The organism is Streptomyces tendae (assembly GCF_008632955.1).
Classification (GTDB): domain Bacteria; phylum Actinomycetota; class Actinomycetes; order Streptomycetales; family Streptomycetaceae; genus Streptomyces.
The window spans coordinates 5,180,904-5,238,574 of the sequence record NZ_CP043959.1 but is presented as its reverse complement, the minus strand read 5'-3'; the positions used below and the strand labels follow the sequence as shown (position 1 = coordinate 5,238,574).

General features: G+C 72.2%; 47 protein-coding genes and 1 pseudogene (2 of these 48 cut by a window edge). 33 read left to right on the top strand and 15 right to left on the bottom strand.

Features of this window, described 5'->3' with window-relative positions:
- The 5 genes and pseudogenes from F3L20_RS24105 to F3L20_RS24085 all read left to right on the top strand — a co-directional run.
- Positions 1-1,204: the 3' portion of an NAD(P)/FAD-dependent oxidoreductase gene (locus F3L20_RS24105; RefSeq protein ID WP_150156130.1), read on the top strand. The gene continues 26 nt to the left of window position 1, outside the view; the window shows 1,204 of its 1,230 coding nt (coding positions 27-1,230); the start codon falls outside the window, past its left edge; the stop codon is at positions 1,202-1,204.
- An 87-nt stretch (positions 1,205-1,291) separates the two neighbouring features.
- The gene (locus F3L20_RS24100; RefSeq protein ID WP_145825319.1) at positions 1,292-1,657 is read left to right on the top strand and encodes an Rv2175c family DNA-binding protein; all 366 of its coding nucleotides are present in this window, start codon (positions 1,292-1,294) and stop codon (positions 1,655-1,657) included.
- A gap of 452 nt (positions 1,658-2,109) precedes the next feature.
- A pseudogene (gene thiE, locus F3L20_RS24095) lies at positions 2,110-2,768 on the top strand (thiamine phosphate synthase).
- A gap of 129 nt (positions 2,769-2,897) precedes the next feature.
- A complete protein-coding gene (metF, locus tag F3L20_RS24090; protein ID WP_150156129.1) occupies positions 2,898-3,821 on the top strand; it encodes a methylenetetrahydrofolate reductase [NAD(P)H] in 924 nt (307 codons plus the stop codon).
- Positions 3,822-3,877: 56 nt separating this feature from the next.
- Complete coding sequence (locus F3L20_RS24085) at positions 3,878-4,819, top strand: hypothetical protein (protein ID WP_150156128.1); 942 nt, start codon at positions 3,878-3,880, stop codon at positions 4,817-4,819.
- Positions 4,820-4,892: 73 nt separating this feature from the next.
- On the opposite strand, the gene F3L20_RS24080 is transcribed toward F3L20_RS24085, so the two are convergent.
- The 4 genes from F3L20_RS24080 to F3L20_RS24065 all read right to left on the bottom strand — a co-directional run bounded on the left by F3L20_RS24080 (position 4,893) and on the right by F3L20_RS24065 (position 10,465).
- Entirely contained in the window at positions 4,893-6,380 is a 1,488-nt protein-coding gene (locus F3L20_RS24080) for a phytoene desaturase family protein (RefSeq protein WP_150156127.1), read from the bottom strand.
- 428 nt (positions 6,381-6,808) lie between these two features.
- Positions 6,809-7,438: a TetR/AcrR family transcriptional regulator gene (locus F3L20_RS24075; protein WP_145825314.1), complete on the bottom strand. Its 630-nt coding sequence runs from the start codon at positions 7,436-7,438 to the stop codon at positions 6,809-6,811.
- A 35-nt stretch (positions 7,439-7,473) separates the two neighbouring features.
- Positions 7,474-9,558: a YhgE/Pip domain-containing protein gene (locus F3L20_RS24070; RefSeq protein WP_150156126.1), complete on the bottom strand. Its 2,085-nt coding sequence runs from the start codon at positions 9,556-9,558 to the stop codon at positions 7,474-7,476.
- The gene (locus F3L20_RS24065) at positions 9,530-10,465 is read right to left on the bottom strand and encodes an ATP-binding cassette domain-containing protein (protein ID WP_150156125.1); all 936 of its coding nucleotides are present in this window, start codon (positions 10,463-10,465) and stop codon (positions 9,530-9,532) included. The genes F3L20_RS24070 and F3L20_RS24065 overlap by 29 nt, the downstream gene beginning before the upstream one ends.
- A gap of 169 nt (positions 10,466-10,634) precedes the next feature.
- Here F3L20_RS24065 and F3L20_RS24060 point away from each other — a divergent pair, with 169 nt between their 5' ends.
- The 3 genes from F3L20_RS24060 to F3L20_RS24050 all read left to right on the top strand — a co-directional run bounded on the left by F3L20_RS24060 (position 10,635) and on the right by F3L20_RS24050 (position 12,800).
- Complete coding sequence (locus F3L20_RS24060) at positions 10,635-11,198, top strand: SAV_6107 family HEPN domain-containing protein (protein ID WP_150156124.1); 564 nt, start codon at positions 10,635-10,637, stop codon at positions 11,196-11,198.
- A 136-nt stretch (positions 11,199-11,334) separates the two neighbouring features.
- Positions 11,335-12,105 carry a methyltransferase gene (locus F3L20_RS24055; protein ID WP_167534593.1) on the top strand — a complete coding sequence of 257 codons (771 nt, stop codon included), beginning with the start codon at positions 11,335-11,337 and terminating at the stop codon, positions 12,103-12,105.
- Positions 12,106-12,392: 287 nt separating this feature from the next.
- Positions 12,393-12,800, top strand: a complete 408-nt coding sequence (locus F3L20_RS24050) for a DUF3040 domain-containing protein (protein WP_150156123.1) — start codon at positions 12,393-12,395, stop codon at positions 12,798-12,800.
- A gap of 378 nt (positions 12,801-13,178) precedes the next feature.
- Here the strand turns inward: F3L20_RS24050 and F3L20_RS24045 are convergent, their stop codons facing one another.
- From F3L20_RS24045 to F3L20_RS24030, 4 genes are all read right to left on the bottom strand, one after another.
- Positions 13,179-15,566 carry a transglutaminase TgpA family protein gene (locus tag F3L20_RS24045; protein WP_150156122.1) on the bottom strand — a complete coding sequence of 796 codons (2,388 nt, stop codon included), beginning with the start codon at positions 15,564-15,566 and terminating at the stop codon, positions 13,179-13,181.
- Positions 15,563-16,924 carry a DUF58 domain-containing protein gene (locus tag F3L20_RS24040; protein ID WP_150156121.1) on the bottom strand — a complete coding sequence of 454 codons (1,362 nt, stop codon included), beginning with the start codon at positions 16,922-16,924 and terminating at the stop codon, positions 15,563-15,565. Before F3L20_RS24040 ends, F3L20_RS24045 begins: the two co-directional genes overlap by 4 nt.
- Positions 16,924-17,994, bottom strand: a complete 1,071-nt coding sequence (locus F3L20_RS24035) for an AAA family ATPase (protein ID WP_240810742.1) — start codon at positions 17,992-17,994, stop codon at positions 16,924-16,926. The genes F3L20_RS24040 and F3L20_RS24035 overlap by 1 nt, the downstream gene beginning before the upstream one ends.
- A gap of 261 nt (positions 17,995-18,255) precedes the next feature.
- Positions 18,256-18,804, bottom strand: coding sequence for a beta-class carbonic anhydrase (locus F3L20_RS24030; protein ID WP_145825307.1), 549 nt, complete (start codon positions 18,802-18,804; stop codon positions 18,256-18,258).
- Positions 18,805-19,217: 413 nt separating this feature from the next.
- Here F3L20_RS24030 and rsmH point away from each other — a divergent pair, with 413 nt between their 5' ends.
- The 16 genes from rsmH to F3L20_RS23950 all read left to right on the top strand — a co-directional run bounded on the left by rsmH (position 19,218) and on the right by F3L20_RS23950 (position 36,911).
- On the top strand, positions 19,218-20,171 hold the full coding sequence (rsmH, locus tag F3L20_RS24025) for a 16S rRNA (cytosine(1402)-N(4))-methyltransferase RsmH (protein ID WP_261383798.1): 954 nt from the start codon (positions 19,218-19,220) through the stop codon (positions 20,169-20,171).
- A gap of 86 nt (positions 20,172-20,257) precedes the next feature.
- Positions 20,258-20,752, top strand: coding sequence for a septum formation initiator family protein (locus tag F3L20_RS24020; protein WP_240810741.1), 495 nt, complete (start codon positions 20,258-20,260; stop codon positions 20,750-20,752).
- Between the two features lie 5 nt (positions 20,753-20,757).
- A complete protein-coding gene (locus F3L20_RS24015) occupies positions 20,758-22,728 on the top strand; it encodes a peptidoglycan D,D-transpeptidase FtsI family protein (RefSeq protein ID WP_276615856.1) in 1,971 nt (656 codons plus the stop codon).
- 172 nt (positions 22,729-22,900) lie between these two features.
- Entirely contained in the window at positions 22,901-24,421 is a 1,521-nt protein-coding gene (locus F3L20_RS24010; RefSeq protein ID WP_150156119.1) for a UDP-N-acetylmuramoyl-L-alanyl-D-glutamate--2,6-diaminopimelate ligase, read from the top strand.
- A 4-nt stretch (positions 24,422-24,425) separates the two neighbouring features.
- Positions 24,426-25,841: a UDP-N-acetylmuramoyl-tripeptide--D-alanyl-D-alanine ligase gene (locus F3L20_RS24005; protein ID WP_150156118.1), complete on the top strand. Its 1,416-nt coding sequence runs from the start codon at positions 24,426-24,428 to the stop codon at positions 25,839-25,841.
- The gene (gene mraY, locus F3L20_RS24000) at positions 25,838-26,911 is read left to right on the top strand and encodes a phospho-N-acetylmuramoyl-pentapeptide-transferase (protein WP_024882559.1); all 1,074 of its coding nucleotides are present in this window, start codon (positions 25,838-25,840) and stop codon (positions 26,909-26,911) included. Before F3L20_RS24005 ends, mraY begins: the two co-directional genes overlap by 4 nt.
- Positions 26,893-28,311: a UDP-N-acetylmuramoyl-L-alanine--D-glutamate ligase gene (gene murD / locus F3L20_RS23995; protein ID WP_150156117.1), complete on the top strand. Its 1,419-nt coding sequence runs from the start codon at positions 26,893-26,895 to the stop codon at positions 28,309-28,311. The genes mraY and murD overlap by 19 nt, the downstream gene beginning before the upstream one ends.
- A gap of 86 nt (positions 28,312-28,397) precedes the next feature.
- On the top strand, positions 28,398-29,750 hold the full coding sequence (gene ftsW, locus F3L20_RS23990; RefSeq protein ID WP_145825302.1) for a putative lipid II flippase FtsW: 1,353 nt from the start codon (positions 28,398-28,400) through the stop codon (positions 29,748-29,750).
- Positions 29,751-29,756: 6 nt separating this feature from the next.
- Positions 29,757-30,851 (top strand): undecaprenyldiphospho-muramoylpentapeptide beta-N-acetylglucosaminyltransferase, encoded by a 1,095-nt coding sequence (gene murG, locus F3L20_RS23985; protein ID WP_150156116.1) that lies wholly within the window; start codon positions 29,757-29,759, stop codon positions 30,849-30,851.
- A 25-nt stretch (positions 30,852-30,876) separates the two neighbouring features.
- Positions 30,877-31,671 (top strand): cell division protein FtsQ/DivIB, encoded by a 795-nt coding sequence (locus tag F3L20_RS23980; RefSeq protein WP_150156115.1) that lies wholly within the window; start codon positions 30,877-30,879, stop codon positions 31,669-31,671.
- A gap of 288 nt (positions 31,672-31,959) precedes the next feature.
- Positions 31,960-33,156 carry a cell division protein FtsZ gene (gene ftsZ, locus F3L20_RS23975; protein WP_145825299.1) on the top strand — a complete coding sequence of 399 codons (1,197 nt, stop codon included), beginning with the start codon at positions 31,960-31,962 and terminating at the stop codon, positions 33,154-33,156.
- Positions 33,153-33,881 carry a peptidoglycan editing factor PgeF gene (gene pgeF, locus F3L20_RS23970; protein WP_150156114.1) on the top strand — a complete coding sequence of 243 codons (729 nt, stop codon included), beginning with the start codon at positions 33,153-33,155 and terminating at the stop codon, positions 33,879-33,881. The genes ftsZ and pgeF overlap by 4 nt, the downstream gene beginning before the upstream one ends.
- Before the next feature lie 6 nt (positions 33,882-33,887).
- The gene (locus F3L20_RS23965; protein ID WP_150156113.1) at positions 33,888-34,607 is read left to right on the top strand and encodes a YggS family pyridoxal phosphate-dependent enzyme; all 720 of its coding nucleotides are present in this window, start codon (positions 33,888-33,890) and stop codon (positions 34,605-34,607) included.
- A gap of 128 nt (positions 34,608-34,735) precedes the next feature.
- A complete protein-coding gene (locus F3L20_RS23960) occupies positions 34,736-35,377 on the top strand; it encodes a cell division protein SepF (protein ID WP_150156112.1) in 642 nt (213 codons plus the stop codon).
- Positions 35,378-35,425: 48 nt separating this feature from the next.
- Entirely contained in the window at positions 35,426-35,716 is a 291-nt protein-coding gene (locus F3L20_RS23955) for a YggT family protein (protein ID WP_004932337.1), read from the top strand.
- Between the two features lie 52 nt (positions 35,717-35,768).
- Entirely contained in the window at positions 35,769-36,911 is a 1,143-nt protein-coding gene (locus F3L20_RS23950) for a DivIVA domain-containing protein (protein ID WP_150156111.1), read from the top strand.
- 211 nt (positions 36,912-37,122) lie between these two features.
- Here F3L20_RS23950 and ileS read toward each other — a convergent pair whose 3' ends face one another.
- On the bottom strand, positions 37,123-40,266 hold the full coding sequence (gene ileS / locus F3L20_RS23945; protein ID WP_150156110.1) for an isoleucine--tRNA ligase: 3,144 nt from the start codon (positions 40,264-40,266) through the stop codon (positions 37,123-37,125).
- Between the two features lie 575 nt (positions 40,267-40,841).
- Between ileS and F3L20_RS23940 the strand changes: the two genes are divergently transcribed.
- From F3L20_RS23940 to F3L20_RS23915, 6 genes are all read left to right on the top strand, one after another.
- Positions 40,842-41,798, top strand: coding sequence for a TraR/DksA family transcriptional regulator (locus tag F3L20_RS23940; RefSeq protein WP_150156109.1), 957 nt, complete (start codon positions 40,842-40,844; stop codon positions 41,796-41,798).
- Between the two features lie 65 nt (positions 41,799-41,863).
- Positions 41,864-42,508, top strand: a complete 645-nt coding sequence (gene lspA / locus F3L20_RS23935; protein WP_150156108.1) for a signal peptidase II — start codon at positions 41,864-41,866, stop codon at positions 42,506-42,508.
- Positions 42,509-42,564: 56 nt separating this feature from the next.
- Positions 42,565-43,506: an RluA family pseudouridine synthase gene (locus F3L20_RS23930; protein WP_150156107.1), complete on the top strand. Its 942-nt coding sequence runs from the start codon at positions 42,565-42,567 to the stop codon at positions 43,504-43,506.
- Positions 43,503-43,970, top strand: coding sequence for a GNAT family N-acetyltransferase (locus F3L20_RS23925; RefSeq protein WP_150156106.1), 468 nt, complete (start codon positions 43,503-43,505; stop codon positions 43,968-43,970). Before F3L20_RS23930 ends, F3L20_RS23925 begins: the two co-directional genes overlap by 4 nt.
- 80 nt (positions 43,971-44,050) lie before the next feature.
- Entirely contained in the window at positions 44,051-45,643 is a 1,593-nt protein-coding gene (locus tag F3L20_RS23920; RefSeq protein ID WP_206338818.1) for a Na+/H+ antiporter, read from the top strand.
- Positions 45,644-45,693: 50 nt separating this feature from the next.
- Complete coding sequence (locus tag F3L20_RS23915) at positions 45,694-46,437, top strand: SDR family NAD(P)-dependent oxidoreductase (RefSeq protein WP_145825288.1); 744 nt, start codon at positions 45,694-45,696, stop codon at positions 46,435-46,437.
- Positions 46,438-46,444: 7 nt separating this feature from the next.
- Here the strand turns inward: F3L20_RS23915 and F3L20_RS23910 are convergent, their stop codons facing one another.
- The gene (locus tag F3L20_RS23910) at positions 46,445-47,602 is read right to left on the bottom strand and encodes a mechanosensitive ion channel family protein (RefSeq protein WP_150156104.1); all 1,158 of its coding nucleotides are present in this window, start codon (positions 47,600-47,602) and stop codon (positions 46,445-46,447) included.
- A gap of 108 nt (positions 47,603-47,710) precedes the next feature.
- Here F3L20_RS23910 and F3L20_RS23905 point away from each other — a divergent pair, with 108 nt between their 5' ends.
- Positions 47,711-48,283, top strand: coding sequence for a dienelactone hydrolase family protein (locus tag F3L20_RS23905; RefSeq protein WP_145825286.1), 573 nt, complete (start codon positions 47,711-47,713; stop codon positions 48,281-48,283).
- 37 nt (positions 48,284-48,320) lie between these two features.
- Here the strand turns inward: F3L20_RS23905 and F3L20_RS23900 are convergent, their stop codons facing one another.
- From F3L20_RS23900 to F3L20_RS23885, 4 genes are all read right to left on the bottom strand, one after another.
- Positions 48,321-50,003: an alkaline phosphatase D family protein gene (locus F3L20_RS23900; protein ID WP_150156103.1), complete on the bottom strand. Its 1,683-nt coding sequence runs from the start codon at positions 50,001-50,003 to the stop codon at positions 48,321-48,323.
- Positions 50,004-50,103: 100 nt separating this feature from the next.
- Positions 50,104-50,916 (bottom strand): DsbA family protein, encoded by an 813-nt coding sequence (locus F3L20_RS23895; protein WP_150156102.1) that lies wholly within the window; start codon positions 50,914-50,916, stop codon positions 50,104-50,106.
- Between the two features lie 94 nt (positions 50,917-51,010).
- Positions 51,011-51,709 carry a hypothetical protein gene (locus F3L20_RS23890; RefSeq protein ID WP_150156101.1) on the bottom strand — a complete coding sequence of 233 codons (699 nt, stop codon included), beginning with the start codon at positions 51,707-51,709 and terminating at the stop codon, positions 51,011-51,013.
- Positions 51,710-51,776: 67 nt separating this feature from the next.
- Positions 51,777-53,123, bottom strand: a complete 1,347-nt coding sequence (locus F3L20_RS23885; RefSeq protein WP_150156100.1) for a DUF2252 domain-containing protein — start codon at positions 53,121-53,123, stop codon at positions 51,777-51,779.
- Positions 53,124-53,318: 195 nt separating this feature from the next.
- On the opposite strand from F3L20_RS23885, the gene dnaE reads away from it, so the two are divergent.
- Positions 53,319-56,858, top strand: coding sequence for a DNA polymerase III subunit alpha (dnaE, locus tag F3L20_RS23880; RefSeq protein WP_150156099.1), 3,540 nt, complete (start codon positions 53,319-53,321; stop codon positions 56,856-56,858).
- A gap of 92 nt (positions 56,859-56,950) precedes the next feature.
- On the opposite strand, the gene F3L20_RS34095 is transcribed toward dnaE, so the two are convergent.
- Positions 56,951-57,118 carry a hypothetical protein gene (locus F3L20_RS34095; protein WP_167534592.1) on the bottom strand — a complete coding sequence of 56 codons (168 nt, stop codon included), beginning with the start codon at positions 57,116-57,118 and terminating at the stop codon, positions 56,951-56,953.
- Positions 57,119-57,339: 221 nt separating this feature from the next.
- On the opposite strand from F3L20_RS34095, the gene F3L20_RS23875 reads away from it, so the two are divergent.
- Positions 57,340-57,671: the start of an NYN domain-containing protein gene (locus F3L20_RS23875; RefSeq protein ID WP_145825280.1), read on the top strand. Its footprint extends 877 nt past the window's final position; the window shows 332 of its 1,209 coding nt (coding positions 1-332); it begins with the start codon at positions 57,340-57,342; its stop codon lies beyond the right edge, outside the window.

Genomic DNA, 57,671 nt, shown 5'->3' with positions numbered 1-57,671 from the left:
AGGGGCCGCGCCGCGGCGGGTCGTGGTGGCGGGCGCGGGCATGGCGGGCGTGCAGACCGCGGCCGCGCTGCGGGAACAGGGATTCGACGGCGAGGTGACGTTGATCGGGGCCGAGCCCCACCAGCCGTACGACCGGCCGCCGTTGTCGAAGGCGGTGCTGCTGGGCACGGCCGAGAGCTCCGCGTTCGACGTGGACTTCGAGGAGCTCGGCATCGTGCTGCGGCTGGGCTGCGAGGTGCTGGGCCTGCGCCCCGGCGACCACGAACTGGACACCGAGGCCGGGCCCGTCCCCTACGACGTGCTGGTGCTCGCCACCGGCGCGGAACCGCTCCGGCTGCCCGGCACCGAGGGCGTCCCCGGCGTGCATCTGCTGCGCACCCTGGACGACGCGGCACGGCTGCGGCCGGTGCTCGCGGCGCAGCACGACGTCGTGGTGGTCGGCGCCGGCTGGATCGGCGCGGAGTTCGCCACGGCGGCCCGCGAGGCCGGCTGCGCGGTCACCGTCGTCGAGGCCGAGGAGCGGCCGCTGATCGGGGCGCTGCCCGCCGAGGTCGCCGCGCCGATGGCCGCCTGGTACGCGGAGGCCGGGGTCACGCTGCGCACCCACGCGCGCGTACGGGCCGTCGAGTCCGGTGCCGTGGTCCTCGACGACGGCACGCGGCTGCCCGCCGGCGCGGTGGTCGTGGGCATCGGGGCCCGCCCCGCCACGGCCTGGCTGACCGGCTCCGGGATCGCCCTCGGCACGCACGGTGAGGTCGTCGCCGACGAGCACCTGGCGACCTCCCTGCCCGACGTGTACGCCGTCGGCGACTGCGCGTCCTTCCCGTCCGGCCGCTACGGCGAGCGCCTGCTGGTCCACCACTGGGACAACGCCCTCCAGGGCCCCCGTACGGTCGCCGCGAACATCGTCGGCGGGGGCGGCGAGGTGTACGACCCGGTGCCGTACTTCTGGTCCGAGCAGTTCGGCCGGTTCGTGCAGTACGCGGGCCACCACGCGGACGCCGACCGCACCGTGTGGCGCGGGGACCCGGCCGGTCCCGCGTGGAGCGTGTGCTGGCTGCGTGGGGACCGTCTGGTCGCGCTGCTCGCGGTGGGACGGCCCCGGGACCTGGCGCAGGGACGCCGGCTGATCGAGGCGGGCGCCGCGATGGACCCCGAGCGGGTGGCGGACCCGGCGCGGCCGCTGAAGTCGGCGGCGGCGTGACCCCGGGCGCGCGTCCTCGCGCGACGCGCCCGCCCGGCCGGACGGGGTCGGCTTCCGACTGTCGGTGGCAGGTGGCAGGCTTGTCCCGTGACCGAGATTGACGCAAAGATCGATGCTCTCGTCCCCGCCTGGCTCACCCTTCCCGACATCGCCGAACAGTTCGGCGTCGAGGTGACGCGCGTCCGGCAGCTGGTCAAGGACGGCCAGCTCATCGCCGTACGCCGGGGTGAGAACCGCGCGCTGCACGTCCCCGCCGACTTCATCGACGGGGACAAGATCGTCAAGGGCCTGACCGGGACCCTGACGCTCCTGCGGGACGACGGCTTCACGGTCGAAGAGATGCTGGAGTGGCTCTTCACTCCCGACCCCAGCCTGCCGGGCACGCCCGCGCAGGCGCTGAGCGAGAACCGTGGCACGGAGGTGAAGCGCCGGGCGCAGGCCCTCGCAGTCTGAACCCCCGCCCACCCGCCGGCGTCCCCCGCCGGCCGGGGCCCGGTGCCCTGGCCGGCGGGTCGCCGTTGGCGCGGTGCGCTGCGCCGGGCGACGCGGTCATCGCGTGGTGCGCCGGGCCGTGCGGGTTCCCCGTGGCCGGTCGCGCGTCCCCGCGCCGCGCCCTGGAAGGGGCCGTCGCTGCGCGGTCGCGGGTGTGGCGTTCGATCGGGTGGCGCGGTTCCCGGCGCCCCTGGAAGCGGTGCCGCTGCGGGGTTGGGGGTGCGCCGTGCGTCGGGGCCGGTCGCGCGGTTCCCCGCGCCCCCGAGGGGGCGGTCGTCAGTGCGCCCTTTGCGACCGACGGCGGAGGTACCGCATAGGGTTCCGGCGGCAGGGGCCGGCCGTGGTGGGCCGGGGCTGCCGGTATGCGCGGGTCCGACGGGCCCGTGCCGTCGAGACCGTTTCGGGGGGACCCCATGACCGACACCGTGCGCACCCGGCTGGCCGATGCCCGCGTCTACCTGTGCACCGACGCCCGTAAGCGCCGGGGGACCTCCCGGAGTTCCTGGACGCCGTGCTCGCCGGCGGCGTCGACATCGTGCAGCTGAGGGACAAGGGCATGGAGGCCGCCGAGGAGCTGGAGCACCTGGCGGTCGTCGCCGACGCCTGTGCCCGGCACGGCAAGCTCCTCGCGGTCAACGACCGCGCCGACGTGGCCCACGCCGCCCGCGCCGACGTGCTCCACCTCGGCCAGGGCGACCTGCCCGTCCCCGCCGCCCGCGCGATCCTCGGCGGCGACGTCCTGATCGGCCGCTCCACCCACGCCGGGTCCGAGGCCGCCGCGGCCGCCGTCCAGCCCGGCGTGGACTACTTCTGCACCGGCCCCTGCTGGCCCACCCCCACCAAGCCCGGCCGCCACGCCCCCGGCCTGGACCTGGTCCGCCACGCCGCAGGGCTCGGCACCGACCGCCCCTGGTTCGCCATCGGCGGGATCGACCTGGCCAACCTCGACCAGGTGCTGGACGCCGGTGCCCGCAGGGTGGTCGTGGTCCGCGCCCTCACCGAGGCCGACGACCCGGGTGCGGCCGCCTCCGCACTGGCCCGCCGGGTGCGGGAGGCCGCGGACGCGGGCTGACCCCCGGCCGCCCGGCGCGGAAGCCCACGGCGTCTCAAGTTTGTCCACAGTGTGGACAGCAAGTCGGCAAATCAGACAAATATCCCGCTTCTGGTTGGGGGACCGTCGCACCGTGGCTAACCTGCCGGTATGGCCCTCGGAACCGCATCCACCAGGACGGACCGCGCACGCACCGTGCGCGACATGCTCGCCGCCGGGAAGACGACGTACTCGTTCGAGTTCTGGGCCCCCAAGACCGAGAAGGGCGAGCGCAACCTGTGGAACGCGCTGCGCAGGGTCGAGGCCGTCGCGCCCAGCTTCGTCTCCGTCACCTACGGTGCCGGCGGCTCCACCCGCGCCGGCACGGTGAAGGCGACCGAGCAGATCGCCGCCGACACCACCCTCACCCCGGTCGCGCACCTCACCGCGGTGGACCACTCCGTCGCCCAGCTGCGCAACATCATCGGCCAGTACGCCGACGCGGGGATCCGCAACATGCTCGCCGTGCGCGGCGACCCGCCCGGCGACCCGATGGCCGACTGGGTGCCGCACCCCGAGGGCCTCACCTACGCGGCCGAACTGGTCGAGCTCATCAAGGAGTCGGGCGACTTCTGCGTGGGCGTCGCCGCCTTCCCCGAGATGCACCCGCGGTCGGCCGACTGGGACACCGACGTCGCCCACTTCGTCGACAAGTGCCGGGCCGGCGCCGACTACGCGATCACCCAGATGTTCTTCCAGCCCGAGTCGTACCTGCGGCTGCGTGACCGAGTCGACGCGGCGGGCTGCGAGACCCCCGTGATCCCCGAGGTCATGCCCGTGACCAGTGTGAAGATGCTGGAACGGTTGCCACAGCTCAGTAACGCGGCGTTCCCCGACGCCCTCAAAGAGCGGATCCTCACAGCGAAGGACGATCCGGCGGCGGTACGCTCCATCGGTATCGACTTCGCCACGGAGTTCTGCGCGCGGCTGCTGGCCGAGGGAGTGCCCGGTCTGCACTTCATCACGCTCAACAACTCCACGGCGACGCTGGAAATCTACGAGAACCTGGGCCTGCACCACCCCCCGCAGGCCTAGACCGGTCGCACGCACATACGACACACTGCGTAACGACCACTGGGAGAGGGGCGTACATGGGCTGGACGGTCCTCTACATCGCGTTCGGCATCGTCGCGCTGTGGTTGCTGGGTGAGGTGCTGCTGCAGTACAAGGCGCGCCTGCGCTGGAGGCTGCTCGCCTTCGCCGGGTTCCTCGGCGTCGTGTTCGGCGTGCTCATCCCGTCGGTCGTCGTCATCGGACTGGGCGCCGCGGCCTTCGCCGTCGGGCAGACCTACGTCACGCTGTCGTTCCGCCGCGGCTTCCAGTCCGGCTGGGCGGTCAACGCGCCGATGCTGTCCGCCGCCAAGGGCGGCCGGGGCCGCGGTCGCGGCCGTGACGACGAACCGGGCCCGGAGGCAGGCGACCCGGACACGTCCGGCGGTCACGTCGACGCGTTCGACTCCCGCCCTGAGCCCGCCGGTTACGGCGCCGACGACGACTACGAGCGCGACGACGTCTTCACGCCGGCGGCGGACCGTCAGCAGGCCGCCGAGACCACCGCGGTCTACGAGCCGCAGCCGATGCCCGACGACACCGGTTCCTACGGCGTCTACGGCGACCAGGGCTACGCGACGCAGGACCAGTACGCGGCGACCGCCCAGGGCACCGACCAGAACTACGCCTACGACTACTCCGGTTACGGCCAGCAGCAGGGTTACGACACCACGGGCCAGCAGTACGCGGCGTACTCGGATCCGTACATCGGCAACACCACGTACGGCGGGGGCACGTACGACACCGGTTACACGGACCCGCAGCAGTACGCCCAGCAGGGCTACGCGGCCCAGGACCCGTACGCGGCGGCCGGTTACGGCGGAGAGACCCCGGCGGGCGGCCTGTGGGTGCCGCAGCAGCGCAGCACCGACGACCCCTACGGCGGTGAACTCCCGCCGGAGCAGCAGCAGTATCCGTACCAGGGCGACGGACAGGCGCAGAGCACCCAGGGCAACGGGTACGACGAGCAGTACCGCTACTGAGCGGCCGGCTTCACCGCCGGCCCTGTTCGGGGGGACCGTCGGCCACCCGAACCCCGCGCGTGCGGGCCCCGGTTCACTGCGAACCGCGGAACTCCGGCCCCTCCACGACGAGTCCGGCCACCAGGGCCCCCGACATCCCGGCGTGCGGCAGTCCACCGCCGGGGTGCGACCAGCCACCCACCGTGAACAGTCCAGGCAGGCGTGTGCTGTTGGCGGCGTGCAGGAAACGGCCGTCGGCCGCGGCGAGCGCCGGCACCGGCACCGCGCCGCCCTCCGCGCCCGTCTCCCGGGCGACGTCGGCGGGCGTGCGCACCTCGTGCCACAGCAGGCGGTCCCGCAGGTCCGGCACCGCGCGCCCGGCCGCCGCGACCATCCGCTCCGTGCACTCCTCGGCGCCGGCCGTCCCGGCGGGCACCGCCGCCGTCACCGTCACCGCCTCGTGGCCGGCGTCCGGGACCAGCGCCGGGTCGTCCGGCCGCAGCACCGCCACCGTGGGCTCTGCGGGCAGGCCGGCCGCACCGGACAGCGCCTCCAGCTCCGCCGCGCGGTCCCGGGTGTGCACGACCGTGCGGTGCGGGGTTCCCGCCGGACGCCCGCCGCGCAGTGCCATCAGCACCGTCACCCGGCTCGCCCCGCCCCGCCGGGCGGGCACGTCGCCCTCCCCGCGCAGCCGGGTGCCGCACAGCCGCTCCAGCACCCCGGGGTCGACGCCCGCCACCACCAGGTCCGCCTCCACCACGGTGCCGTCGGCGAGTTCCACGCCCGCGGCCCGCCCGTCCTTCTCCCGCACCCCGGTCACCTCCGCGCCGAAGTGGAACTCCACCCGGCGGGCCACGCACCGCTCGTACACCGCCCGCGCCAGCTCCCGCAGGCCGCCGCGCACGTACCAGGTGCCGAAGGCGTGTTCCATGTACGGCAGCACCGCCGCGCTCGCCGGGGTGTGCCGGGGGTCCAGCCCGAACGCCAGGGCGTGGCTCTCCAGCAGGGCCCGCAGTCGCGGGTCGCGCAGCTCCCGGTCGCCGACCTCGGCCAGCGTGGCCGCCCGGCGCGTGCGCAGCAGCCGGCGGTGCGGGACCGCCGGGTAGGGCTCACGCCCTGCCAGCACCTCCCAGTTGGGCCACAGGGGCTCCTCCAGCAGCGGGCGGCGCGCCCGGTCCCAGGCCTCGCGGGCCCGCACCAGGAAGTCGCCCCAGCGCCGCGCCGCGTCCGCGCCGAGGGCCTCCTCCAGCGCGGAGACCACCCCCGCGCGGGAGGCGTTCGGCAGGGACACCCGCGTGCCGTCCGCGAAGACGTGGTGCGACGACGGGTCGGCCTGGACCAGCTCGACGCACTCCTCCAGCGGCTCCCGGCCGGTCTTCACGAACAGGTCGCGGTAGACGGCGGGCAGCGGCAGCAGCCCCGGCCCGGTGTCGAAGGCGAACCCGTCCCGCTCCCGGCGGCGCAGCGCACCGCCGTACGTCTCCGTCCGCTCGTACACCGCCACCCGGTGGCCCGCGACGGCCAGCCGGGCGGCGGCCGCCAGCGCGCCCATCCCGGCGCCGATCACCGCAATCCGTGCCATGTCAGGGACTTTATCCGCCCCTGCTCAGGGCCCGTCCCCGAGTACCCGCACCCCCGTCGGACGACCGTCCGGCCGCACGCCGTGATGGGCCCCGGTGCGCAGGGGTGAGTACCGGTACCCAGCCGGCGAGATGAGTACGGCGGCGGATGGGTCCGGACCCGCGGGAACGGGAGAGTGGAGACCACGGAGAGGGGCACGGCCTCCCGGCACCGGCGGCACGGGGCGCCGGAACGGGAGCCTGGCCCGCGATCCGCTCCTTCCGCCGGCACCACCGGCGGGAGCGAGGCACGGGGGAACCCGGGGGAACGACCGTGAACGGGGGTTCCACACGGGGGGACGTACGGGGGAACAGGAGGCGCCGGTCCGCCCGGTGGCCCGCGGGGGACGCGGCCACCGCCGGACCGGCACCTTCACGTCCGCGGCGGACGTCAGCGGCGGCCGCTGACCCGCCCCTGCAGCAGCCGGGACAGGGCCGCGTGCACGTCGTCCAGCGAGCGCTCCGGCTGGAACGACTTCCAGTCAAGCGCCGCCACCAGCACCATGCCCACCAGCGCCGCGGCCGTCAGCGGGACGTCGATCTCCTCGCTGAACTCGCCGGCCGCCACTCCCTCGCGCAGCACGCCCTCGACCACCGCCACGGCCTGCTGTCGCACCACCATCAGCGTGGACTGCCAGGCCCGGTTGGTGCGCCACAGCTCGGCCACGTACAGCTGGGTGAAGGCCGGATACCGGTCGATGAACACCAGCCCCGCGTGGATCATGGCGTCCAGGGCGTCGACCTTGCCGCGCCCCTCCCGGGCCGTGCGCTCGGCCGCCTCCCGCAGCGAGGCGGTCAGCAGACCGACCCCGTGCCGCAGCAGCTCCTCGAAGAGGACGGACTTGCTCGCGAAGTTGTAGTAGACGGTGCCCTTCGCGACGCCCGCCCGCTCGGCGATCTCGTCCACGGTGGTGGCGGAGAACCCCTGCTCGGCGATGAGGGTGACGGCCGCCTCGTAGAGCTTCTGCCGGGTGGCCTCGCGGCGGGCACTGCCGCCCGGCGTGGTGCTGCTGCGTTCCATGGCCCCGATTCTCACAGGAGCGCCGGCCGGTCCGTTCACAGGCTCAGCTCCGGGTGCAGCCGGTCGAGCGTCCAGACCTGCTTGCGGCGGGCCGACAGCGCGGTCAGCGCGAGCGCGCCGGCCGTGAAGGCCGCCAGCACCGCGCAGGCCAGCCACACCGGTTCCAGGCCGCCGCCCGTGACGAGCCGCCGCAGCGCCTCCACGACATGCGTCATCGGCAGGAACGGATGCAGGGCGTTGAAGAACGCCGGACTGGTCTGGACGGGGTACGTGCCGCCCGCCGAGGTCAGCTGGAGCATCAGCAGCGCGAGCACCAGGATCCGTCCGGCCGCGCCGAAGCGCGCGTTCAGCCACTGCACGATCGCCGCGAAGCACGCCGTCACCAGGAACAGGAAGCCCACCGTGCCGGCCGCCCGCGCCATCTGCAGCCCGAGCGCCCAGTGCAGCACCGACATCAGCGCCGCCGTCTGCAGCACCCCGATCGCCACCACCGGCAGCCAGCCCGCCAGCGCGATCCGCCAGGCGGAGGCGCCCGCCGCGAGCGCCCGCCGGTTCATCGGCGCGATCAGCATGTACGCCACCATCGCGCCCACCCACAGCGACAGCGGGATGAAGTACGGGGCGAAACCGGTGCCGTAGTTGGGCGCCTTGTGCAGGTCGCTGGAGACCAGCCGCACCGGGTCGGCCATCACGTCGGTGCGCACGTCGCGGTCCCGCTCGTCGTAGTCGGGGATCTTCTCGGCGCCCTCGTGCAGGCCGCCGGCGAGCTCCTCGGACCCCTCGACGAGCTTGAAGAGCCCACCGCTGAGGTCGTCCGCGCCCGTCTTCAGCTCACCGACGCCCTTGTCCAGCTTCCGGGCGCCGGTCTCGGCGGTGGCGAGCCCCTTGTTAAGCTTCTTCGCCCCGGCGGCGACCTTGCCGGCGCCGGTGTTCAGCTTGTTGATCCTGCCGACGGCGTCCTCCAGGTCCTCGGAGAGGTGCGGCGCGCGCTTCGCGAGCGTCCGCGCCTGCTTCTCCAGGGTGGCGAGCTGCCCGTCGAGCTTCTTCAGGTCGGCCCGGTGTCCGGTGACCAGCGCGCCGACGTCGGTGGCGACGTCCGAGGCGGTGGCGACCGCCTCCTGGGCCTTCTTCAGGTCCGCGCAGGCGGGGTCGGGCTCGTCGGCGTCCTCGCAGCGCTCCCGGTACAGCGCGTCCATGGTCGCGGACGCCTCCCGGGCGTCCTTCGCGGCGGCCGGCGCCCTCTCCTCCAGCGTGTCCAGGTCGTCGCGGAGCCGTCCCGCCGAATCGGCGACGAAGCGGGCCGTCGCGCCGATGGCCTTCTCGTTGTCCTTCAGGAACGGGCCCGCCTCGGCGTTCAGCGCGTTCACCTTCTCGGCGAGCCGGCGCGTGCCGTCCGCGACCTTCCCGGAGCCGTCCTCCAGGGAGCCCGCGCCCTTGTGCAGGTCCTTCAGGCCCTGGGACAGCTTGCCGCTGCCCGAGCGGGCGTCCTTCAGGCCGTCGACGAGGTCCTGGGAGCCCTTCTCGGCCTTCCCGATGCCTCCGTTCAGCTTGTCGGCGCCCTGCGCCGCCTTCACCGTCTCGCCGTGGATGTCGGAGAACGACACGAAGATCTGGTCCAGGAAGGACCGCGAGGTCTTCGTGGACGCCGCCCGGCGCACCTCGCCGAACACCGTCCGGGAGATCTGCCCGACGATGTAGTTGTTCGCGTCGTTGGTGCGCACCTGGAGGGCGCCCGACTCCGGGGTGTCGCCCGAGCTGGAGGCGATACGGCGGCTGAAGTCGGCGGGCACGGTCAGCGACAGGTAGTACCTGCCGTCCTCGACGCCGCGCCGGGCCTCCTCCTCGCTCACCTCACGCCAGTCGAAGGTGGAGCTGTCGCGGAGCCCCTCGGTGATGTCGTCGCCCGCGGCGATCCTCCTGCCGTTCGCGCTCGCCCCCTCGTCCTCGTTGACCAGGGCCACCGGGATCCGGTCCAGCCTGCCGTACGGGTCCCAGAACGACCACAGGTACAGGGCGCCGTAGAGCAGCGGCAGCACCAGCAGGGCGACGAGGGCCGCGCGCGGCAGGGTGCCCCGGCCGAAGCGCCGGAGCTCAAGAGCGGCCAGTTTCGGCGAGCGCATCGACCGCCGCCTCCTTCGCGTCGTGGTCGTCCTGGGCGTGGTCCCGGTGAGGGTGGTCGGTGCCGGCGGACTCGGCGGTTCCGGCGTGCGCGGCGGACTCCGTGGGTGCGGCGGGCTTCTCGGCCCCCGCGTCGCGGCCATCGGCCGGTTCGGCCGGTCCGGCCGCTTGGTCCGCCGGGGTCGGAAGGGTGGTGGCCGTACGGGTGGTGGCCGTACGGACCACGACCGCGTCGGCCGGGGGCTCGCTGCACACGGCCAGCACGGTGACACCGGTGGCGGCGACGGACCGCAGCAGGGCCCACACCTCCTCCCGCTCGGCGGACGACAGCTTCAGATCGGTGTCGTCCACCCCGAGCAGCCGGGGCCGCCCCAGCAACGCCAGCGCCAGCGACAGCCGCAGCGCCTCCACCCGCTCCAGATCCCGTACGGCGGTCCGCCCGCCCTTGGGCAGGGCGGCGAGGTCGAGCCCGGCGGCGGCCAGCGCCTCGTCGATGTGCCGGCGCCGCTCCCGCCGGCGCTCACCGCGCGGGCGCAGCAGCTGCCGGGGCCGGGGGAGGGCGCCGCCGAAGCGGCGGCGCAGCAGCTCCTGTTCGCGTAGGTGCTCGGCCACGGTGAGGGCCGGGTCGAGGTCGGTCACACCGGTGACGTGCGCCAGCGCGCTGCGGCGGCGTACGGCGGCCATGCGCCGGGGCAGTTCCCGCCCGCCGACGACGGCCCGCCCCTCCGTCGGCCGCATCCGCCCGGTGAGCGCGAGCAGCAGGCAGGTGCGTCCGGTGCCGGACGGCCCCACCACCGCGATCAGCGCCCCGGGCCCCGCGTCGACCGAGACGTCGCGGAACGCCCACCCCCGTGGTCCCTTCAGGCCGAGGCCGTCGGCCGTGACGGCGAGTCCGCTCGGATCGTCCACGTGCTCCCCCTGGAACATTTGAACTGACTGGTCAGTGCAAAAGTTAGCTCGAACGGGCGAACGAGGCAACGCCGCAGGTCAGAACGGATTGTCAGTGCCATACCGCACGATGTGCACATACGGCACTTGCCTCATGGCGTGCCGTCACGAAGACGACAGGAGGTTCGTCATGGCCCACTCGTCCGCAGCCGCCGCCCGTCGGCGCCGCGCAGCCGGCCCTGCCCCCTCACTGAACCACGGCCCGGCGAGCGACATCCACCCCGTGCTGCGCCGCGCCGCGGCCCCGCCCGCCGCCCTCGACCTGCTCGCCCAGGCCCGTGCCGGACTCGACGAGGCCGCCGTCCTCGACACCCCCAACGAGCGCTACGCGACGGCCCACCTCGCCGCCCTGCGCACGGCCGCCGCCGTCCTCGCCGCCCGCGGCAGGCCCGAGACCTCGCCCCGGGCGCGGGCCAAGATACGAAGTGCCTGGGAGGTGCTTCCCGAGATCGCGCCCGAACTCGCCGAGTGGAGCGCCCTCTTCGCCTCCGGGGCGCAGCGCCGGGCCCGCGCCGAGGCCGGCATCCAGGGCGCGGCGACCGTCCGGGACGCCGACGACCTGATCCGGGACGTGGCGATGTTCCTCCGCCTGGTGGAGCGGACGCTGGTGCTCCAGCCGGTCCTGCCCCAGCCCCGCCCCGACCAGGACGGCCCGGACACCACCCCGCGCGGGGACCTGCCCGACGCGGGCTGACCGGGCGGACGGGGCGCCCTCGGGCAGGCCGCCACCGGGTGACCGGCGGCCGCTCCCCAGGCCATAGGGTGGAGAGCGCCTGAAATCCGCTCGCCCCGCCCCACCCCAGGCGGTGCCCCGCCGAGGAGTCACCACCGTGTCGGACCCGATGCGCCCCCGCGCCGCTCTCCGTACCGCCGTTGTCTGGGACGTCCTCCAGGACGCCCTGGAACGCCGGGTCAAGGCCACCGGACGGCAGGCCCTGGACGTCCTCGACACCGGCGGCGGCAGCGGCAACTTCGCCGTGCCCCTCGCCCGGCTCGGCCACCGGGTCACCGTCGTCGACCCCAGCCCCAACGCCCTGTTCGCCCTCGAACGCCGGGCCGCCGAGGAGGGCGTCGCGGACCGGGTCCACGGCGTCCAGGGCGACGCCCGCGGCCTCTTCGACGTCGCCGAGCGCGGCGGCTACGACGTCGTGCTGTGCCACGGCGTCCTGGAGTACGTCGACGACCCGGCGGAGGGCGTGCGCAACACGGTGGCCGCCCTGCGCCCCGGAGGCGTCCTCAGCCTGCTCGCCGCCGGCCTGGGCGGCGCGGTGCTCGCCCGCGCCCTCGCCGGGCACTTCACGGAGGCCCGGCAGGCGCTCGACGACCCGAACGGCCGATGGGGCACCGGCGACCCCGTGCCGCGCCGCTTCACCGCCGACCAGCTCACCGCGCTGGTGCGCGGCGCGGGCCTGGACGTCGGCGCCGTGCACGGCGTGCGGGTCTTCGCCGACCTGGTCCCCGGCGTGCTCGTCGACACCGAGCCCGGCGCCCTGGAGGCGCTGCTGAAGCTGGAGGCCGCCGCGGCCGAACTCGACGCGTTCCACTCCGTGGCCACGCAGCTTCATGTGCTCGGTGAGGCGCGTGAGGCCGCCGAGGCGTGAGCCGTCGTCCGTGGCACGGCGCTGATCAGCGACGCGTCCGGCGGCCCCGGGCCGCATGGACTGTGCCACAGGCCCCCCGAATGGCGGCTTGGCGCCGTATGATCGAGGGAGACCGCCCGGCATGACGGGTCGGCCGCCGGGGAATGACAGCCTCAGCGGGCCGGGACGTGATGGCGGGTACCGGTCGGCAATTGGCGCAGAGGGGCGGGTTTCACGGGGGCGATTCCCCGCCTATCCTGAAGGGACCCCCCGGGTCGCCCCGGCGACTGCACGATGAGGAGGACTCCGTGCCGCTCTCGGAGCACGAGCAGCGCATGCTCGAGCAAATGGAGCGAGCGCTGTACGCCGAAGATCCCAAGTTCGCGACGGCGCTCGAGGGAAGCGGGCTGCGTACGTACACCCGGCGACGGGTCTACCAGGCGGTCGCGGGCTTCCTCGTAGGTATTGCGCTCCTCATGGCCGGTATGGTCGCCCAGCAGGTGTGGCTCAGCGTCGTGGGCTTCCTCGTGATGCTGGGGTGCGCCGTCCTCGCGGTGACCGGCTGGCGCAAGGCCCCCAAGCCGGGTGAGCAGGCCGCCGGTGCGACTGCCGCTCCGCGGGCGGGCCGGCAGGGCAGACAGCGTCGCTCGATGATGGACCGCATCGAGGAGCGGTGGCAGCGGCGGCGTGACGAGCAGGGTGGCGGCGGTCGCTGACGCCCTCGGAAGCGGAAGCTTTGTCTCAGGGGGTGCCCACCTTGCCGGTGGGCACCCCCTGAGGTGTACGTGACCCCAGCGGGCCCCGGTCCCCACCAGTGCTGGACGCCACCCGCGGGTGCGTCGTGGCCGTTCGCGCAGTTCCCCGCGCCCCTGATGGCGACCGGCTTTCGAGCTTGCCTGCGGCTCGTCTGTGGATGCTCGCGCAGTTCCCCGCGCCCCTTTTCGTGCCCGCGCCCGGATTTAGGCTGCGGCTCGTCTGTGGATGCTCGCGCAGTTCCCCGCGCCCCTGAAGGGCCGCGGGGAACTGCGCGAACGGCCCATGACGGCCTGCGGCTGCCCCCGGACCGAGCGGGACAGCCCCGGCTGCGAGGGACCTCAGCCGCGTTGGCGGCTAGGGAGGTGCCAGTCGGGGCGGAGGGCCGTGAGGCGGTCCCGCAGAGCCACCCAGCGGTCGGACACCGCCGACACCACCCGCACGGCCGACCGCGGCGCCAGCACCGCCCGCAGCCGCGTCCTACGGCTCACCGACGCCCGCACCGCGGCCGACGCACGGCGCACGTCGTCCCCCAGGCCCATGACCGGCAGCGGCCGCGGCGCGTACAGCACCTGCTCCACCGCCCCGGCCACCCGGTGCACCGACGCCGCCGCATCCCCCTCCAACCGGCCGGACCGGACGATCCGGTCTGCCGCACCGCGCGGGGTCAGCGACTCGTCCGGCGGGATGCCGTGGTCCCACGCCGTGTCGGTCAGTTCTTCCCAGACGGCCAGCACATGCGGGACGGCGTCCGCCTCGGAGCGGCCGTGGCCGCCGAGCCGTACCGCCCGCGTCCTGGTCCGCCAGAGCATCGGGGCCAGCGGCAGCACCAGCACCAGCAGCCCGGCCAGCGCCCACAGCAGCACCACGTGCCAATTCGGGCCGTCGCCGCCCGCGGGCAGGGCCGCCTGCGGCGACTCGCTGTCGCAGGCCTCCAGCTTCTTGTCCTGCGCCGAGCACTCCGAGCTCTGCGACGGCGCCGCCGACGACTCCGTGGGCGCGGCCTGGGACGGACGGGCCGGGTCCGGCACCGCCTCGTTCCCCGTGTCCGGCACGGTGTACGGGGGCGTCGAACCCCGGGTCGGGGTCGGCTCGAAACGGGTCCAGCCCACCCCCTCGAAGTACAGCTCGGGCCAGGCGTGCGCGTCCCGCAGCCCGACCGAGATCGAGCCGTCCGCCTGCGGGGTGCCGGGTGCGAAGCCCACCGCGACGCGGGCCGGGATGCCCAGGGAGCGCGCCATGGACGCCATGGCGAACGAGAAGTGGACGCAGAAGCCCTCCTTGTCCCGCAGGAAGCGGGCGATCGCCCCCGAGCCGCTGCCGACGTCCACCTGGGTGTCGTACTCGAAGCCGCCGTTCAGCGTGAAGTACTCCTGGAGGGCGACCGCCTGCTCGTAGGCGGTCCGCGCGCCCTCGGTCACCTCACGCGCGGTGCTGAACACCACCGAGGGCAGCGAGTCGGGCAGCTCCGTGTACTCGCGCAGCAGCGTGGACGACGGCTCCGGCGCGTCGGCCAGCTGCTCCGCCGTGGGCTGCACGTCCAGGCTGCGCACCTCGTACGTCAGCCCCCGGGTGTTCTGCCCGTGGTCGCCGACCAGCGTCATGCCGACGGGCTCGTAGCGCCAGTCGCCCCGCACGCTCACGCTGCTCGGCGGGTACGGCATCGGCAGCCAGTCCTGGCCGTACCAGTCCGCGGTGGAGATCATCGTGCCGACCTCCGCGCGCGCGACGTCGGGACCGAGGCCGGGCGGGATCGGGAAGCCGTCCGGCACCTGTGTGATGGCCCGCTTCGACGGCTTCCACGTGGTGCCGTCGAAGTCGTCCAGGGACACGATGCGCAGGTACAGGTCCGAGGTGTTCGCCAGTTCGGTGCGCACCGAGAGCACCTGGCGGTCCTCGTTCACGTTCAGCGAGTCGCGCAGCGACACCAGCGGGTTCACCGCGGAGATGGTGCCGCCCCCGCCGCTGCCCGCGCCGACCCCCCGGCCGGCGGGGTCCAGCAGGCCGCCGTCCATCGCGGGCAGGGCCAGCGGCACCACCAGGGCGATGCCCAGCGCCAGTGCCCCGATCCGGCGCCCCGAACGCACCGGCGCCAGTGCCCCGGGCGTCTCCGCGCCCCGGGTCCGGGCCGCTCCGCCGAACACCCGGCCCCACTGGGAGAGCCGGTCGCGCCCCTCGGCCAGCAGCAGCATCAGATAACCGGCCGCCGCCAGCAGGAACCACAGCCAGTCGATGCCGTTGTCCGCCAGGCCCGCGGCCACCGAGTACAGCGCCAGCAGCGGCAACCCGGCCGGGGCGGCGCTGCGGAAGGTCACCGCGAGGGCGTCCACCAGCAGGCCGATGACCAGGACACCACCGATCAGCATCAGCCGGATGCCGTCGGTCAGCGGCGCCGGTATCGCGTACCGGTTGACGTCGTTGCCGCCCTGCTCCAGCACCTCGCCGAAGAAGCGCAGGGCGTCCGGGCCGGGTATCAGCCCCGCCACGGCGTGCTCCCGCGCGAACAGCAGGGTGAGCAGCAGCAGGGTGACGACCACCTGCGCCAGGATCGTCAGCGGCCGTCCCAGCGGAACCCGCCGCGCCGCGGCGCCCACCCCCGCCTGCACCGCCAGCAGCAGCGCCGCCTGGAGGATCCAGGTCGCCGGTTCCACCAGCGGCAGCAGCGCGCACGCCGCCAGCAGGGTGGCCGCCCACGCGCGCACCGTCAGTCTGGCCCGCCCGCTGATCACGGTCCCTCCCCACCGCTCGCCGCCGTCAGGCCCGAGCGCTCACGGTCCGCCTGCCGCCAGACGTGCTCCACCGAGACGCCCCGCGGCACCGCCACGGCCGTCCACCCCGACTCGCGCAGCATCCGCAGCCGCTCCTCGCCCGGGTCCGACGCGCCGGGCACGTCCGACGGTTCCCGCAGCCAGTCCTCGCTGTTCAGCAGGAAGGCGACGGCGCCCCCGCTGCGCTGCCGCATCCGGGCCAGCACCGCGGCCTGCTCCTCGTCCAGGTCGCCGAGGAAGGCCACCAGCAGCCCCTCGCCCCCCGAACGGAGCACGTCGTAGGCGCGGGACAGGTCCTCCTCGTCGGAGTGGTCCACCACGGCCAGCGTGTCCATCATCAGCCCGGCGGCGTCCGCCGACTCCTGATGGATCCCCGAGAAGCCGTCGGACCCCTCGCCGGGCACCACGCTGCCGGTGTCGGTCAGCAGCCGCACCGAGAAGCCCCGCTCCAGCATGTGGACCAGCACCGAGGCCGCGCCCGACACCGACCACTCGAACGCCGAGTCCGGTCCCACGCCCTCGTAGGCGATGGCCCGGGTGTCCAGCAGCACCGTGCAGCGGGCGCGCTGCGGCTGCTCCTCGCGGCGCACCATCAGCTCGCCGTAGCGGGCGGTGGAGCGCCAGTGGACCCGGCGCAGGTCGTCGCCGTAGCGGTAGCCGCGCGGGATCACGTCGTCCTCGCCGGCCAGGGCCAGCGAACGCTGCCGCCCGTCGCCGTACCCCTTGGCCTCGCCGCTCAGCCGCACCGGCGGCAGCGGCTCCACGCGGGGGATCACGGTCAGCGTGTCGAACGTGGAGAACGAGCGGTTCAGCTCGCACATCCCGAACGGGTCGGACAGCCGCAGCTGCAGCGGGCCCAGCGGATAGCGGCCGCGCAGGTCGGAGCGGACCCGGTAGGACACCTCGCGGCGCCCGCCCGCCTCCACCCGGTCCAGCACGAACCGCGGACGCGGACCGAGCACGTACGGCACCCGGTCCTGGAGCATCAGCAGCCCGGTGGGCATCCGGGAGACGTTGTCCATCCGCAGGTGCACCCGCGCCTCGGAGCCGGCCGGCACCCGGCCGGGGGAGAGCCGGCGGCTGCCGGCGACCCGGTAGCGGGTGCGGTACAGCACGGCCGCGCACACCAGCGGCAGCCCCGCCAGCAGCAGCCCGACCCGCAGCAGGTCGCTCTGCCCCAGCACGTACGCGCAGATCGCGGCGGCCACCCCGGCCGCCAGGAAGGAGCGCCCGCGTGTGGTGAGCCCCGCCAGGGCGGTCCGCACCCCGCTCCGGTCGCCGCGGTCGCCCTCGGCGTGGACCGCGCCGACGGCTGACATCACAGCCTCCGCGGCGGCTGCTGGCCGTAGCCTCCGCGGTCCAGGCCGCCGAACCCGGCGGGCCGGCCGGCGGTAGCGGGCACCGTGGTGCGCTGCAGGATCTCCTGCACCACCTGCTCGGCGGTGCGGCGGTTGAGCTGGGCCTGGGCGGTGGGCAGCAGGCGGTGTGCGAGCACGGCGACGGCGAGCGCCTGCACGTCGTCCGGCAGCGCGTAGTCACGGCCCGCGAGAGCCGCCGCCGCCTTCGCCGCGCGCAGCAGATGCAGCGTCGCGCGCGGGGAGGCCCCGAGTCTGAGGTCGGGGTGCGTGCGCGTGGCGGCGACCAGGTCGACCGCGTACCGGCGGACCGGCTCGGCGACGTACACGCCGCGCACCGCCTCGATCAGCTTCACGATGTCGTGCGCGTGCGCCACCGGCTGGAGGTCCTCCAGCGGGGAGACGCCGCCGTGCACGTCGAGCATCCGGAGCTCGGCCTCCGCGCTCGGGTAGCCGACCGAGACGCGGGCCATGAAACGGTCGCGCTGGGCCTCCGGCAGCGGGTAGGTGCCCTCCATCTCGACCGGGTTCTGCGTCGCCACCACCATGAAGGGGCTGGGCAGTTCGTAGGTGTTGCCGTCGATGGTGACCTGGCGCTCCTCCATCGACTCCAGCAGCGCCGACTGCGTCTTCGGCGACGCGCGGTTGATCTCGTCGCCGATCACGATCTGGGCGAAGATGGCGCCCGGCTTGAACTCGAAGTCACGGCGCTGCTGGTCCCAGATGGACACGCCGGTGATGTCCGAGGGCAGCAGGTCCGGTGTGAACTGGATGCGCCGCACGGAGCAGTCGATCGACCGCGCCAGTGCCTTCGCCAGCATCGTCTTGCCGACTCCCGGGACGTCCTCGATGAGCAGATGTCCCTCGGCGAGCAGCACGGTCAGCGAGAGCCGTACGACCTCGGGCTTCCCCTCGATCACGCCTTCCACCGAACCGCGCACGCGCTCCACGACGGCGGTCAGGTCCTCCCCGACCGTCCCGTATGCCCGGTCGGGGGCGCCCCCATGGCTCGCACGATCGTCATAGGTCGTCACCCGGCCCTCCTCGGCCTTTCCCGCGCTCCGCAATGAAGCGGGGGGTTCCCCAGATGTTCCGGCCGATCCCTCACCCGGCGGACCGGCCCACCCCGAATCACGGGTGCCACGCTGGAAAAGTTCCGCGTGACACCACTTCCGCATTCTTGCCGCCGTTACCGTTTCGTGTCACTCGCCTGTGGACAACTGACAGCGATATGTCAGCTCTTACGACGTTCGACGGCTCTCCGGGGGCGGCCGGTCCCGGGTCGGGCGGCCGGATCAGGTGGGGTCGACCTCGCGCAGCAGACCCGTCTTCACGTCGAAGACGAACCCGCGCACGTCGTCGGTGTGCAGCAGGAACGGCGAGGTCCGCACGCGCTGCATCGACTGGCGGACGTCCTGGTCCACGTCCCGGAAGGCCTCCACGGCCCACGCCGGACGCTGTCCCACCTCCATCTCGAGGTCGTGCCGGAACTCCTCGGTGAGGGACTCCAGACCGCAGTTGGTGTGGTGGATGAGGACCACGCTGCGCGTGCCCAGCGCCCGCTGGCTGATGGTCAGCGAGCGGATCACGTCGTCGGTGACGACGCCGCCCGCGTTGCGGATGGTGTGGCAGTCACCCAGGGAGAGGCCCAGCGCGTCGTGCAGGTCGAGACGGGCGTCCATACAGGCGACGACCGCGACGTGGAGGACGGGACGGGCGTCCATCCCGGGATCGGTGAACGCGTGGGCGTAGCGCTCGTTGGCTTCGACCAGACGGTCGGTCACGGTACCGGCGTCGGCCGCGGCGTTTCCGGAACCGGCGGGTACGGATGCAGAAGTCGTCATACCCATGACGGTAATGGTCACGGGGGCCTGAGGCCTGCTGTGACAGGCGACAAAGAACGTCAGCGAACCTTGGTGTGAGGTAATCCACAGGAGTGGTGTGACACCCCTCCTCCGGGTGATGTGTCCGATCCGCCCCTTGACCCGCGCGGGCCGCGACGCGCAGTCCGGTTGATTGACCGGGCCGGACCGTGGACTAAAGTGACGCGAAGCGGGAGGCGAGACCGCCCGCCGCTGTGACTTCCCCGGATCCCCCGGCCGCGACCAGGGGATCTCCCGCGTGCGCGGCGCGTACGTACGGCTCGGCCTCCTCCCGCCGCCGCCCGGCCGACGCCTCCGGCGCCGGCCGCCCCCTCACCCGGGGAGGGCGGGAACCCGGCAGTGCGTGAGCGCCGTGCCGGAATTGAGAGGGCCTCTTGAGCCAGCGACACGTCCCGGTGATGCTCCAGCGGTGCCTGGACCTGTTGGCACCCGCCCTGGAACGGCCGGGAGCGGTGGTGGTCGACTGCACGCTGGGCCTCGGCGGCCACAGCGAGGCGCTGCTCACCCGCTTCCCCGAGGCGCGGCTCGTCGCCCTGGACCGCGACAAGGAGGCGCTGCGCCTGTCCGGCGAGCGGCTCGCCCCCTTCGGTGAGCGGGCCACCCTGGTGCACGCCGTCTACGACGAACTCCCCGACGTCCTCGACCGCCTCGGCATCGCGCGCGTCCAGGGCGTCCTGTTCGACCTCGGGGTGTCCTCCATGCAGCTCGACGAGGCCGGCCGCGGCTTCGCCTACGCCCAGGACGCCCCCCTCGACATGCGCATGGACCAGACGACCGGCGTCAGCGCCGCCGAGGTCCTCAACACCTACCCGCCCGGCGAACTCGTCCGCATCCTGCGCGCCTACGGCGAGGAGAAGCAGGCCAAGCGGATCGTCGCCGCGGTCGTGCGGGAGCGCGAGAAGGAGCCGTTCGACAACAGTGCCCGTCTGGTCGAACTGATCCGTGACGCGCTGCCCCAGGCGGCCAAGCGCACCGGCGGCAACCCGGCCAAGCGCACCTTCCAGGCCCTGCGGATCGAGGTCAACGGCGAGCTGTCGGTGCTGGAGCGGGCCGTCCCGGCGGCCGTGAAGGCCCTCGACGTGGGCGGACGCATCGCCGTGCTGTCGTACCACTCCCTCGAGGACCGGCTGGTCAAGCAGGTGTTCGCGGCCGGCGCCGCCACCACCGCCCCGCCCGGGCTGCCGGTCGTCCCCGAGCAGTACCAGCCGCGGCTCAAGCTGCTCACGCGCGGTGCCGAACTTCCCACCGAGGAGGAGATCGCCGAGAACCGCCGCGCGGCCCCCGCGCGGCTGCGCGGCGCGCAGCGGATCCGGGAGGACGTGGAGTGAGGCGGCCGCGGTGAGGCACCGGCCGGACCCGAGGGCGGGTGACGGCCGGGCGGACGGGCGGGACGAGCGAACTCAGGGGAGCGTGAGTGAGTAGGAAACCCGAACTGAAAGGGCGGCCCGAGCTGCGGGGGAGGGCGGCCCGGCTCGCGCACCTGCTGCCCACCGGCCGTGCCCAGGCGGCCCGCACCCCCTTCGTGCTGCTGGTGGTCCTGCTCCTCGGCGGCGGCCTGATCGGCCTGCTGGTGCTGAACTCCGCGCTCAGCGAGGGCGCGTTCCGGCTCGACGACCTTCAGCGGGAGACCAAGGAACTCACGGACGAGGAGCAGGCCCTGCAGCGCGACATCGACGCCTACTCCGCCCCCGACGCCCTCCAGCGCCGCGCCCGCGAGCTGGGCATGGTGCCCGGCGGCGACCCCGCCTTCCTCGGCCCCGACGGCAAGGTCAAGGGCGTGCCCAGCGCGGCCTCCGCCGCCCGCGTCCCCCTGGTCCTCGCCCCCGAGGCGCTGGCCACGGCGACGGCCCCGCCCCCCGCCGCGGCGTCCGTCCCCCGTTCCCCGCACCCGACGACCCCCGGCAGGTGACGGAAGTGTCCGACAGGGAACCGCCCCGCCGCCGGGTGCCCGGCCCCGCCCGGCCCGTCCGTCCGGCCGCCCGCAACCGCACCGGCCCCGGCCCCGGCCCCGGAGCCCGTCCGGCCCGCCGGCCCGGCGGACCACGCCCCGGCGCCCCGAAGGTCATCCGGCTGGGCAGCCCCCGCCCCCGGCTGCGCCTGGTCGGCGTGGGCCTCACCCTCGTCATGCTCGCCTTCGTCGTCCGCCTGTTCCAGGTCCAGGCCGTCGACGCGAGCACCTACGCCGGCAAGGCCGAGCGCAACCGCTACGTGGGCCAGGTGCTGGCCGCCGAACGCGGCGAGATCACCGACCGCAACGGCGTGGCCCTCGCCACCAGCGAGGACGCCTACGACATCACCGCCGACCCCACGATGTTCGCGCCGGACGAGCTGAAGGTCACCGACGGCCCCGAACAGGCCGCCGCCCTGCTCGCCCCGATCCTCGGCGCCGACCAGGAGGAGCTGGTCCGCAAGCTGCGCCCGGACAACCCGTCCCTGCGCTACGTGAAACTGGCCGGCCGGCAGACCCCGCAGGTCTGGAAGCAGATCAAGGACCTCAAGGCCGCCCTGGCGAAGAAGGCCGAGTCCGACCCGTCCACCGTCAACGCCCTGGCCGGCGTCTTCTCCGTGCCGACCAGCAAGCGGGTGTACCCCAACAACGAGCTCGCCGCCGGGATACTGGGCTGGGTCAACGCCGAGGGGAAGGGCAGCGGCGGCGTCGAGCTCCAGCTGGAGAAGCGGCTGGCCGGCGAGGACGGCAAGATCCGCTACGCCCAGTCCGGCGGCCGTCTGGTCCCCACCGCGGGCTCCACGGAGACCCCGGCGGTGCCCGGCAGCGACATCGAGCTCACCATCGACCGGGACATCCAGTGGGCCGCGCAGAACGCCATCAGCAAGCAGGTGGAGGAGTCGGCGGCCGACCGCGGCTACGTCATCGTGCAGGACACCCGCACCGGTGAGGTCCTCGCGATGGCCAACGCCCCCGGCTTCGACCCCAACGACCTGTCCGAGGCCGACCCGAAGACGCTCGGCAACGCGGCCCTCCAGGACGCCTTCGAACCGGGCTCCACGGCCAAGGTGCTGTCCATGGCGGCCGTCCTCGAGGAGAACGCCGCCACCCCCGGGACCCACGTGGTGGTGCCCAACCGGCTGCACCGCGGCGACCGGCTGTTCAAGGACGACATCGACCACCCGACCTGGTACCTGACGCTCAACGGCGTCCTCGCCAAGTCCAGCAACATCGGCACCATCCTCGCCACCGGGCAGCTCGGCAAGACCCAGGGGCAGGCCAACAAGGTGCTGTACGACTACCTGCGCAGGTTCGGCCTGGGCAGCCACACCGGGCTGGGCTTCCCCGGCGAGACCAAGGGCATCCTGGCCCCGCCGGACGACTGGTCCACCTCGCAGCAGTACACGATTCCTTTCGGCCAGGGCGTGTCCATCAACGCGATGCAGGCCGCCTCCGTCTACTCGACCATCGCCAACGGCGGCGTCCGCGTCGAACCCACCCTCGTACGCGGCTCCAAGGGACCCGACGGACGCTTCACCCCCGCCCCGAAGCCCAAGGAGACCCGCGTCGTCGGCGAGAAGACGGCGAAGACCCTCGCGCGGATGCTGGAGTCGGTCGTCGACGACGAGGAGGGAACCGGAACCAAGGCGCGCATCCCGGGCTACCGGGTCGCGGGCAAGACGGGTACGGCGAACCGCGTGGATCCGGCCACCGGCAAGTACCACGGCTACACCTCGTCCTTCGCCGGGTTCGCGCCCGCCGACAAGCCCCGGATCACCGTCTACTGCGTCATCCAGAACGCCACCCAGGGCAGCTACTTCGGCGGCCAGATCTGCGGCCCCGTCTTCAAGCAGGTCATGGAGTTCTCCCTGAAGACCCTCCAGGTGCCGCCCACCGGCGCCGCCCCCGCCGCCCTGCCGGTCACCTACCAGCCCTGACCCCCGTACCGAGCACCGAGCCACCAGGAACCACCTCGTGACAACGATCACCCCCGACCCCGGGAACCAGAGCCCCCGCGGCCCCTCGCTTGGCCCGCCGAGCGGTACGCCCGGTACGCTCACCGCCGTGCCACACGCTGATCAGTCCCAAACCACCCAGAAGGGCCAACCCGTGACATATCCGGGACCGCCCCGTCCGGACCGGGTCTCCGCCACGACCCTCGCGGAACTCGCCGGTCAGCTGGGTGTCCCCGCCCCGGAGCAGGCCGCCGAGGTCACGGGCATCACCCACGACTCGCGTGCCGTCCGCCCCGGCGACCTGTACGCCGCGCTGCCGGGCGCCCGCGCCCACGGCGCCGACTTCGCCACCCAGGCCGCCGGCCTCGGCGCCGCCGCCGTGCTGACCGACCCGGCCGGCGCCGAACGCGTCGCCGCGACCGGGCTGCCCGCGCTGGTCGTGGACGACCCGCGGGCCCGGATGGGCGAACTGGCCGCCACCATCTACGGCCACCCCGGCCGCGATCTGCTCCAGATCGGCATCACCGGCACCTCCGGCAAGACCACCACCGCCTACCTCGTCGAGGGCGGTCTGCGGACCGTCCGCAGCACGGGGCTGATCGGCACGGTCGAGATGCGCATCGGCGACGAACGCATCAAGTCCGAGCGCACCACGCCCGAGGCCACCGACCTCCAGGCGCTGTTCGCGGTGATGCGCGAGCGCGGCACCGACGCGGTCGCCATGGAGGTCTCCAGCCACGCCCTGGTCCTCGGCCGGGTCGACGGCTGTGTCTTCGACATCGCCGTCTTCACCAACCTCAGCCCGGAGCACATGGAGTTCCACTCCGGCATGGAGGACTACTTCCAGGCCAAGGCGCAGCTGTTCACCCCGGCCCGCAGCAGGCTCGGCGTGGTCAACGTGGACGACGAGTACGGCCGCCGTCTGGTCAAGGAGGCCGGCGTCCCGGTCGTCACCTACTCCGCCGAGGGGCACCCGGACGCCGACTGGCGCGCCGAGGACGTCCAGGTCGGCCCGCTGGACTCGACGTTCACCGTGGTCGGTCCCAAGGGTGAGCGAATCACGGCCCGTTCGCCGCTGCCGGGTCCCTTCAACGTGGCCAACTCCCTGGCCGCGATCGTCGCGCTGGCCGCCGCCGGACTCGACCCGCAGGCCGCCGCCGACGGCGTGGCCGCCGTGCCGGGCGTGCCCGGCCGCCTGGAACGCGTCGACGAGGGCCAGCCCTACCTCGCGGTCGTGGACTACGCCCACAAGACGGACGCCGTGGAGTCGGTGCTGCGCGCCCTGCGCAAGGTCACCGAGGGGCGGGTGCACGTCGTGCTCGGCTGCGGCGGCGACCGTGACGTCACCAAGCGGGAGCCGATGGGCGCCGCCGCCGCGCGGCTCGCCGACACCGCCGTACTGACCTCCGACAACCCCCGCTCCGAGGACCCGCTGGCGATCCTCGCCGCCATGCTGCTGGGCGCCGCCTCGGTGCCCGCCCACCAGCGCGGCGAGGTCCAGGTCTTCGAGGACCGGGCCGCCGCGATCGCCGCCGCCGTCGCCCGGGCCGAGCCCGGCGACACCGTGCTGGTCGCCGGCAAGGGCCACGAGCTGGGACAGGACATCGCCGGGGTGGTGCGTCCCTTCGACGACCGCCAGGTGCTTCGCGAAGCCATCAAGAAGACCCAGGGATGAACTTGTGATCGCCCTCTCCCTCGCCGAGATCGCAGAAGTCGTCGGCGGGCAGACGCACGACATACCGGACCCTGCCGTCCGGGTCACCGGTGAGGTGGTCCGGGACTCGCGGGAAGCGGGCCCGGGCAGCCTCTTCGTCGCCTTCGTCGGCGAGCGCGCGGACGGGCACGACTACGCGGCCCAGGTCGTCGAGGCGGGCGCGGTCGCCGTGCTCGCCTCCCGGCCCGTCGGGGTCCCCGCGATCGTCGTGGAGGACGTCCAGGCCGCCCTGGGCGCCCTCGCCCGGCACGTCGTCCGCCGGCTCGGCGCCACCCTCGTCGCCCTCACCGGCTCGGCCGGCAAGACCAGCACCAAGGACCTCATCGCCCAGGTGCTGCGGAGCAAGGCGCCGACCGTCTTCACCCCCGGCTCCCTCAACAACGAGATCGGGCTGCCGCTGACCGCGCTCACCGCCACCGAGGAGACGAAGTTCCTCGTGCTGGAGATGGGGGCGCGCGGAATCGGCCACATCCGCTACCTCACCGGTCTGACGCCGCCGCGGATCGGCCTCGTGCTGAACGTCGGCTCCGCCCACATCGGGGAGTTCGGCGGCCGCGAGCAGATCGCCCAGGCCAAGGGCGAACTCGTGGAGTCCCTGCCCCCGGCCGAGGAGGGCGGCGTCGCGGTCCTCAACGCGGACGACCCCTACGTCCGGGCGATGGCCTCCCGTACGAAGGCGAAGGTGATCCTTTTCGGAGAGTCCGGCGAAGCGGACGTCTCCGCAGAGAACGTGCGACTCACGGACAGCGGACAGCCCTCCTTCAAGCTTCACACACCCTCCGGTGCATGCGATGTGACCATGCGCCTGTACGGTGAGCATCACGTGTCGAACGCGCTCGCCGCGGCCGCCGTCGCCCACGAGTTGGGCATGTCCGCAGACGAGATCGCCCGTGCGCTCTCCGAGGCGGGCTCCCTCTCCCGCTGGCGCATGGAGGTCACCGAGCGACCGGACGGCGTGACGGTCGTCAACGACGCCTACAACGCGAACCCCGAGTCCATGAAGGCCGCGCTGCGCGCGCTGGCGGCGATGGGCAACGGGCGTCGTACGTGGGCGGTGCTCGGCAAGATGGCCGAGCTCGGGGACGAGGCGCTCGCCGAGCACGACGCGGTCGGACGGCTCGCCGTCCGGCTCAACGTCAGCAAGCTCGTCGCGGTCGGGGGCAGGGAAGCCGCCTGGCTGCAACTGGGCGCATATAACGAGGGTTCGTGGGGTGAGGAGTCGGTGCACGTGTCCGACGCACAGGCGGCGGTCGACCTGTTGCGCAGCGAATTGCGCCCGGGGGATGTCGTACTCGTGAAGGCATCCCGTTCGGTCGGGCTCGAGAGCGTGGCGCAGGCGCTGCTCGAGACCGGTGCCGAGGGTGAGGTCGCCGCCCGATGATGAATCAGATCCTGTTCGCAGGAGTCATTGGCCTCTTCCTGACGCTGGTCGGCACCCCGCTGCTGATCAAGCTGCTCGCCCGCAAGGGATACGGGCAGTACATCCGGGACGACGGCCCGCGCGAGCACGCCAGCAAGCGCGGTACGCCGACGATGGGCGGCATCGCCTTCATCCTGGCGACGGTCGCCGCCTACTTCCTGTCCAAGGTGATCACCGGCAAACCCCCCACGTTCTCCGGGCTGCTGGTGCTCGGCCTCATGGTGGGCATGGGCATGGTCGGCTTCCTCGACGACTACATCAAGATCGTCAAGAGGCGTTCGCTGGGTCTGCGGGCCAAGGCGAAGATGGCGGGCCAGCTGATCGTCGGCATCGCCTTCGCGGTGCTCTCGCTGCAGTTCGCGGACTCCCGCGGGCAGACCCCGGCCTCCACCAAGCTGTCGTTCATCACCGACTTCGGCTGGACCATCGGCCCGGTGCTGTTCGTGGTCTGGGCGCTGTTCATGATCCTCGCCATGTCCAACGGCGTGAACCTCACCGACGGTCTGGACGGCCTCGCCACCGGCGCCTCCGTCCTGGTCTTCGGCGCCTACACCTTCATCGGCGTCTGGCAGTTCCAGGAGTCCTGCGCCAACGGCGACACCCTGACCAACCCGGGCGCCTGCTACGAGGTGCGCGACCCGCTGGACCTCGCGGTGGTCTCCTCCGCGCTGATGGGCGCCTGCCTGGGCTTCCTGTGGTGGAACACCTCGCCGGCCAAGATCTTCATGGGGGACACCGGTTCACTGGCGCTCGGCGGTGTGCTCGCGGGTCTGGCGATCTGCTCCCGCACCGAGCTGCTGCTCGCCATCCTCGGCGGCCTGTTCGTCCTCATCACGATGTCGGTCGTCATCCAGGTCGGTTCGTTCCGGCTCACCGGGAAACGCGTCTTCCGGATGGCGCCACTCCAGCACCACTTCGAACTCAAAGGCTGGTCCGAAGTCCTTGTGGTGGTCCGCTTCTGGATCATCCAGGGCATCTGCGTGATCGTCGGACTGGGCCTCTTCTACGCGGGATGGGCAGCGGACAAGTGACCGACTGGCAGGGCAAGCACGTCACCGTCGCCGGACTCGGCGTCTCGGGTGTCCCGGCGGCCAGGGCGCTGCACGGACTCGGCGCGAAGGTCACCGTCGTCAACGACGGCGACGACGCCCGCGCACGCGAGCAGGCGGCGGAACTCGAGGCGCTCGGTGTCACCGTGCGCCTCGGCGACGGCGACACCCTGCCCGACGGCACCGAGCTGATCGTCACCGCGCCCGGCTGGAAGCCGGACAAACCGCTGTTCGCGGCGGCGGACGCGGCCGGCGTGCCGGTGTGGGGCGACGTCGAACTCGCCTGGCGGCTCAGGAAGCCCGGCGCGGCCGACTGGCTCGCGGTCACCGGCACCAACGGCAAGACCACCACCGTGCAGATGCTCGCCTCCATCCTGGAGGCGGCGGGTCTGCGCACCGCCGCCGTGGGCAACATCGGCGTCTCCCTCCTCGACGCGGTGCTCGGCGACGAGGAGTACGACGTGCTCGCCGTGGAGCTGTCCAGCTACCAGCTCCACTGGGCGCCCTCCCTGCGCGCCCACTCCGCCGCCGTCCTCAACCTGGCGCCCGACCACCTCGACTGGCACGGCTCCATGGAGGCGTACGCCAAGGACAAGGGCCGCATCTACGAGGGCAACCGGATCGCCTGCGTCTACAACACGGCGGACAAGGCCACCGAGGACCTGGTCCGCGAGGCCGACGTCGAGGAGGGCTGCCGGGCGATCGGCTTCACCCTCGGCACCCCCGGTCCCTCCCAACTCGGCGTCGTCGAGGGCATCCTGGTCGACCGCGCCTTCGTGGAGAACCGGCACAAGAACGCCCAGGAGCTCGCCGAGGTCGCCGACGTGAAGCCGGCCGCCCCGCACAACATCGCCAACGCCCTTGCCGCCGCGGCGCTCGCGCGGGCCTACGGCGTTCCGGCCGGCGCCGTACGGGACGGCCTGCGGGCCTTCACCCCGGACGCCCACCGCATCGCCCACGTGGCCGATCTGGACGGCGTGGCCTACGTGGACGACTCCAAGGCCACCAACACCCACGCCGCGCAGGCCTCGTTGGCCGCGTACGACTCCGTGGTGTGGATCGCCGGCGGGCTCGCCAAGGGCGCCACCTTCGACGAACTCGTCGCGGACGCGGCGAAGCGGCTGCGCGGCGCCGTGCTGATCGGCCGGGACCGCGAGCTGATCCGCGAAGCCCTGGCGCGACACGCCCCCGAGGTACCCGTCGTCGACCTCGGCCGGACCGACACTGGGGCGATGCTCGAGGCGGTCCAGGAGGCGCGGCGGCTCGCACGCCCCGGTGACACGGTGCTGCTGGCCCCGGCCTGCGCCTCGATGGACATGTTCGCCAACTACAACAAGCGCGGTGACGCGTTCGCCCAGGCGGTGCGCGAGCTCGGCGCCTGACCCCGGCCGCCCCGGCGCCGGGCGACCTTGGGAGGGACGCGTGGGACCGTCCAGGACCTGTTGGCCGGCGTACCGCGGAGGTCGTGATGTCCAGTAGTCGTACCGGCCGGCCGCCCGTCCAGCGGGCCGCCCGGCGCCCCGCCGCGCCCCGCCCGCCGCGCGAGAACCGGCTGCGCACCGCGGTCACCCGGGCGCGCAGGGCCTGGGACCGGCCGCTGACCGCCTACTACGTGATCCTCGGCGGCAGCCTGCTGATCACCGTGCTGGGCCTGGTGATGGTCTACTCGGCCTCCCAGATCACGGCGCTGCAGATGTCGCTGCCCGGCTCGTACTTCTTCCGCAAGCAGCTGCTGGCCGCCGTCATCGGCGGCGTGCTGCTGCTGGTGGCCTCCCGGATGCCGGTGAAGCTGCACCGGGCGCTCGCCTACCCCATCCTCGCGGGGGCCGTCTTCCTGATGGCCCTGGTGCAGGTGCCGGGGATAGGAGTCGCGGTCAACGGCAACCAGAACTGGCTCTCCCTGGGCGGCAGCTTCCAGCTCCAGCCCAGCGAGTTCGGCAAGCTGGCGCTGGTGCTGTGGGGCGCCGACCTGCTCGCCCGCAAACAGGACAAGCGGCTGCTGACCCAGTGGAAGCACATGCTGGTGCCGCTGGTGCCGGCCGCCTTCATGCTGCTGGGGCTCATCATGCTCGGCGGCGACATGGGCACCGCCATCATCCTCACCGCGATCCTCTTCGGCCTGCTGTGGCTGGCCGGAGCGCCCACCCGGCTGTTCGTCGGGGTGCTGTCGATCGCCGCGCTGCTCGGCGCGATCCTGATCCGCACCAGCCCCAACCGCATGGCCCGGCTCGCCTGTCTGGGCGCCACCGAGCCCCAGACGGGACCGGTCGACTGCTGGCAGGCCGTGCACGGGATCTACGCCCTGGCCTCCGGCGGGATCTTCGGCTCCGGACTCGGAGCGAGTCTGGAGAAATGGGGCGAACTACCCGAAGCGCACACGGACTTCATCTTCGCCGTCACCGGTGAGGAACTGGGCCTGGCGGGGACGCTGTCGGTGCTCGCCCTGTTCGCGGCTCTAGGCTATGCGGGTATCCGCGTGGCCGGACGCACGGAGGACCCCTTCGTCAGGTATGCCGCGGGAGGCGTGACCACCTGGATCACGGCGCAGGCCGTGATCAACATCGGTGCGGTGCTCGGTCTGCTGCCGATCGCCGGTGTCCCGCTCCCGCTGTTCTCCTACGGCGGGTCCGCCCTGCTGCCGACCATGTTCGCCATCGGGTTGCTGATCGCCTTCGCGCGTGAGGACCCCGCTGCGCGGATGGCGCTTGCGATGCGGCAACCCCGTTTTGGTAAAAAGCGGATCGGGGGTCCTCGGCGGCCCCGGAGATGGAACACGATGCGACGGCGTGCCCCGGGGGCGCGTACGTCCGGAGAGCGGTGAATTTCGGTGCATGTCGTACTCGCCGGCGGAGGAACCGCGGGCCACATCGAGCCCGCGCTCGCCCTCGCGGACGCGCTGCGCAGGCAGGATCCGACCGTGGGCATCACGGCCCTGGGCACGGAGCGCGGCCTGGAGACCCGTCTCGTACCCGAGCGCGGGTACGAACTGGCGCTGATCCCCGCCGTACCGCTGCCACGCAAGCCCACCCCCGAGCTGATCACCGTCCCGGGCCGGCTGCGCGGCACCATCAAGGCGACCGAGCAGATCCTGGAGCGCACCCGGGCCGACGCCGTGGTCGGCTTCGGCGGCTACGTCGCCCTGCCCGGTTACCTCGCGGCCAAGCGCCTCGGGGTGCCGATCGTGGTGCACGAGGCCAACGCCCGCCCCGGCCTGGCCAACAAGATCGGCTCCCGGTACGCGGCGCAGGTCGCCGTCTCCACCCCGGACAGCAAGCTCCGCAACTCCCGTTACATCGGCATCCCGCTGCGCCGCTCGGTCGCCACCCTGGACCGGGCGGCCGTGCGCCCCGAGGCGCGCGCCGCGTTCGGCCTCGACCCCAATCTGCCGACCCTGCTGGTCTCCGGCGGCTCGCAGGGTGCCCGCCGGCTCAACGAGGTGGTGCAGCAGGTCGCTCCGTGGCTGCAGCAGGCCGGCATCCAGATCCTGCACGCGGTCGGCCCGAAGAACGAACTGCCGCAGGTGCAGCAGATGCCGGGCATGCCCCCCTACATCCCGGTAAGTTACCTGGACCGGATGGACCTCGCGTACGCGGCGGCGGACATGATGCTCTGCCGCGCGGGCGCGATGACCGTCGCCGAGCTCTCCGCCGTCGGACTGCCCGCCGCGTACGTCCCGCTGCCCATCGGCAACGGCGAACAGCGGCTCAACGCCCAGCCGGTGGTCAAGGCCGGCGGCGGACTGCTGGTCGACGACGCGGAACTGACGCCGGAGTGGATCCAGCAGAACGTGCTGCCCGTGCTCGCCGACCCGCACCGGCTGTACGAGATGTCCCGGGCCGCCGCCGAGTTCGGCCGCCGGGACGCCGACGACCTGCTCGTCGGCATGGTGTACGAGGCGATCGCCGCCCGTGCCCACAGCTAGAGGCATGTGACGGAAGGCAGGGAGCGTGGCCGGATCGACGACCGCCGAGCGCGGTGAACGCAAGCGGGAGTCGTCCGGCCCGCCGCCCCTACGGGCCGTACGCCGACGGCGTCTTCGTCTGATCATCGCATCGGCGGTCGTCCTTGTGTTCCTCGGCAGCGGCACCTTCTGGCTGCTCTACGGATCGGATCTGGTCCGTGTGGAACGCGTGTCGGTGTCGGGGACCGATGTCCTGACGCCCGGTCAGGTGCGCGCGGCGGCCGATGTTCCGCTCGGCGAACAGCTCGTCTCGGTGGACACCGGGGCGATCGAGGAGCGGGCCGCGGAGAAACTGCCCCGGATCGACACCATCGACGTGATCCGTTCCTGGCCGGACGAGATCAAGCTGAACGTCACGGAGCGCACCCCCGTCCTCCTCGTCCACCAGGGCGGGAAGTTCGTCGAAGTGGACGACGACGGCGTGCGGTTCGCCACGGTCGACAAGGCGCCCAAGGGGGTGCCCGCCCTGGAACTGGACATCTCCCGGACCGGTTCCGCGGCGGCCAGCCACCGGCGCTTCGGCGAGGACCGGCTGGTGCGCGAGGCGGTACGCGTGGCCGGCGCCGTCCCCGAGTCCCTGCTCCCCGACGCGCGAAGTGTCAAGGTCCGTTCCTACGACGACATCTCGCTGGAACTGACCGACGGCCGCACGGTCGACTGGGGAAGCAGCGAGAAGGGTAAGCGTAAGGGCCGCGCGCTCACCGCGCTGATGAAAGCGGAGCCCGGTGCGCGGCACTTCGACGTCAGCGTTCCCAGCGCTCCCGCGTCATCGGGGAGTTGACGCACATCAGCGCAGGCCAGCACCCTGGTTGGGCAGCGACACGGCTGATCACATAGGGTGAAAAGAAAAACGGGAGGTTCGGCGTGTTCGTTGAACGTGCGCCACGTGTCGACTTAGTGTCCTGTTCAGAAGACTCCAGGGAACAGACACACTGGTAACCCTAAACTTCAACGTTAGGGTTCGGGTCGGCGATACGGACCGTCCCATTCGGCATCAGTCGTCGGAACGCGGGGCAGCAAGTGCTCCGGCGCTTCGGCGACACGTAACTCGAGGCGAGAGGCCTTCGACGTGGCAGCACCGCAGAACTACCTCGCAGTCATCAAAGTCATCGGTGTCGGCGGCGGTGGTGTCAATGCCATCAACCGGATGATCGAGGTCGGTCTCAAGGGCGTCGAGTTCATCGCCATCAACACGGACGCGCAGGCGCTGTTGATGAGCGACGCCGACGTCAAGCTCGACGTCGGCCGTGAACTCACCCGCGGACTCGGCGCCGGAGCGAACCCGGCCGTCGGCCGCAAGGCCGCCGAGGACCACCGCGAGGAGATCGAGGAGGTCCTCAAGGGGGCCGACATGGTCTTCGTGACGGCCGGTGAAGGCGGCGGCACCGGCACCGGCGGCGCGCCCGTCGTGGCCAACATCGCCCGCTCGCTCGGTGCCCTCACCATCGGCGTGGTCACGCGCCCGTTCACCTTCGAGGGACGGCGCCGCGCGAACCAGGCCGAGGACGGCATCGCGGAGCTCCGCGAAGAGGTCGACACCCTCATCGTGATCCCCAACGACCGGCTGCTGTCCATCTCGGACCGCCAGGTGTCGGTCCTCGACGCCTTCAAGTCGGCGGACCAGGTCCTGCTCTCCGGTGTCCAGGGCATCACCGACCTCATCACCACCCCCGGTCTCATCAACCTCGACTTCGCCGACGTCAAGTCGGTCATGTCGGAGGCCGGTTCGGCCCTCATGGGCATCGGCTCGGCCCGCGGCGACGACCGCGCGGTGGCCGCGGCCGAGATGGCCATCTCCTCCCCGCTGCTCGAGGCGTCCATCGACGGCGCCCGCGGTGTGCTGCTCTCGATCTCCGGCGGCTCCGACCTCGGCCTGTTCGAGATCAACGAGGCCGCCCAGCTGGTCAGCGAGGCCGCCCACCCCGAGGCCAACATCATCTTCGGCGCGGTGATCGACGACGCCCTCGGCGACGAGGTCCGGGTCACCGTCATCGCCGCCGGCTTCGACGGCGGCCAGCCGCCCGCCAAGCGGGACAACGTCCTCGGCTCCTCCTCGGTCAAGCGCGAGGAGCCCGCCCCGTCGGGCCGGCAGGAGAGCCGCCCCTCCTTCGGTTCCCTCGGCAGTGTCACGCCGAAGGAGGACCCGGAGCCGGTGCCGTCGCCGGAGCCGGTGGCCGACATCCCGGCCGTCCAGCCGCCGGTCCCGCCGTCCCGGAGCTACGACAGCGCGGCCGAGGAACTGGACGTCCCGGACTTCCTGAAGTGATAGGACAGCGCGAACACGTGAGCGGCGCGCACTTCGGCTTCACCGACCGGTGGGGCGGGGTGAGCGCCGCTCCGTACGAGGAGCTCAACCTCGGCGGCGCGGTGGGGGACGACCCCGAAGCCGTACGCACCAACCGGGAACTGGCCGCCAAGGAGCTCGGCGTCGACCCGGCCCGCGTGGCCTGGATGAACCAGGTGCACGGGGCCGACGTGGTCGTCGTCGACGAGCCGTGGGGCAACCGCCCGGTGCCCGAGGTCGACGCGATCGTCACCGCCCGGCGCGGACTCGCCCTGGCGGTGCTCACCGCCGACTGTGTGCCGGTGCTGCTGGCCGACCCCGTCGCGGGTGTCGTGGCCGCGGCCCACGCGGGCCGGCCGGGGCTGGTCGCCGGAGTGGTCCCGGCCGCCGTACGGGCCATGACCGAACGGGGCGCCGACCCGGCCCGGATCGTCGCGCGCACCGGGCCCGCCGTCTGCGGCCGGTGCTACGAGGTGCCGGAGGAGATGCGCGCCGACGTGGCCGCCGTCGAGCCGGCGGCGTACGCCGAGACCGGCTGGGGCACCCCGGCGGTCGACGTCGTCGCAGGTGTGCACGCGCAACTCGACCGGCTGGGCGTGCCCGACCGTGAGCGGTCGTCCGTGTGCACCCGGGAGTCGGACGATCACTTCTCGTACCGCCGCGACCGCACCACGGGGCGGCTCGCCGGCTATGTGTGGCTGGACTGATGGGACATGACGGACCGTAAGGACGAACTCGCTACGAACCTGGCGAGAGTGGAGGAGCGGATCACCGCCGCGTGCGAGGCCGCCGGTCGCGGACGCGACGAGGTGACCCTGATCGTGGTCACCAAGACCTGGCCCGCGAGTGACGTACGGATCCTCTCCGGACTCGGCGTCCGGCACGTCGCCGAGAACCGCGACCAGGACGCCGCCCCGAAGGCGGCGGCTTGCGCGGATCTGCCCCTTGCGTGGCATTTCGTCGGTCAACTTCAGACCAACAAGGTGCGTTCGGTGGTCGGTTATGCCGATGTGGTGCAGTCTGTCGACCGTGCCAAGCTGGTGTCGGCCCTCTCCAAGGAGGCCGTCCGGGCCGGGCGCGAGGTCGGCTGCCTGATCCAGGTGGCCTTCGACGCCGGTGTCGGCGGCCGGGGCGAACGCGGAGGTGTGGCGCCGGGCGGCGTCGCGGAGTTGGCCGACCTGGTGGCCGGCGCCGAAGGGCTGCGGCTCGACGGGCTGATGACCGTCGCACCGCTCACCGGGGAGTACGCCGGACGCCAACAGGCGGCGTTCGAGCGGTTGGTGGATTTGTCGACCGACCTGCGCCGGACCCATCCGACTGCGAACATGGTCTCGGCAGGGATGAGTGCGGACCTCGAACAGGCCGTGGCCGCCGGAGCGACACATGTGCGCGTCGGCAGTGCGGTACTCGGAGTCCGCCCCAGGCTCGGGTAACGTCGCCAAGAAGTCGGACCACAGCAGAAAATATGGTCATTTCCGCCCAACAGCGGAACAAGGACCCAGTGGATCGCGGGCACTTGGCGGTCGTCAGCGGATCCACCACAGAGCGGAGGACTCGGAGCATGGCCGGCGCGATGCGCAAAATGGCGGTCTACCTCGGCCTCGTGGAGGACGATGGGTACGACGGCCGCGGATTCGACCCAGACGACGATTTCGAACCGGAACTCGACCCGGAGCCGGAGCGGGACCACCGGCGGCACGAGCCGTCCCACCAGTCCCACGGCGCACATCAGTCCCAAAGGGACGAAGAGGTACGAGTCGTCCACCCTCCCGCGCCACGCGAACCGGTGTCCCGTTCCGCTTCGCTGCCCGCGGAATCGCCACGCCCGGCGCGGATCGCGCCCGTGGCATCCATCACACAAGAACGCGCCAGCCTGGAGAAGAACGCACCGGTGATCATGCCCAAGGTCGTGTCGGAACGAGAGCCTTACCGGATCACCACACTTCACCCCCGGACCTACAACGAGGCCCGTACCATCGGGGAACACTTCCGTGAGGGCACCCCGGTGATCATGAATCTGACTGAGATGGATGACACAGACGCGAAGCGACTTGTCGACTTTGCGGCAGGTTTGGTGTTTGGTCTTCACGGCAGCATCGAGCGGGTGACGCAGAAGGTGTTCCTGTTGTCGCCTGCTAACGTCGATGTCACGGCGGAGGACAAGGCCCGCATCGCAGAGGGCGGGTTCTTCAACCAGAGCTGAGACGCAGGACCGGACAAGAGCGGTACAGGGGAGAGGGAAAAGCAGGCCATGAGCGTGTTCGCGCAGGTGATCTACATCGCGCTGATGGTGTTCCTCATCGTGCTGATCTTCCGTTTGGTCATGGATTACGTGTTCCAGTTCGCCCGCTCGTGGCAACCCGGCAAGGCGATGGTGGTCGTCCTGGAGGCCACCTACACTGTCACCGATCCACCGCTGAAGCTTCTGCGGCGGTTCATCCCGCCGCTGCGTCTCGGGGGCGTGGCGCTCGACCTGTCCTTCTTCGTACTGATGATCATCGTCTACATCCTGATCTCGATCGTGGGCAATCTCGCGAGGTGACTGTGGACGATACGGTCTTGCCGACTGCCGATGACTACGTTGAGGTGAAGAGATGCCGTTGACCCCCGAGGACGTGCGGAACAAGCAGTTCACGACCGTCCGCCTCCGAGAAGGCTATGACGAGGACGAGGTCGATGCCTTCCTCGACGAGGTCGAAGCCGAACTGACGCGCCTGCTCCGCGAGAACGAGGACCTGCGCGCCAAGCTGGCCGCGGCCACGCGCGCCGCTGCCCAGAACCAGCAGAACATGCGCAAGCCTCCGGAGCCGCAGGACCAGCAGCAACAGCAGGGCCCGCCTCCCGGCATGCCCCAGCAGGGCATGCGAGGTCCCGGCGCTCCCGTACCCGCCGGCATATCGGGCCCGCCGCAGCAGCAGATGGGCGGCCCCATGGGTGGCCCGCCCCAGCTGCCGAGCGGTGCTCCCCAGCTGCCCGCCGGCCCCGGCGGACAGGGCGGCCCGCAGGGTCCCGGCCCCATGGGTCAGGGTCCCGGGCCGATGGGCCAGGGCGGCCCGATGCAGGGGCAGATGGGCCATGGCGGCCCGATGGGCGGTCCCATGGGCGGCCCGGGTCTTCCCGGTCAGGGCGGCCCCGGTGGCGACAGCGCCGCGCGCGTCCTGTCGCTGGCCCAGCAGACCGCCGACCAGGCGATCGCGGAGGCCCGTTCCGAGGCCAACAAGATCGTGGGCGAGGCGCGTTCGCGTGCCGAGGGGCTCGAGCGTGACGCCCGTGCCAAGGCCGACGCCCTGGAGCGGGACGCGCAGGAAAAGCACCGCGTCGCGATGGGCTCCCTGGAGTCCGCCCGCGCCACGCTGGAGCGCAAGGTCGAGGACCTGCGCGGCTTTGAGCGCGAGTACCGCACGCGGCTGAAGTCCTACCTGGAGTCCCAGCTGCGCCAGCTGGAGACGCAGGCGGACGACTCGCTCGCCCCGCCGCGTCAGCCCGCGAGCGCCGCTCCGTCCCTCCCGCCGTCCCCGGCGCCCTCGATGGCTCCGGCCGGTGCCCCGTCCTACGGCGGCAACCAGGGCATGGGTGGCGGTCCGGGCGGACCGTCGGGCCCGTCGTACGGCGGTCAGCAGCAGATGCAGCCGGCGATGACCCAGCCCATGGCGCCGGTCCGCCCGCAGGGCCCGTCGCCGATGGGTCAGGCCCCCTCGCCGATGCGTGGCTTCCTGATCGACGAGGACGACAACTGACGGCCCCTGTGGCCATGGGTACGGCGTAGCAGTCGGCAGCGTTCAGGGCGGGGCCCCGGGTTCACCAACCAGGGGCCCCGCCCTTGTGCTACGCGCGTTCACGGTGTTTGCGTCGTTTGTTCGGCGGCGACCGGCTTGTCCGACGTACGCAACGCCGAAGGCCCGGGCCCCGGAAGATTCTCCGGGGGCCGGGCCTTCGGTTCGCCGGGTCCTACGCCTTGCGCAGACGGAAGGTCAGCGACAGGCCCTCGTCGGTGAACGGGGCGCCGTAGGTGTCGTCCGTCTCACCCTGGGCGAAGTCCGTGGCGAGCACCTCGTCGGCGATGAGGTCCGCGTGAGCGGTCAGCGCGGCGACCGTGGCGGGCTCCTGTGACGTCCAGCGCAGGGCGATCCGGTCGGCCACTTCCAGGCCGCTGTTCTTGCGCGCCTCCTGGATCAGCCGGATCGCGTCACGGGCCAGGCCGGCGCGGCGCAGCTCCTCGGTGATCTCCAGGTCCAGGGCGACCGTGGCACCGGAGTCGGACGCCACCGACCAGCCCTCGCGCGGGGTTTCCGTGATGATCACCTCGTCGGGGGAGAGGGTGATCGTCTCACCGTCGACCTCCACCGAGGCCGTGCCCTCGCGCAGGGCCGCGGACAGGGCGGCGGCGTCCGCGTTCGCGACCGCCTTGGCCACCTCCTGGACCCGCTTGCCGAACCGCTTGCCGAGCGCGCGGAAGTTGGCCTTGGCCGTGGTGTCCACCAGCGAGCCGCCCACCTCGGACAGCAGCGCCAGGGACTCGACGTTCAGCTCCTCGGTGATCTGCGTGTGCAGCGCCGGGTCGAGGGAGTCGAAGCCGGCCGCGGCGATCAGCGCGCGGCGCAGCGGCTGACGGGTCTTGACGCCCGACTCGGCGCGGGTCGCCCGGCCCAGCTCCACCAGGCGGCGCACCAGCGCCATCTGCCGGGACAGCTCCGGGTCGACGGCGGACAGGTCCGCCTCCGGCCAGGAGGACAGGTGCACCGACTCGGGGGCGCCCGGGGTGACCGGGACGACCAGGTCCTGCCAGACCCGCTCGGTGATGAACGGGGTGAGCGGGGCCATGAGCTTGGTCACCGTCTCCACGACCTCGTGCAGGGTGCGCAGCGCGGCCTTGTCGCCCTGCCAGAAACGGCGGCGGGAGCGGCGGACGTACCAGTTGGACAGGTCGTCGACGAACGCCGACAGCAGCTTGCCGGCCCGCTGGGTGTCGTAGTTCTCCAGCGCCTGGGTCACCTGGTCGGTGAGGGCGTGCAGTTCGGACAGCAGCCAGCGGTCCAGGACCGGACGCTCGGCCGGCGCCGGGTCGGCCTCGCTCGGCGCCCAGTCGGACGTACGGGCGTACAGGGCCTGGAAGGCGACCGTGTTCCAGTACGTCAGGAGGGTCTTGCGGACGACCTCCTGGATGGTGCCGTGGCCCACGCGGCGGGCCGCCCACGGGGAGCCGCCGGCCGCCATGAACCAGCGCACCGCGTCGGCGCCGTGCTGGTCCATCAACGGGATCGGCTGCAGGATGTTGCCCAGGTGCTTGGACATCTTGCGGCCGTCCTCGGCGAGGATGTGGCCGAGGCAGACGACGTTCTCGTAGGAGGACTTGTCGAAGACCAGTGTGCCGATCGCCATCAGCGTGTAGAACCAGCCGCGGGTCTGGTCGATGGCCTCGGAGATGAACTGCGCGGGATACCGGGACTCGAAGAGTTCCTTGTTCTTGTACGGGTAGCCCCACTGCGCGAACGGCATGGAGCCCGAGTCGTACCAGGCGTCGATGACCTCGGGCACGCGGGTGGCCGTGGCGCCGCAGCCGTCCTGCGGGCAGTCGAAGGTGACCTCGTCGATGAACGGGCGGTGCGGGTCGAGCCCCGACTGGTCGGTGCCGGTCAGCTCGCTCAGCTCGGTCAGCGAGCCGACACAGGTGAGGTGGTCGTTCTCGCAGCGCCAGATGGGCAGCGGGGTGCCCCAGTAGCGGTTGCGGGACAGCGCCCAGTCGATGTTGTTGTTCAGCCAGTCGCCGTAGCGGCCGTGCTTGACCGTGTCCGGGAACCAGTTGGTGTTCTCGTTCTCCTGGAGCAGGCGGTCCTTGATGGCCGTGGTGCGGACGTACCACGACGGCTGTGCGTAGTAGAGCAGCGCGGTGTGGCAGCGCCAGCAGTGCGGGTAGCTGTGCTCGTACGGGACGTGCCGGAACAGCAGGCCGCGCTGCTGGAGGTCCTCGGTGAGCTGCTCGTCGGCCTTCTTGAAGAAGACCCCGCCGACCAGCGGCAGGTCCTCCTCGAAGGTGCCGTCGGGGCGCACCGGGTTGACCACGGGCAGACCGTAGGAGCGGCAGACCTTGAGGTCGTCCTCACCGAAGGCGGGGGACTGGTGGACCAGACCCGTGCCGTCCTCGGTGGTGACGTACTCGGCGTTCACCACGTAGTGGGCGGGCTCGGGGAACTCGACCAGCTCGAAGGGGCGCCGGTACGTCCAGCGCTCCATCTCGGCGCCGGTGAACGTCTCGCCGGTGGTCTCCCAGCCCTCGCCGAGCGCCTTGCCGACCAGCGGCTCGGCGACGACCAGCTTCTCCTCGCCGTCGGTCGCGACGACGTAGGTGACGTCGGGGTGCGCGGCGACCGCGGTGTTGGACACCAGGGTCCACGGGGTGGTCGTCCACACCAGCAGGGCCGCCTCGCCGGCCAGCGGGCCGGAGGTCAGCGGGAAGCGGACGTAGACCGACGGGTCGACGACCGTCTCGTAGCCCTGGGCCAGCTCGTGGTCGGACAGGCCGGTGCCGCAGCGGGGGCACCAGGGAGCGACGCGGTGGTCCTGGACCAGCAGGCCCTTGGTGAAGATCTCCTTCAGCGACCACCAGACGGACTCGACGTACTCCGGGTCCATGGTGCGGTAGGCCTCGTCGAGGTCGACCCAGTACCCCATGCGGGTCGTCAGCTCGGAGAAGGCGTCGGTGTGCCGGGTCACCGACTCCCGGCACTTGGCGTTGAACTCGGCGATGCCGTACGCCTCGATGTCCTGCTTGCCGGAGAAGCCGAGCTCCTTCTCGACGGCGAGCTCCACCGGGAGGCCGTGACAGTCCCAGCCGGCCTTGCGGGCCACGTGGTAGCCGCGCATGGTCCGGAAGCGGGGGAAGACGTCCTTGAAGACGCGCGCCTCGATGTGGTGGGCGCCGGGCATGCCGTTGGCGGTGGGCGGACCCTCGTAGAACACCCACTCCGGGCGTCCCTCGGACTGCTCCAGGCTCTTGGCGAAGATCTTCTGCTCGTCCCAGAACTTGAGCACCGTGTGCTCGAGGGCGGGCAGGTCGACCTGGGCGGGTACCTGGCGATACGTCGGCGTTGTCATCAGCGGGCTTCCTCCGGCGGACTTGCTGCCTTCCGTCCGGAGGGACGAGAGCTGTGTCTCCACGCCGCCGTCGGCGCGCTCCCGCGGTACCACCCTCCTTGGCCCCCCGGTGCGCCGAACGCTCCGGTGAGCCCCCTCATTGGGGTCGCGATGCCGGTTCTACTCGCCGCGACCGCGGCTTTCCTCCGGCGGCTCCGGGGTGATCTTCACGTCGCGCTCGCCCCCGGGCTCACACCGTCCCCGGGTCGCTCTGGGCTGCGTACGCCGCTACTCGTCCCCATCCACGCTTTTCGCTCCGCCCAGTGTACGGCGCGGCGCGGAGAGCGGCCGACCGCATTTCCGGAACGGTAGGGGAGGGTATGCCCCGAATGGTGCGCTACGTCTGTTCGGATACCGGGACGTCCGTGCGGGCGGCATACCCGGCGGGTAGCTGGGCACAACGCATGCAGGTCGCCGCGCGGCGTCCGCGGGGTGAGGTGATCGGGCGGTGCGCCCCGTTGCCGCGGGCCCCGAGTCGATTTATCGTCCCAGCACGATTTGCGCGCAAGATCACAATATGTGAAGGGGCCGCGGCCATGATGGCGAAGAAGGCGACGGGTGCCGAGACGCACGCCGGGGGCCGGAGGAGTGCGGTGTCCGACGCGGCCGGGGGCGGCGGGGCGGCGGCCGCGGGCGGCGCGGGGACGGGGAAGGCCACGACGGCGAGGGTCACGGCGAAGGGGGCGGACGCCGACGCCGCCGGGACGAAGGCCGCGGCCGGGAAGGGCACGCGGACGAAGGCGGCGTCGAAGAAGACGGGAACGGCGGGGAAGACCGCGACGGCCGCCAGGAAGCCGGGAAGGGCCGCGGCGAAGAAGGCCGCCGGGAAGGGCGCGGAGCACGGGGAGGCGGTCGGGGGGGCCGCCGACGGGGATGCGGACCCCCGAGGGGGCGACCGCGAGGGGAACGGCGCTGCCAGGACCAGTGGGTCCACTCAGGATGTGGCCGGGCACAGCACGGCCGATGACGCGGACGCGGCCGAGACCGCGGCGCAGACGGGAGTGACGACGGTGGGTGCGAAGAAGACCCCTGGCCCGGCGGCCACAGCGGCGGCGGCGACCGCCGTGCCCAAGGCCCGGCACGGGGCGGTGGAGCCGGGCGAGCTCGCGGTCCGTCCCGGTGAGGACCCGTGGACCGAGGAGGAGGCCGAGGAGGCGCGGACCGAGCTGATGTCGGAGGTGCTGCGGCTGCGCGAGGAGATCAGCTCCTCCGAGCGGTCGCTGGCCGGTCTCATGCGGGACTCCGGCGACGGCGCGGGCGACGACGACGCCGACACGGGCACCAAGAACATCACGCGCGAGCACGAACTCGCCCTCGCCGCGAACGCGCGCGAGATGCTCAGCCAGTTCGAGCGGGCGCTCCAGCGTCTCGACGCGGGCACCTACGGCCAGTGCGAGAACTGCGGCAAACCCATCGGGAAGGCCCGGATGCAGGCCTTCCCGAGGGCCACCCTCTGCGTCGAGTGCAAGCAGAAGCAGGAGCGCCGGTACTGAAGGGCGGCCGCGCAGGCCGTGCCGTACCCTCGTCCTCAGTCAAGGACCTAGGCTGAGGGACTCACGTGGCAGAGGCGGAGCGCATCATCGGTACGCCGGACACCCCGGACGCGGACCGGGACGGGCAGGACCGGGACGAGCGGCGGGACCAGGTCCGTCCGGACCGCGGCGGGCAGGAGCCGGCCGGTACCGACGGGACGGCGGCGGAGACCGGGCGGCCCCGCGGCAAGCGGCGGATCGCCGTGCTGTTCGCCGTCGCCGTCGTCGCCTACCTCCTCGACCTGGTCAGCAAGATGATCGTGGTGGCCGAACTGGAGCACCACGAGCCGGTCGAGATCATCGGTGACTGGCTGCGCTTCGAGGCGATCCGCAACGCGGGCGCGGCCTTCGGCTTCGGCGAGGCCTTCACCGTGATCTTCACGGTGATCGCCGCCGCCGTGATCGTGGTGATCATCCGTCTCGCCCGCAAGCTCTACAGCCTGCCCTGGGCCATCGCGCTCGGCCTGCTGCTGGGCGGCGCCCTCGGCAACCTTACCGACCGGATCTTCCGCTCGCCGGGCGTCTTCAAGGGCGCGGTCGTCGACTTCATCGCGCCCAAGCACTTCGCGGTGTTCAACCTGGCCGACTCGGCGATCGTGTGCGGCGGCATCCTCATCGTGCTGCTGTCCTTCCGGGGCCTCGACCCGGACGGCACCGTCCACAAGGACTGAGGCCCCGGTACTCCCTGCCGTACGGGAGTACCGGAGCCGTCCGGCATACTCGACGGGTGAGCACGATTCCCGAGATCCGCACCCTGCCCGTGCCCGACGGCCTGGAGGGCGAGCGCGTCGACGCCGCCATCTCCCGCATGTTCGGCTTCTCCCGCACCAAGGCCGCCGAGCTCGCCGCCGCGGGGAAGGTCACGGTCGACGGGTCGGTGGTCGGCAAGTCCGAGCGGGTCAGCGGCGGTGCCTGGCTCGAGGTGGAGATGCCGCAGGCGCCCGCCCCGGTGCAGGTGGTCGCCGAGCCGGTCGAGGGCATGGAGATCGTCCACGACGACGACGACGTGGTCGTGATCGTCAAGCCCGTCGGGGTCGCGGCCACCCTCCCGGGCTGGACCGGCCCCACCGTGATCGGCGGGCTCGCCGCCGCCGGGTACCGCATCTCGACCTCCGGCGCCGCCGAGCGCCAGGGCATCGTGCACCGCCTCGACGTCGGAACCTCCGGCCTGATGGTGGTCGCCAAGTCCGAGTACGCGTACACGTCCCTGAAGCGCCAGTTCAAGGAGCGCACGGTCGACAAGCGCTACCACACCCTGGTCCAGGGCCACCCCGACCCCACCAGCGGCACCATCGACGCGCCGATCGGACGCCACCCGCAGCACGACTACAAGTGGGCGGTCACCGCCGAGGGCAAGCCGTCGGTCACGCACTACGACCTGATCGAGGCCTTCCGCGCCGCGTCCCTGCTCGACGTCAAGCTGGAGACCGGCCGCACCCACCAGATCCGCGTGCACATGGCCGCCCACCGCCACCCCTGCGTCGGCGACCTGACCTACGGCGCCGACCCCACCCTCGCCAAGCGGCTCGGCCTCACCCGCCAGTGGCTGCACGCGGTGCGCCTCGGCTTCGAGCACCCCGGCGACGGCCGGTGGGCCGAGTTCTCCTGCGACTACCCCGAGGACCTGCAGCAGGCGCTCGACCAGGTCCGCGAGGAGACCTACGCATGAGCCCCGCCGTCACGGTACGGGTGGCCAAGGACCCCGCCGACCGTGAGGCCTGCTTCGCGGTCCGCAAGGAGGTCTTCGTCGCCGAGCAGGGCGTGCCCGAGGACATCGAGTACGACGCCCACGACGCGGACGCCGTGCATGTGCTCGCCGTCGCGGACGACGGCACCCCGCTCGGCACCGGACGCCTGCTGCACGGCCCCGCCGCCGCGGCGAAGACGGCCGGCGACCCGTCCGTAGGCTCCCTCGGCCGGCTCGCGGTCCTGCGGCGGGCGCGCAGGCTCGGGGTCGGCGCGGCACTCGTGCGGGCCGTCGAGCAGGCGGCGCGGGACCGCGGCCTCACCGCCGTCGACCTGCACGCCCAGACCCACGCCCTCGGCTTCTACGAGCGTCTCGGCTACGAGGCCTACGGGCCCGAGTTCCCCGACGCCGGCATGCCGCACCGGGCCATGCGGCGCGCGCTGTAGCCGGTCGCCGGTGACCGCGCCGGTGGTGGCGGGCATGGCACGCTGGAGATCACCGACCGACCGTCGACCTCCCGGGAGCGGTGACCGTGGATCAGCTGGCCCTGCTGTTCGCCCTGTTGCTCGGGGCGGTGGTGAGCGTCCCCGTGGGAGAGCGGCTGAAACTGCCGGCGCCGGTGCTGATGACGGTGTTCGGGATCGTGCTGGCGCTGCTGAACTTCGTGCCGAACGTCGACGTCCCGCCCGAACTGATCCTGCCGCTGCTGCTGCCGCCCCTGCTCTACGCCGCCGTGCGCCGCACCTCCTGGCGGCAGTTCGCGGCGAACGTCCGGCCGATCCTGCTGCTGGCCGTGGCGCTGGTCTTCGTCACCACCTTCTGCGTCGCCGTCGTCGCCCACGCGATCGTGCCCGGGCTGCCGCTGGCCGCCGCCGTCGCCCTCGGCGCGCTGGTCGCCCCGCCCGACCCGGTCGCGGCGACCGCCGTCGCGGGCAAGCTGGGGCTGCCGCGCCGCCTGGTGTCGATCCTGGAGGGCGAGGGGCTGTTCAACGACGTCACGGCCATCGTGCTCTACCACGTGGCCGTGGCCGCAGCCGTGAGCGGCACCTTCTCGCCCTGGTCGGCCGGGCTCGACCTGGTGCTGTCGGCGGTGGTGGCGGTCGCCGTCGGGCTGGTGCTCGGCTGGGCCACCAACAAGGCGATGGACCTGCTCGGCGACCCGACCCTGCAGGTCGCCCTGACCCTGCTGGTGCCGTTCGCCGCGTACGTCCTCGCCGAGGAGCTGCACGGCTCGGGCGTCCTCGGGGTGCTCGTCACCGCGCTGTTCCTGGTGGAGTACGCCACCGACGCCGACGACGTCATGGCCCGGCTCGCCGGACACACCTTCTGGGACATCGTGGACACCCTCGTCACCGGGGTGGCGTTCGGGCTGGTCGGCCTGGAACTGCACAACGCGGTGGAGACCGCGTCCGGCCACTGGGCCGAGCTGCTCGGCTGGTCGGCGGCGGTCGTCGGTGTCGTCGTCCTGGTCCGGCTGGCCTGGCTGCTGCCGGCGACCTGGCTGACCAAGCGGATGCACACCGAGCGGGACGTCGGCGAGGACATCCCGCTGAGCTGGCGCGAGACCGTGGTGATGTGGTGGTCCGGGATGCGCGGGGTGGCATCCGTCGCGCTGGCCCTCGCCATCCCGCTGGAGACCGACTCCGGAGCCGACTTCCCCGCCCGGCCCGAGATCATCTTCATGGCGTTCGGCGTGGTGCTGGGGACCCTGCTGGTGCAGGGACTCACCCTGCCGTGGCTGGTGGGCAAGCTCGGGGTGCGCGGGGACACCGGGCACGAGAAGGAGATGGAGCGCAGGCTCGCCGTCCGGGTGGCGAAGGCCGCCAAGCGCAGGCTGCGGGAGATCGAGGACGTCGAGGACCTGCCGGAGGAGCTGTCCGAGCAACTGCTGCGCAGGGCGTTCGACCTGGGGGTGCGGATCAGCCCCGACATGGCGGACGACGAACGGCGGGAGGCGACCCGGCAGCGGGCCAAACGGCTGAAACGGGTCCGGCGCATCGAGCACGAGATGCTGAGCGCCGCCCGGCACGAGGTGCTGAGCGCGCGCAGCGAGCCGGGTGCCGATCCCGAGGTGGTGGACCGGGTGCTGCGCCATCTGGACGTGCGCAGTCTGCGCTGAGCGCCGCCGCGTTGCCGCCGTCCCAGGCCTTCGCTTCGTAGGGTCGGGGCATGACGCGCAATGTTGTGATCAGCGGCGGCGGCACCGGGATCGGGCTCGCCACCGCGCAGGTGTTCGCCGCCGACGGTGACCGGGTCCTGCTGCTCGGGCGGCGCGGTGACGTCCTGGAGCGGGCCCAGGTGCCCGGCGCCCTGACCTACGCCGCCGACCTGGCCGACCCCGAGGCCGTACGGGGCGTGTCCGGCTTCGTGGGCCGCGAGTTCGGAGCCGTGGACGTCCTGATCCACTCCGCCGGAGGCAACGGGCTGCTCGAACCGCCGGTGGGCGCCGACGACCCGCTCGACGCCGTCGCCCGAGACTGGACGGTCAACTTCCGGCTCAACGTGCTGACCGCCGTGCTGCTCACCGAGGCGCTGCGCAACCGGCTCGCCGTGCCCGGCGGCCGGGTGCTCTTCCTCAGCTCCATCGCCGCCCGGCGCGGCTCCGGGCGGGTGTCGTACGCGGCGGCCAAGGCCGGCCTGCACCCGTACGCGCACGCCCTGGCCCGGGAGCTGGGGCCGCACGGCATCACGGTGAACGTGGTCGCGCCCGGCTACATCGAGGACACGGCGTTCTTCGGCGGCGACGGCCTGGACGAGGAACGGCGGGCGGCGCTCGTCGCCGAGACGTCGAACCGGCGCGCGGGACGGCCCGGTGACGTCGCGGCGACCCTGCACTGGCTCGCCTCGCCCGGCGCCGGACACATCACCTCGCAGGTCGTCCAGGTCAACGGCGGCGCCGAGCGCGGCCTCTGAGCGCCGCTCAGCGCTGCCTGGGGTGGCTGTGCATCCGGCGCGCCGCCGGTATGCCGTCGGGCACGCGGTCGCGGGGGGCACGGTCGCCGGGCACGTGGCCCTCGGGCGAACGGCCGCCGGAGCCGGGCGGCACCACCGCGTCGGCGGTGTTGACCCGGGGCAGCGCGTAGGGATGCTCGTCGGCCAGGAAGCGCATCATCTGCTCGCGGACCGCGACCCGGACCGTCCAGATGTCGTCCGCGTCCTTGGCCGTCACCAGCGCCCGCACCTCCATGGTGCTCGGGGTGCTGTCCGTGACGGTCAGGTTGTAGGCGCGGCCGTCCCAGGCCGGGCACTCCCGCAGGATGTCGCGCAGCCTCTCGCGCATGGCGTCCAGCGGGGCGCTGTGGTCGACGTGCCAGAACACGGTGCCGGTCATCTGCGGCGTCCCGCGCGACCAGTTCTCGAACGGCTTGGAGGTGAAGTACGACACCGGCATGGTGATCCGGCGCTCGTCCCAGGTACGCACGGTCAGGAAGGTCAGCGTGATCTCCTCCACCGTGCCCCACTCGCCGTCCACCACGACCGTGTCGCCGATGCGCACCATGTCGCCGAAGGCGATCTGCAGCCCGGCGAACATGTTGCCCAGCGTCGACTGGGCGGCCACGCCGGCGACGATGCCGAGGATGCCGGCCGACGCCAGCAGCGAGGCCCCGGCCGCCCGCATCGCGGGGAACGTCAGCAGCATCGAGGCCACGGCGACCACGCCCACCACCGCCGACACGACCCGGCGGATCAGCGTCACCTGGGTGCGCACCCGGCGCACCCGGGCCGGGTCGCGCTCCCGGTGGTTGCTGGCGTACCGGGTGTACGAGGTCTCCACGACCGCGACGGCGATCCGGATCGTCAGCCAGGCCGCCGACCCGATCAGCACCAGGGTCAGGGTCCGGCCCACCCCGACCTGGTGGGAGGTCAGCAGCCGTGTCTCGTCGTAGGAGCCTCTCAGCAGGGCGGCGCAGAGCAGCAGCTGGTAGGGGATCCGGCCCCGGCGCAGCAGGCCCCACAGCGGTGTCTCGTGGTGGCGTTCGTCGGCCTTGCGCAGCAGCAGGTCGGTGGCCCAGCCGAGCAGCAGCGTCAGCACCACCGAACCGCCCACCACGATCAGCGGGCGCAGCACGTCATCCATGCCACCGAACCTAACCGGCCGGGACGGGGCATGAACATGTGACTTCCGTCCGTTCCCGGGTAGTGCCGCCCGAGGGCTCCGTCACACCCTGCTGGCACCATGGACCGCATGAACATCATGCTCTTTCACTCGACCTACGGGCTGCGTCCCGCGGTGCGCCGGGCCGCGGACCGGCTGCGCGCGGCCGGACACGAGGTGTGGACGCCCGATCTCTTCGAGGGACACACCTTCGACACGGTCGAGGAGGGCATGGCGTACCGGGAGGAGACCGGGAAGGACGAGCTGCTGAGGCGGGCCGTCCTGGCGGCCGCCCCCTACTCGGAGCGGGGCCTGGTGTACGCCGGGTTCTCCTTCGGTGCCTCGGTGGCGCAGACGCTGGCCCTGGGCGACGACAAGGCGCGCGGTCTGCTGCTTCTGCACGGCACCTCCGACATCGCGGAGAACGCGACGGCCGACGGGCTGCCGGTGCAGCTGCACGTCGCCGAGCCCGACCCGTTCGAGACGGACGACTGGCTCACCGCCTGGTATCTGCGGATGGGCCGGACGGGGGCCGACGTGGAGGTGTACCGGTACGCGGGCGCCGGCCACCTCTACACCGACCCCGACCTGCCCGACCACGACGAGGAGGCGGCCGAGGCCACCTGGCGGGTGGCCCTCGGCTTCCTCGACTCGCTGGCGTAAGGACGCGGACTGAGCCCCGCGGGGAGTCCGCGGGCCGTCAGACGGGGGCGTCGGCCCGCTCCACCTTCTGGGTGCCGCTGCGGGTGCGGTAGGAGCGGACCCACCTCGCGCCGGAGTCCGCCTCCGTACGGTCGGACAGCACGTAGTAGTCCATCTGCGCCCGCTCGGCGGTGAGGTCCAGCACCCCGTAGCCGTGGCGGTCGGTGTCGACCCAGTGGACGTGCCGGTTGGCGGCCCGGATCAGCGGGGCGGCGACCGCGGAGACCGTGCCCTCGGGGGCGTTCACGATGTCGTCGAGGTTGTCGGAGGTGACCGAGGTGACCACGAACTCCGTGGCCGCGGAGGCCGACAGCGGATAGGTGCCCGCGTTCACCGGCACGTCGTTCGCCCACGCCATGTGGATGTCGCCGGTGAGGAAGACCGTGTTGCGGATGGCGTGGGCGCGCAGGTGGGCGAGGAGTTCGCGCCGGTCGTCGGTGTAGCCGTCCCACTGGTCGGTGTTGAGGGCGAGTCCCTCCTGCGGCAGGCCGAGCAGCTTCGCCAGCGGCTTGAGCAGGCTCGCGGGCAGGGAGCCCACCGAGAACGGCGAGATCATCACCGAGGTGCCGACCAGCCGCCAGGTGGTGTCGGACGCCGACAGCCCCGCCTTGAGCCAGTCCAGCTGGGCGCGGCCGGTGAGGGTGCGGTCGGGGTCGTCGACGTCGCCGTCACCCAGGGACACCTGCTGGGACCGGAAGGAGCGCAGGTCGAGGAGCGAGAGGTCGGCCAGCTTGCCGAAGCGCAGCCGTCGGTAGGTGGTGCCCTCGACCGCCGGGCGCACCGGCATCCACTCGAAGTAGGCCTGCCTGGCGGCGGCCTGGCGGGCGGCCCAGCTGCCCTCCGCGCCCTCGGTGTGGTTGCCCGCGCCGCCGGACCAGGTGTCGTTGGCGAACTCGTGGTCGTCCCAGATGGCGACGACCGGTGCCGTGGCGTGCAGCGCCTGGAGGTCCGGGTCGGTCTTGTAGCGGGCGTGCCGCGTCCGGTAGTCGGCGAGGGTGACGATCTCGTGGGCGGGGGAGTGCGGGCGGACGACCGCGCCGCGGGTGCCGTACTCGCCGGTGCCGTACTCGTAGATGTAGTCGCCGAGATGCAGCCAGGCGTCGAGGTCGCCGCGCGCCGCGAGGTGGCGGTACGCCGCGAAGTGTCCGGCCTCCCAGTTGGCGCAGGAGACCACCCCGAGGCGCAGGCCGTCCACGGCGGTGCCGGCGGCGGGCGCCGTGCGGGTGCGGGCCGCGGGGGAGTCGGTGCCGCCGGCGGAGAAGCGGAACCAGTAGTCGGTGGCGGGCCGCAGTCCGCGGATGTCCGCCTTCACGGTGTGGTCGGAGGCGGCGGTGGCGAGGGTCGAGCCCTGCGCGACGACGTCGGTGAACCCGCTGTCCCGGGCGACGGTCCAGCGCACCTCGGTGTCGGGGCCGGCGCCGGAGCCCGGTGTCGCCTCCGGGGTGGGCGTCACCCGGGTCCACAGCAGCACGCCGTCCGGCAGCGGGTCGCCGGAGGCGACACCGTGCAGGAAGGCGGGGGTCCGCTGGGCGGCGCGGGCGGGCAGCGCGGCGGCGAGCGGTCCGGCCAGCGCCGCGGTGGCGGCGGCGGCCTTGACCACCGTACGGCGGCGCGGGGCGAGGGCGGCGGTGTCCGCGGTGGCGGAGACGGCGGTCCCGGTTGTTCCGTGTCGACTGGTCACAGCCGAACAGGGTAGTGACGTGTACACGCTAGAGCGGGCGAACCCGGGAAAAGTTCGCCCGCTCTTCGGCGTACCGTCGGCCGGTCGTCGGCCGGCCGCGTCAGCCCTTCAGCGCCTTGTCGACCGCGGCGGTGAACTCGTCCACCGTCATGGGCGCGTTCTCCCCGTCTGAGCCGGTGAGCTTCTTGCCGTCCATCTTCACCGTCGGGGTGCCCTGGACGTCACTGCCGTCGAACTTGTCGGACATCTCCAGGGCCCACCGGTCGTAGGTGCCGTCCTTCACGGCCGCCTGGAACTCCTTGTTGTTCTTCAGGGCGTCCACCGAGTCGGCGACCTTGATCAGGTACGCGTCGTCCTTGAACTTGTCGTCCGTCTCCTCGGGGTGGAACTCCGCCGAGTAGAGGGCCGACTTGTAGGCCAGGAACGCCTCGGGGCTGACGTCCAGCGCGGCGCCCAGGGCGCTCAGCGCGTTCTTGGAGCCCTCGCCCGTGAGGTTGCGGTCCAGGAACGAGGCGCCTATGAACTGCACCTTGTACTTGCCGTCCTCGACGTCCTTCTCGATCGTCTTGCCGACCGACTGCTCGAAGGAGGCGCAGATCGGGCAGCGCGGGTCCTCGTACAGCTCCAGGGTCTTCTTCGCGTCGGCCTTGCCGATGACGACGGTGGTGCCGTCCTTGCCGCTGGTGTTGGCCGGCTTGACGAGCTCGGCGTCCTTCGCGGCCTCCCAGTGGTCCGGCTTGTTCGCCTGGACCACCGCGTAGCCGATGCCGCCGGCCGCGGCCAGCACACCGACCACCGACGCGGCCACGACGAGCTGCCGCCTGATCTTCGCCTTCTTCGCCTGGCGCTCGCGCTCCTCGCGCAGACGCTCACGCGCCGCCATCTTGGCCGACTGGCTGTTCCGCTTGCTCATGCTGATGACTCCACGGGGGACGCACACACGCGTGTGCGGGAATGGGTACGGGGGACTGCCGGTGCTTCTCCGCGTGCCTGGGGCGGGGTCCGCCTCAGGCGAGGCCGGAGCACGGCGGTCCGCGCCGTCCCAGGGAGTGCGCGAGGAGCAGCGTGCGGGCGGCGACGGCACGGTGCGGCGTGCGGCCCGGACGGCGCACCCGGGGGGCACGGCGCACGGTCACCGCCGCCACGGCCACCAGCAGCGGCCGGAAGGTGGTCGCGGCGACCGCGCTCAGCAGCTGCGCCAGCGCCCGCTCCCCGCGGCGCAGCCACGCGGCGGCGAACAGTCCCACCCCGATGTGCGCGCCGAGCAGCAGCCAGGCGGTCGCCGGGCCGGCCTCGGCGAGCAGCGCGGCCACCCGGTCGCCGCCCGCGGCGGCGGACCCGGTGACCCGGGCCAGCGGCGCGCCCACGCTGGTGCCGTCGCCGCACAGCACGTCGAACCCCACGGAGCGCAGCGGCCCGGCGACCGGGCCGCCCATGCGGCCGTAGCAGACGTGCTGACCGGTGGTGAAGACCGTGTCGGCGGCCAGCTCCAGCGGGATCAGCAGGGCGGCGATCCGCCCGAAGGAACGCTCCCGCCCCGCCAGCCCGTACGCCAGGAGGAACACGGCGGCGGCGATCGCGCCCACCGTGTTCAGCGGCAGCGGAGCCCCGGACAGCAGCACGTGCGACGCGGTGCTGAGCGTCACGACGACAGCCGTGAACAGCGCCGCGCGAACGGCTCTGAGCTGGGGTCCGGATATGTCCATGGCGGTACGAGTGTGGCACGTGCTCCGGTAAGGGGTCCCTAAAGGGGGCCTGTGAATGTGCGGAAGGTTACAGCCCCGGGATCCGGCCGTTGCGGAACAGGTCGAGGAAGATCTGGTGGTCGCCGCGGGCGCGGGCTCCGTAGTCGTGGGCGAAGTCGACCAGGAGCGGGACCAGCCCGTCCTCGTCGGCCGCGATCGCCGCGTCGATGGCCCGCTCGGTGGAGAACGGCACCAGCGACTCGCCGGAGGTGTCGTCCGCCGCCGCGTGCATCGCGGCCGTCGCCCGGCCGAGGTCGGCGACGACCTGCGCCATCTCCTCCGGATCGTCGAGATCGCTCCAGTCCAGGTCCACGGCGTACGGCGAGACCTCCGCGACCAGCTGCCCGGCGCCGTCCAGCTCGGTCCAGCCCAGCCACGGGTCGGCGTGCGCCTGGAGGGCGCGCTGGGAGATCACCGTGCGGTGCCCCTCGTGCAGGAAGTACTCCCCGATCGCCGGGTCGGTGATGTGCCGGGAGACGGCGGGGGTCTGCGCCTGCTTGATGTAGATCACCACGTCGTTCTCCAGGGCGTCGCTGTGACCCTCGAGGAGGATGTTGTACGACGGCAGCCCGGCCGAGCCGATGCCGATGCCCCGGCGGCCCACGACGTCCTTCACGCGGTAGGAGTCGGGGCGGGCCAGCGAGGAGTCCGGCAGCGTCTCCAGATAGCCGTCGAAGGCCGCGAGCACCTTGTAGCGGGTGGCCGCGTCCAGCTCGATCGCGCCGCCGCCGGGGGCGAAGCGGCGCTCGAAGTCGCGGATCTCGGTCATCGAGTCCAGCAGCCCGAACCGCGTCAGCGAACGGGCGTCACGCAGCGCGTCCAGCAGCGGGCCCTGCGCCGTGTCCAGGGTGAACGGCGGCACCTCGTCGCTCTTGGCGCCCGTCGCCAGGGCGTGGATCCGCTCCCGGTAGGCGGCCGCGTACACCGAGACCAGGTCGGTGATCTGCTCGTCGCTGAGCGCCTTCGCGTAGCCGATCAGCGCCATCGAGGCCGCGAAGCGCTTCAGGTCCCACAGGAAGGGGCCGACGTACGCCTCGTCGAAGTCGTTGACGTTGAACACCAGGCGGCCGTTGGAATCCATGTACGTGCCGAAGTTCTCCGCGTGCAGGTCGCCGTGGATCCACACGCGCGAGGTGCGCTCGTCCAGGTACGGGCCGCTGTGCGGGTCTCCGCCGCGCCCCGCGTCCTCGGCGGAGAGGTCGTGGTAGAAGAGGCTCGCCGTCCCGCGGTAGAACGCGAACGCCGACGCGGCCATCTTCCGGAACTTCACCCGGAACGCGGCCGGGTCGGCGGCCAGAAGCCGGCCGAAGGCGGTGTCGAGGACAGCGAGGATCTCCTCGCCGCGACGCTCGTCGTTGAGCTGCGGGACCGACATCGCTGGGTGCCTCCTGGTGCGGAATTCTGGGGGACGGCCAATCCGTCCCCTGCCTAACGTGCGGCGGCGCGCGGGAGTGCCCGCGACCCGCCCGGAGGTACGTGGGGACGGGCTCGGGGTGTCGGTCCCGGGGCATAGACTTCGACGCTGACCCCGTCCGTCCGTCCGCCGCCCGCAGCACCTGGAGGCCGCACCGTGTCGAAGCCGCCGTTCACGCACCTGCACGTCCACACCCAGTACTCGCTGCTGGACGGTGCCGCGCGGCTGAAGGACATGTTCAACGCCTGCAACGAGATGGGCATGAGCCACATCGCCATGTCCGACCACGGCAACCTGCACGGGGCGTACGACTTCTTCCACACCGCGCAGAAGGCCGGGGTCACCCCGATCATCGGGATCGAGGCCTACGTCGCCCCCGAGTCCCGGCGCAACAAGCGCAAGATCCAGTGGGGCCAGCCCCACCAGAAGCGCGACGACGTCTCCGGCTCCGGCGGCTACACCCACAAGACCATGTGGGCGGTGAACAGCACCGGCCTGCACAACCTCTTCCGGCTCTCCTCCGACGCCTACGCCGAGGGCTGGCTGCAGAAGTGGCCCCGGATGGACAAGGAGACCATCGCCCAGTGGTCCGAGGGCATCGTCGCCTCCACCGGCTGCCCCTCCGGCGAGGTGCAGACCCGGCTGCGCCTCGGCCACTTCGACGAGGCCCTCAAGGCCGCCGCCGACTACCAGGACATCTTCGGCAAGGACCGGTACTTCCTGGAGCTGATGGACCACGGCATCGAGATCGAGCACCGGGTCCGCGAGGGCCTGCTGGAGATCGGCAGGAAGCTCGGCATCCCGCCCCTGGTCACCAACGACTCGCACTACACCTACGCGCACGAGGCGACGGCGCACGACGCGCTGCTGTGCATCCAGACCGGCAAGAACCTCTCCGACCCGGACCGCTTCAAGTTCGACGGCACCGGCTACTACCTGAAGTCCACGGACGAGATGTACGCCATCGACTCCTCGGACGCCTGGCAGCAGGGCTGCGCCAACACGCGGCTGATCGCCGAGATGGTCGACACCACCGGCATGTTCGAGAAGCGCGACCTGATGCCGAAGTTCGACATCCCGGAGGGGTACACCGAGGTCAGCTGGTTCCGTGAGGAAGTCCTGCGCGGCATGAACCGCCGCTTCCCGGACGGCATCCCGGACGACCGCATGAAGCAGGTCGAGTACGAGATGGACACCATCATCTCGATGGGCTTCCCGGGCTACTTCCTCGTGGTCGCCGACTTCATCATGTGGGCGAAGAAGCAGGGCATCGCCGTCGGCCCCGGCCGTGGCTCCGCGGCCGGCTCGATCGTCGCCTACGCCCTCGGCATCACCGACCTCGACCCGATCCCGCACGGCCTGATCTTCGAGCGCTTCCTCAACCCCGAGCGCATCTCCATGCCCGACGTCGACATCGACTTCGACGAGCGCCGGCGCGTCGAGGTGATCCGCTACGTCACGGAGAAGTACGGCGCCGACAAGGTCGCCATGATCGGCACGTACGGCACCATCAAGGCGAAGAACGCCATCAAGGACTCCGCGCGCGTGCTGGGCTACCCGTACGCGATGGGCGACCGCATCACCAAGGCGATGCCCGCCGACGTCCTCGGCAAGGGCATCCCGCTGTCCGGCATCACCGACCCCTCGCACCCCCGGTACTCCGAGGCCGGCGAGGTCCGCGGGATGTACGAGAACGAGCCGGACGTGAAGAAGGTCATCGACACCGCCAAGGGCGTCGAGGGCCTGGTGCGGCAGATGGGCGTGCACGCGGCCGGCGTGATCATGTCCAGCGAGACCATCACCGACCACGTACCGGTCTGGGTCCGGCACACCGACGGCGTCACCATCACGCAGTGGGACTACCCGAGCTGCGAGTCGCTCGGCCTGCTGAAGATGGACTTCCTGGGCCTGCGGAACCTGACCATCATGGACGACGCCGTCAAGATGGTGAAGGCCAACAAGGGCGTCGACATCGACCTGCTGTCGCTGCCCCTGGACGACCCCACGACCTTCGACCTGCTCCAGCGCGGCGACACCCTCGGCGTGTTCCAGTTCGACGGCGGACCGATGCGCTCCCTGCTCCGGCTGATGAAGCCGGACAACTTCGAGGACATCTCTGCCGTGTCGGCCCTGTACCGGCCGGGCCCGATGGGCATGAACTCGCACACCAACTACGCCCTGCGCAAGAACGGCCAGCAGGAGATCACCCCGATCCACCCCGAGCTGGAGGCCCCGCTCAAGGAGGTCCTGGACGTCACCTACGGCCTGATCGTCTATCAGGAGCAGGTGCAGAAGGCCGCCCAGATCATCGCCGGCTACTCGCTCGGCGAGGCCGACATCCTCCGCCGCGTGATGGGCAAGAAGAAGCCCGAGGAACTGGCGAAGAACTTCACCATCTTCCAGGCCGGCGCCCGCAAGAACGGCTACAGCGACGAGGCCATCCAGGCGCTGTGGGACGTGCTGGTCCCCTTCGCCGGCTACGCCTTCAACAAGGCGCACTCCGCCGCGTACGGCCTGGTGTCGTACTGGACCGCCTACCTCAAGGCCAACCACCCCGCCGAGTACATGGCGGCGCTGCTCACCTCGGTGAAGGACGACAAGGACAAGTCGGCGGTCTACCTCAACGAGTGCCGCCGCATGGGCATCAAGGTGCTCCCGCCCAACGTCAACGAGTCCGAGTCCAACTTCGCCGCGCAGGGCGACGACGTGATCCTCTTCGGCCTCTCCGCGGTGCGCAACGTCGGCACCAACGTCGTGGAGTCGATCATCAAGTGCCGCAAGGCCAAGGGGAAGTACACGTCCTTCCCGGACTACCTCGACAAGGTCGACGCGGTCGTCTGCAACAAGCGCACCACCGAGTCGCTGATCAAGGCCGGCGCCTTCGACTCCATGGGCCACACCCGCAAGGGCCTCACCGCCCAGTACGAGCCGATGATCGACAACGTGGTGGCGGTCAAGCGCAAGGAGGCCGAGGGACAGTTCGACCTCTTCGGCGGCATGGGCGAGGAGCAGAGCGACGAGCCCGGCTTCGGCCTCGACGTGCAGTTCACCGACGACGAGTGGGACAAGACCTACCTGCTCGCGCAGGAGCGCGAGATGCTCGGCCTCTACGTCTCCGACCACCCGCTGTTCGGTCTGGAGCACGTGCTGTCCGACAAGGCCGACGCGGGCATCTCTCAGCTCACCGGCGGTGACTTCGGCGACGGCGCGGTGGTCACCATCGGCGGCATCATCTCCGGCCTCCAGCGCAAGATGACCAAGCAGGGCAACGCCTGGGCGATCGCCACCGTGGAGGACCTCGCCGGCTCCATCGAGTGCATGTTCTTCCCGGCGACCTACCAACTGGTGTCGACGCAACTCGTCGAGGACGCCGTGGTGTTCGTCAAGGGCCGGCTCGACAAGCGGGAGGACGTCCCACGCCTGGTCGCGATGGAGCTCCAGGTCCCCGACCTGTCCAACGCCGGCACCAACGCGCCCGTGGTGCTCACCATCCCGGCCACCCGCGTCACCCCGCCCATGGTCAGCCGGCTCGGCGAGATCCTCACCCACCACCGGGGCGACAGCGAGGTCCGCATCAAGCTGCAGGGTCCGACCAGGACGACGGTGCTGCGCCTCGACCGGCACCGGGTGAAGCCGGATCCGGCCCTGTTCGGCGACCTGAAGGTGCTGCTCGGACCGTCCTGCCTGGCCGGCTGAGAGCCGGCCCCCGACGCGCCGGAGGGGCGCACCCGCGACGGGTGCGCCCCTCTTCCTGTACGGCCGGGCCGCAACGGCCCTTCACACAGATGTCAGTTGTGGCCGAAGCGCTTCTGCCGGCCCTTGCCTCGGCCGACCTCACCGGGCACGACCTGCGTGGTGCGCTGCTCGTCCGGGGTCTCCAGGGTGGACGTCTGCGCGGCGCGCGGGGCGCGCTCGGCCTGCGGCTGCTTACGGTCACGGTTCTTGTTCTTGGCCATGGTGGTGCCTCCTGTGGGGGACTAGGGGCCAGGGCCGAATTCAGATTCACACAGGCCGATAACCCACGCATGTCGGACAATTACCGTCGGTGACGGGGCGGTCGGGGGAGGTTGTGTGGAAACGCCACGCCGAAGATCGAGTTCGGGCCGTTAACACCGGCGGGGTCGGGCAGACTCGAAGGAAGCCCGAAGCCAAACCTCCCGGAAAGAGGGTGGATCGCGTGGACCGCTGCATCGTCCTGGTGGACGCCGGGTATCTGCTGGGGGCCGCCGCCAGTCTCCTCGCCGGGGAGCCCTCGCGGTCCCGCATCACCGTGGACCACGCCGCCCTGATCCAGGGACTGCGTGACCGCGCCGAGAACGACACGCGCCAGCCGCTGCTGCGCATCTACTGGTTCGACGGCGCACCCGACCGCGTTCCGCAGCCCGAGCACCGCCGGCTGCGCGTGATGCCCCGGGTCACCGTCCGGCTCGGCGCGCTGACCCGCAGCGACGGACGCTGGGCGCAGAAGGGCGTGGACGCGGCGATGCACGCCGAACTGACCGAACTCGC

What these genes read in the sequence shown, in the direction of transcription:
- metF (WP_150156129.1), top strand. Translation starts at nt 2,898, where the DNA reads ATGGCCCTCGGAACCGCATCCACCAGGACGGACCGCGCACGCACCGTG.
- F3L20_RS24085 (WP_150156128.1), top strand. Translation starts at nt 3,878, where the DNA reads ATGGGCTGGACGGTCCTCTACATCGCGTTCGGCATCGTCGCGCTGTGG.
- F3L20_RS24080 (WP_150156127.1), bottom strand. Translation starts at nt 6,380, where the DNA reads ATGGCACGGATTGCGGTGATCGGCGCCGGGATGGGCGCGCTGGCGGCC.
- F3L20_RS24075 (WP_145825314.1), bottom strand. Translation starts at nt 7,438, where the DNA reads ATGGAACGCAGCAGCACCACGCCGGGCGGCAGTGCCCGCCGCGAGGCC.
- F3L20_RS24070 (WP_150156126.1), bottom strand. Translation starts at nt 9,558, where the DNA reads ATGCGCTCGCCGAAACTGGCCGCTCTTGAGCTCCGGCGCTTCGGCCGG.
- F3L20_RS24060 (WP_150156124.1), top strand. Translation starts at nt 10,635, where the DNA reads ATGGCCCACTCGTCCGCAGCCGCCGCCCGTCGGCGCCGCGCAGCCGGC.
- F3L20_RS24040 (WP_150156121.1), bottom strand. Translation starts at nt 16,924, where the DNA reads ATGTCAGCCGTCGGCGCGGTCCACGCCGAGGGCGACCGCGGCGACCGG.
- F3L20_RS24030 (WP_145825307.1), bottom strand. Translation starts at nt 18,804, where the DNA reads ATGACGACTTCTGCATCCGTACCCGCCGGTTCCGGAAACGCCGCGGCC.
- mraY (WP_024882559.1), top strand. Translation starts at nt 25,838, where the DNA reads ATGATGAATCAGATCCTGTTCGCAGGAGTCATTGGCCTCTTCCTGACG.
- murD (WP_150156117.1), top strand. Translation starts at nt 26,893, where the DNA reads ATGGGCAGCGGACAAGTGACCGACTGGCAGGGCAAGCACGTCACCGTC.
- ftsW (WP_145825302.1), top strand. Translation starts at nt 28,398, where the DNA reads ATGTCCAGTAGTCGTACCGGCCGGCCGCCCGTCCAGCGGGCCGCCCGG.
- F3L20_RS23965 (WP_150156113.1), top strand. Translation starts at nt 33,888, where the DNA reads ATGACGGACCGTAAGGACGAACTCGCTACGAACCTGGCGAGAGTGGAG.
- F3L20_RS23960 (WP_150156112.1), top strand. Translation starts at nt 34,736, where the DNA reads ATGGCCGGCGCGATGCGCAAAATGGCGGTCTACCTCGGCCTCGTGGAG.
- F3L20_RS23955 (WP_004932337.1), top strand. Translation starts at nt 35,426, where the DNA reads ATGAGCGTGTTCGCGCAGGTGATCTACATCGCGCTGATGGTGTTCCTC.
- F3L20_RS23950 (WP_150156111.1), top strand. Translation starts at nt 35,769, where the DNA reads ATGCCGTTGACCCCCGAGGACGTGCGGAACAAGCAGTTCACGACCGTC.
- ileS (WP_150156110.1), bottom strand. Translation starts at nt 40,266, where the DNA reads ATGACAACGCCGACGTATCGCCAGGTACCCGCCCAGGTCGACCTGCCC.
- F3L20_RS23940 (WP_150156109.1), top strand. Translation starts at nt 40,842, where the DNA reads ATGATGGCGAAGAAGGCGACGGGTGCCGAGACGCACGCCGGGGGCCGG.
- F3L20_RS23925 (WP_150156106.1), top strand. Translation starts at nt 43,503, where the DNA reads ATGAGCCCCGCCGTCACGGTACGGGTGGCCAAGGACCCCGCCGACCGT.
- F3L20_RS23915 (WP_145825288.1), top strand. Translation starts at nt 45,694, where the DNA reads ATGACGCGCAATGTTGTGATCAGCGGCGGCGGCACCGGGATCGGGCTC.
- F3L20_RS23910 (WP_150156104.1), bottom strand. Translation starts at nt 47,602, where the DNA reads ATGGATGACGTGCTGCGCCCGCTGATCGTGGTGGGCGGTTCGGTGGTG.
- F3L20_RS23905 (WP_145825286.1), top strand. Translation starts at nt 47,711, where the DNA reads ATGAACATCATGCTCTTTCACTCGACCTACGGGCTGCGTCCCGCGGTG.
- F3L20_RS23895 (WP_150156102.1), bottom strand. Translation starts at nt 50,916, where the DNA reads ATGAGCAAGCGGAACAGCCAGTCGGCCAAGATGGCGGCGCGTGAGCGT.
- F3L20_RS23890 (WP_150156101.1), bottom strand. Translation starts at nt 51,709, where the DNA reads ATGGACATATCCGGACCCCAGCTCAGAGCCGTTCGCGCGGCGCTGTTC.
- F3L20_RS23885 (WP_150156100.1), bottom strand. Translation starts at nt 53,123, where the DNA reads ATGTCGGTCCCGCAGCTCAACGACGAGCGTCGCGGCGAGGAGATCCTC.
- F3L20_RS34095 (WP_167534592.1), bottom strand. Translation starts at nt 57,118, where the DNA reads ATGGCCAAGAACAAGAACCGTGACCGTAAGCAGCCGCAGGCCGAGCGC.